The organism is Pseudomonas sp., from assembly GCF_050739775.1.
Taxonomy (GTDB): Bacteria; Pseudomonadota; Gammaproteobacteria; order Pseudomonadales; family Pseudomonadaceae; genus Aquipseudomonas.
On record NZ_JBOICA010000039.1, the window covers coordinates 1 to 42169 of the forward strand.

General features: G+C 61.8%; 47 protein-coding genes, 1 pseudogene and 1 riboswitch. Of the genes and pseudogenes, 33 read left to right on the forward strand and 15 right to left on the reverse strand.

The window, feature by feature from the left end; genetic code table 11:
• Window positions 1-434: pseudogene (locus ACRESH_RS19090) on the forward strand (type VI secretion IcmF C-terminal domain-containing protein); the annotation flags it as partial.
• A 75-nt stretch (window positions 435-509) separates the two neighbouring features.
• Here the strand turns inward: ACRESH_RS19090 and ACRESH_RS19095 are convergent.
• Both ACRESH_RS19095 and ACRESH_RS19100 read right to left on the reverse strand, forming a co-directional pair.
• Window positions 510-1004, reverse strand: coding sequence for a SprT family zinc-dependent metalloprotease (locus ACRESH_RS19095; RefSeq protein WP_431743435.1), 495 nt, complete (start codon window positions 1002-1004; stop codon window positions 510-512).
• Window positions 1005-1143: 139 nt separating this feature from the next.
• Complete coding sequence (locus ACRESH_RS19100; protein WP_431743436.1) at window positions 1144-1743, reverse strand: Yip1 family protein; 600 nt, start codon at window positions 1741-1743, stop codon at window positions 1144-1146.
• Between the two features lie 271 nt (window positions 1744-2014).
• Here ACRESH_RS19100 and ttcA point away from each other — a divergent pair, with 271 nt between their 5' ends.
• Together ttcA and ACRESH_RS19110 are read left to right on the forward strand one after the other, a co-directional pair.
• Window positions 2015-2839, forward strand: a complete 825-nt coding sequence (gene ttcA / locus ACRESH_RS19105; protein WP_431743437.1) for a tRNA 2-thiocytidine(32) synthetase TtcA — start codon at window positions 2015-2017, stop codon at window positions 2837-2839.
• Between the two features lie 5 nt (window positions 2840-2844).
• Window positions 2845-3516, forward strand: a complete 672-nt coding sequence (locus ACRESH_RS19110) for a DNA-3-methyladenine glycosylase I (RefSeq protein ID WP_431743438.1) — start codon at window positions 2845-2847, stop codon at window positions 3514-3516.
• A 26-nt stretch (window positions 3517-3542) separates the two neighbouring features.
• Here the strand turns inward: ACRESH_RS19110 and ACRESH_RS19115 are convergent, their stop codons facing one another.
• The 3 genes from ACRESH_RS19115 to arsC are packed head-to-tail and all read right to left on the reverse strand — an operon-like array spanning window position 3543 to window position 4907.
• Window positions 3543-3959 (reverse strand): DUF2069 domain-containing protein, encoded by a 417-nt coding sequence (locus ACRESH_RS19115; protein WP_431743439.1) that lies wholly within the window; start codon window positions 3957-3959, stop codon window positions 3543-3545.
• Complete coding sequence (wrbA, locus tag ACRESH_RS19120) at window positions 3952-4557, reverse strand: NAD(P)H:quinone oxidoreductase (protein ID WP_431743440.1); 606 nt, start codon at window positions 4555-4557, stop codon at window positions 3952-3954. The genes ACRESH_RS19115 and wrbA overlap by 8 nt, the downstream gene beginning before the upstream one ends.
• Entirely contained in the window at window positions 4554-4907 is a 354-nt protein-coding gene (gene arsC, locus ACRESH_RS19125) for an arsenate reductase (glutaredoxin) (RefSeq protein WP_431743441.1), read from the reverse strand. The genes wrbA and arsC overlap by 4 nt, the downstream gene beginning before the upstream one ends.
• A gap of 86 nt (window positions 4908-4993) precedes the next feature.
• Between arsC and ACRESH_RS19130 the strand changes: the two genes are divergently transcribed.
• Window positions 4994-5464 carry a peroxiredoxin family protein gene (locus ACRESH_RS19130; RefSeq protein WP_431743442.1) on the forward strand — a complete coding sequence of 157 codons (471 nt, stop codon included), beginning with the start codon at window positions 4994-4996 and terminating at the stop codon, window positions 5462-5464.
• 105 nt (window positions 5465-5569) lie between these two features.
• Here ACRESH_RS19130 and ACRESH_RS19135 read toward each other — a convergent pair whose 3' ends face one another.
• The 4 genes from ACRESH_RS19135 to ACRESH_RS19150 form a co-directional block, all read right to left on the reverse strand.
• Window positions 5570-5974 carry an META domain-containing protein gene (locus ACRESH_RS19135; RefSeq protein WP_431743443.1) on the reverse strand — a complete coding sequence of 135 codons (405 nt, stop codon included), beginning with the start codon at window positions 5972-5974 and terminating at the stop codon, window positions 5570-5572.
• Complete coding sequence (locus ACRESH_RS19140; RefSeq protein WP_431743444.1) at window positions 5971-6408, reverse strand: hypothetical protein; 438 nt, start codon at window positions 6406-6408, stop codon at window positions 5971-5973. The genes ACRESH_RS19135 and ACRESH_RS19140 overlap by 4 nt, the downstream gene beginning before the upstream one ends.
• Window positions 6409-6439: 31 nt before the next feature.
• Entirely contained in the window at window positions 6440-7429 is a 990-nt protein-coding gene (locus ACRESH_RS19145) for a 2-hydroxyacid dehydrogenase (RefSeq protein ID WP_431743445.1), read from the reverse strand.
• 65 nt (window positions 7430-7494) lie between these two features.
• Window positions 7495-10248 carry a response regulator gene (locus tag ACRESH_RS19150; protein WP_431743446.1) on the reverse strand — a complete coding sequence of 918 codons (2754 nt, stop codon included), beginning with the start codon at window positions 10246-10248 and terminating at the stop codon, window positions 7495-7497.
• 217 nt (window positions 10249-10465) lie between these two features.
• Between ACRESH_RS19150 and ACRESH_RS19155 the strand changes: the two genes are divergently transcribed.
• The 7 genes from ACRESH_RS19155 (at window position 10466) to ACRESH_RS19185 (ending at window position 18724) form a co-directional block, all read left to right on the forward strand.
• Complete coding sequence (locus ACRESH_RS19155; RefSeq protein ID WP_431743447.1) at window positions 10466-11182, forward strand: response regulator transcription factor; 717 nt, start codon at window positions 10466-10468, stop codon at window positions 11180-11182.
• Window positions 11154-12533 carry a histidine kinase sensor domain-containing protein gene (locus ACRESH_RS19160; protein WP_431743448.1) on the forward strand — a complete coding sequence of 460 codons (1380 nt, stop codon included), beginning with the start codon at window positions 11154-11156 and terminating at the stop codon, window positions 12531-12533. Before ACRESH_RS19155 ends, ACRESH_RS19160 begins: the two co-directional genes overlap by 29 nt.
• A gap of 141 nt (window positions 12534-12674) precedes the next feature.
• Window positions 12675-13577, forward strand: coding sequence for a cysteine synthase CysM (gene cysM, locus ACRESH_RS19165; protein ID WP_431743449.1), 903 nt, complete (start codon window positions 12675-12677; stop codon window positions 13575-13577).
• Window positions 13577-14935: a 23S rRNA (uracil(1939)-C(5))-methyltransferase RlmD gene (gene rlmD, locus ACRESH_RS19170; RefSeq protein ID WP_431743450.1), complete on the forward strand. Its 1359-nt coding sequence runs from the start codon at window positions 13577-13579 to the stop codon at window positions 14933-14935. The genes cysM and rlmD overlap by 1 nt, the downstream gene beginning before the upstream one ends.
• A 99-nt stretch (window positions 14936-15034) precedes the next feature.
• Window positions 15035-17275 carry a GTP diphosphokinase gene (relA, locus tag ACRESH_RS19175; protein ID WP_431743451.1) on the forward strand — a complete coding sequence of 747 codons (2241 nt, stop codon included), beginning with the start codon at window positions 15035-15037 and terminating at the stop codon, window positions 17273-17275.
• A 53-nt stretch (window positions 17276-17328) separates the two neighbouring features.
• Window positions 17329-18159, forward strand: a complete 831-nt coding sequence (gene mazG / locus ACRESH_RS19180; RefSeq protein ID WP_431743452.1) for a nucleoside triphosphate pyrophosphohydrolase — start codon at window positions 17329-17331, stop codon at window positions 18157-18159.
• A 25-nt stretch (window positions 18160-18184) separates the two neighbouring features.
• A complete protein-coding gene (locus ACRESH_RS19185; protein ID WP_431743453.1) occupies window positions 18185-18724 on the forward strand; it encodes a DUF2058 domain-containing protein in 540 nt (179 codons plus the stop codon).
• A 45-nt stretch (window positions 18725-18769) separates the two neighbouring features.
• Here ACRESH_RS19185 and ACRESH_RS19190 read toward each other — a convergent pair whose 3' ends face one another.
• The 4 genes from ACRESH_RS19190 to purM all read right to left on the reverse strand — a co-directional run bounded on the left by ACRESH_RS19190 (window position 18770) and on the right by purM (window position 21556).
• Complete coding sequence (locus ACRESH_RS19190; RefSeq protein ID WP_431743454.1) at window positions 18770-18952, reverse strand: hypothetical protein; 183 nt, start codon at window positions 18950-18952, stop codon at window positions 18770-18772.
• 173 nt (window positions 18953-19125) lie between these two features.
• Window positions 19126-19836, reverse strand: coding sequence for a DUF3108 domain-containing protein (locus ACRESH_RS19195; RefSeq protein WP_431743455.1), 711 nt, complete (start codon window positions 19834-19836; stop codon window positions 19126-19128).
• An 8-nt stretch (window positions 19837-19844) separates the two neighbouring features.
• Window positions 19845-20498, reverse strand: coding sequence for a phosphoribosylglycinamide formyltransferase (purN, locus tag ACRESH_RS19200; RefSeq protein ID WP_431743456.1), 654 nt, complete (start codon window positions 20496-20498; stop codon window positions 19845-19847).
• Window positions 20498-21556, reverse strand: coding sequence for a phosphoribosylformylglycinamidine cyclo-ligase (purM, locus tag ACRESH_RS19205; RefSeq protein ID WP_431743457.1), 1059 nt, complete (start codon window positions 21554-21556; stop codon window positions 20498-20500). The genes purN and purM overlap by 1 nt, the downstream gene beginning before the upstream one ends.
• A 348-nt stretch (window positions 21557-21904) precedes the next feature.
• Here purM and ACRESH_RS19210 point away from each other — a divergent pair, with 348 nt between their 5' ends.
• The 6 genes from ACRESH_RS19210 to ACRESH_RS19235 all read left to right on the forward strand — a co-directional run bounded on the left by ACRESH_RS19210 (window position 21905) and on the right by ACRESH_RS19235 (window position 26994).
• Window positions 21905-22954, forward strand: coding sequence for a DUF2066 domain-containing protein (locus tag ACRESH_RS19210; RefSeq protein WP_431743458.1), 1050 nt, complete (start codon window positions 21905-21907; stop codon window positions 22952-22954).
• Window positions 22955-22979: 25 nt separating this feature from the next.
• The gene (locus ACRESH_RS19215; RefSeq protein WP_431743459.1) at window positions 22980-24053 is read left to right on the forward strand and encodes an AI-2E family transporter; all 1074 of its coding nucleotides are present in this window, start codon (window positions 22980-22982) and stop codon (window positions 24051-24053) included.
• Window positions 24054-24210: 157 nt separating this feature from the next.
• Window positions 24211-24915 (forward strand): DnaA regulatory inactivator Hda, encoded by a 705-nt coding sequence (hda, locus tag ACRESH_RS19220; protein ID WP_010220358.1) that lies wholly within the window; start codon window positions 24211-24213, stop codon window positions 24913-24915.
• A 115-nt stretch (window positions 24916-25030) separates the two neighbouring features.
• Window positions 25031-25663, forward strand: coding sequence for a C40 family peptidase (locus tag ACRESH_RS19225; protein ID WP_431743460.1), 633 nt, complete (start codon window positions 25031-25033; stop codon window positions 25661-25663).
• 133 nt (window positions 25664-25796) lie between these two features.
• Window positions 25797-26330, forward strand: a complete 534-nt coding sequence (locus ACRESH_RS19230) for a C40 family peptidase (RefSeq protein WP_431743461.1) — start codon at window positions 25797-25799, stop codon at window positions 26328-26330.
• Window positions 26331-26346: 16 nt separating this feature from the next.
• On the forward strand, window positions 26347-26994 hold the full coding sequence (locus ACRESH_RS19235) for an O-methyltransferase (RefSeq protein ID WP_431743462.1): 648 nt from the start codon (window positions 26347-26349) through the stop codon (window positions 26992-26994).
• A gap of 121 nt (window positions 26995-27115) precedes the next feature.
• Here ACRESH_RS19235 and ACRESH_RS19240 read toward each other — a convergent pair whose 3' ends face one another.
• A complete protein-coding gene (locus tag ACRESH_RS19240) occupies window positions 27116-27694 on the reverse strand; it encodes a hypothetical protein (RefSeq protein ID WP_431743463.1) in 579 nt (192 codons plus the stop codon).
• Between the two features lie 149 nt (window positions 27695-27843).
• Window positions 27844-28067: riboswitch (cobalamin riboswitch) on the forward strand.
• A 165-nt stretch (window positions 28068-28232) separates the two neighbouring features.
• Between ACRESH_RS19240 and cobO the strand changes: the two genes are divergently transcribed.
• From cobO to ACRESH_RS19315, 15 genes are all read left to right on the forward strand, one after another.
• Window positions 28233-28844, forward strand: a complete 612-nt coding sequence (gene cobO, locus ACRESH_RS19245; protein ID WP_431743464.1) for a cob(I)yrinic acid a,c-diamide adenosyltransferase — start codon at window positions 28233-28235, stop codon at window positions 28842-28844.
• Window positions 28841-30136 carry a cobyrinate a,c-diamide synthase gene (locus ACRESH_RS19250; RefSeq protein ID WP_431743465.1) on the forward strand — a complete coding sequence of 432 codons (1296 nt, stop codon included), beginning with the start codon at window positions 28841-28843 and terminating at the stop codon, window positions 30134-30136. The genes cobO and ACRESH_RS19250 overlap by 4 nt, the downstream gene beginning before the upstream one ends.
• A complete protein-coding gene (bluB, locus tag ACRESH_RS19255) occupies window positions 30133-30780 on the forward strand; it encodes a 5,6-dimethylbenzimidazole synthase (RefSeq protein WP_431743466.1) in 648 nt (215 codons plus the stop codon). Before ACRESH_RS19250 ends, bluB begins: the two co-directional genes overlap by 4 nt.
• Window positions 30780-31688, forward strand: a complete 909-nt coding sequence (gene cbiB / locus ACRESH_RS19260; protein WP_431743467.1) for an adenosylcobinamide-phosphate synthase CbiB — start codon at window positions 30780-30782, stop codon at window positions 31686-31688. Before bluB ends, cbiB begins: the two co-directional genes overlap by 1 nt.
• The gene (gene cobD / locus ACRESH_RS19265) at window positions 31681-32673 is read left to right on the forward strand and encodes a threonine-phosphate decarboxylase CobD (protein ID WP_431743468.1); all 993 of its coding nucleotides are present in this window, start codon (window positions 31681-31683) and stop codon (window positions 32671-32673) included. The genes cbiB and cobD overlap by 8 nt, the downstream gene beginning before the upstream one ends.
• The gene (locus ACRESH_RS19270; RefSeq protein ID WP_431743469.1) at window positions 32670-34133 is read left to right on the forward strand and encodes a cobyric acid synthase; all 1464 of its coding nucleotides are present in this window, start codon (window positions 32670-32672) and stop codon (window positions 34131-34133) included. The genes cobD and ACRESH_RS19270 overlap by 4 nt, the downstream gene beginning before the upstream one ends.
• Window positions 34126-34647, forward strand: a complete 522-nt coding sequence (cobU, locus tag ACRESH_RS19275) for a bifunctional adenosylcobinamide kinase/adenosylcobinamide-phosphate guanylyltransferase (RefSeq protein ID WP_431743470.1) — start codon at window positions 34126-34128, stop codon at window positions 34645-34647. The genes ACRESH_RS19270 and cobU overlap by 8 nt, the downstream gene beginning before the upstream one ends.
• The gene (cobT, locus tag ACRESH_RS19280; protein WP_431743471.1) at window positions 34644-35699 is read left to right on the forward strand and encodes a nicotinate-nucleotide--dimethylbenzimidazole phosphoribosyltransferase; all 1056 of its coding nucleotides are present in this window, start codon (window positions 34644-34646) and stop codon (window positions 35697-35699) included. The genes cobU and cobT overlap by 4 nt, the downstream gene beginning before the upstream one ends.
• Window positions 35696-36265, forward strand: coding sequence for an alpha-ribazole phosphatase family protein (gene cobC / locus ACRESH_RS19285; protein WP_431743472.1), 570 nt, complete (start codon window positions 35696-35698; stop codon window positions 36263-36265). Before cobT ends, cobC begins: the two co-directional genes overlap by 4 nt.
• Before the next feature lies 1 nt (window position 36266).
• Complete coding sequence (locus tag ACRESH_RS19290) at window positions 36267-36995, forward strand: adenosylcobinamide-GDP ribazoletransferase (RefSeq protein ID WP_431743473.1); 729 nt, start codon at window positions 36267-36269, stop codon at window positions 36993-36995.
• Between the two features lie 150 nt (window positions 36996-37145).
• A complete protein-coding gene (locus ACRESH_RS19295; RefSeq protein WP_431743479.1) occupies window positions 37146-38258 on the forward strand; it encodes a glycoside hydrolase family 5 protein in 1113 nt (370 codons plus the stop codon).
• Between the two features lie 52 nt (window positions 38259-38310).
• Window positions 38311-38715 carry a MarR family winged helix-turn-helix transcriptional regulator gene (locus ACRESH_RS19300; RefSeq protein ID WP_431743474.1) on the forward strand — a complete coding sequence of 135 codons (405 nt, stop codon included), beginning with the start codon at window positions 38311-38313 and terminating at the stop codon, window positions 38713-38715.
• Between the two features lie 65 nt (window positions 38716-38780).
• Window positions 38781-39983 (forward strand): MFS transporter, encoded by a 1203-nt coding sequence (locus ACRESH_RS19305; protein WP_431743475.1) that lies wholly within the window; start codon window positions 38781-38783, stop codon window positions 39981-39983.
• Complete coding sequence (locus ACRESH_RS19310) at window positions 39980-40102, forward strand: hypothetical protein (RefSeq protein ID WP_431743476.1); 123 nt, start codon at window positions 39980-39982, stop codon at window positions 40100-40102. Before ACRESH_RS19305 ends, ACRESH_RS19310 begins: the two co-directional genes overlap by 4 nt.
• A 43-nt stretch (window positions 40103-40145) precedes the next feature.
• Entirely contained in the window at window positions 40146-40703 is a 558-nt protein-coding gene (locus ACRESH_RS19315) for a glutathione peroxidase (RefSeq protein WP_431743480.1), read from the forward strand.
• A gap of 9 nt (window positions 40704-40712) precedes the next feature.
• Here ACRESH_RS19315 and ACRESH_RS19320 read toward each other — a convergent pair whose 3' ends face one another.
• Window positions 40713-40976 carry a DUF2798 domain-containing protein gene (locus ACRESH_RS19320; RefSeq protein WP_431743477.1) on the reverse strand — a complete coding sequence of 88 codons (264 nt, stop codon included), beginning with the start codon at window positions 40974-40976 and terminating at the stop codon, window positions 40713-40715.
• A 116-nt stretch (window positions 40977-41092) separates the two neighbouring features.
• On the opposite strand from ACRESH_RS19320, the gene ACRESH_RS19325 reads away from it, so the two are divergent.
• Window positions 41093-42025 (forward strand): LysR family transcriptional regulator, encoded by a 933-nt coding sequence (locus tag ACRESH_RS19325; RefSeq protein WP_431743478.1) that lies wholly within the window; start codon window positions 41093-41095, stop codon window positions 42023-42025.
• The last annotated feature ends 144 nt before the right edge of the window (window positions 42026-42169 follow it).

Below are 42169 nucleotides of genomic sequence, written 5' to 3' on the forward strand. Positions count from 1 at the left end.
ACACCGACGGCGGCATGGGCCTGAGTTTCGAACTGCGCGGCAAGCCGGTGCGCGACGTGGTGCAAACCACCTTCCTGCTCAACGGCCAGCGGCATGCCTACTTCAACCAGAAAGAATTCTGGCAGCGCTTCAGCTGGCCGGGCTTCAGCGATCATCCCGGGGCGCGGCTGACCTAGACCAGCGTGCGCACCGGCGAGCGCCTGTTCGGCGACTACCAGGGCACCTGGGGCTTGATCCGCCTGCTGGAGCAAGCCCGGGTCACGGTCCTGGACGACAGCGCCACGCGTTACCGGCTGGTGCTGGAGGCACCGGATGGCCTGGGCCTGACCTGGCACCTGCGCACCGAGCTGGGTGCCGGGCCGCTGGCGCTGCTCAAGCTGCGCAGTTTTCGTTTGCCGCAGCAGATATTTCTCGCCGCCGGTGCGGGTACTTGAACGTGAGCGCGCGTCGGGTTGATGAGATGACGGCGGGCTTGCGGTGGGAGCCGGGCTTGCCCCGCGAGGCTCTGGCTACTCCACCCGCGTCTCCCCGCTATACACCAGGGTATGCCGGCAGCGCCGGCACAGATACCGACGTCCCTGGCGCACCAGGCTGTGGCGCTGGGCCGAGAAGGGGAAGTCGCTGCCGGCACAAGGGCAGCGGTAGATGTACCGGGTCAGCGTACGGCGTTTGACTTCATAGTTATGGCAACGGTTAGGCGGCAGTTCATAAACCCCGCGCATGATCAACTGCCACTCCTCGCCATGCGGCTGGATGCGGTCGCCAAACAGTTGGTGGGCGACCAGGTGGGCGACTTCGTGGGCAACGGTCTGTTTGAGAAAGTCTTCACTGTTTTCGCGATACAACTGCAGGTTGAAGCGCAGCAGGTTTTCATGCAGATGGGCAACACCGGCCTTTTGCCCACGCAGCTTGAAACTGACTTCAGGGCGCGGGAAGGGGCGTTTGAAAAAGATTTCGGCTTGCTGGTAACAGGTTTCGACGCGGGATTTGAGCAGTTCGGGCATATCGGGGAACACTCCTGGCCGACAATTATGCCGCAACCGCCACAAAGCTGCCGAGCCACCTGTCAGCGCCCAGCCTCAGGCCGCCTTGCGGCGGCCTGAGGGTTACTGCGCCTATGTTGCTGCTTTCTTATTGATTACTCTAGTTTGTATAGACAGGCCCCACGCCAAGTCCCCAGACGATCACGGTGAAGGCCATGATGGCTACCAGCACCACCAGGCCGACCGCCAATACCGAACTCGAGAACAGGAAGCCTTCATCCGAAGGTATGTTCATGAAGGTCGGCAGGCCGACATAGAGCAGATAAACCGTGTAGCACACGGCTGCCGTGCCGACGATCATCCCCAGCCACAGGTGGGGGTATAGCGCCGCCAGGCCGCCAACGAACAGCGGCGTCGCGGTGTAGGTGGCAAACGCGATGCAGCGGGCCATGCTCGGGTTGGCGTCGTAGGTGCGCGCCATCCAGTGAATGAACGCGCCCATCACCGCGACGCCAGCCAGCATTGCCAGGTACGACATGATGGTCATCCATAGCGCGCTTTCCTCGGTCAACATGACCGGGGCGCGATCGCCGATGACCCAGCCAACCTGGGTTGTGCCGATAAACGCCGATACCGCGGGGATCGCCGCCAGTATCAGTGTATGGGTCAGGTACATGTGGCTGATGCTTTCTTCCTCGCCACGGATTTCTTTCCATTCTTGGTCAGGATGGGTAAACAGCCCCAGAACGTGATGGATCATGCCAGTCACTCCTTCCGTTGTTGCCATCGCCCCCCAGCGGAGCGCTTGCGACCCCAAGTGATGGGGGCCAGAGGATCGAGGCCACCTTTACTGTGGCCTTATGTCGCAGTATAGGAAGGAGTTAGCCGCTCAAAGCCGGCTTTTTAGAGCAAATCGCGCTGTCAGCGCGGCGGCTAATCACCTTGCAGTCTTTATCGGATTGGCCTACGCCTGCCGACGGTTTGTGCGTAAAATATGCCGCTTTTGTCACACCTCGCGGATTCCAAGCGCTATGGGCACCCTTTCGGTCAACCAGAACAAACTGCAAAAACGCCTGCGTCGTCTCGCTGGCGAAGCCATCACCGACTTCAACATGATCGAAGACGGTGACAAGGTCATGGTCTGCCTGTCCGGCGGCAAAGACAGCTACACCATGCTCGATGTTCTGCTGCACCTGCAGAAAGTGGCGCCGATCAAGTTCGAGATCGTCGCGGTGAACATGGACCAGAAGCAACCAGGCTTCCCCGAGCACGTACTGCCGGCCTACCTCAAGACCCTGGGCGTCGAGTACCACATCGTCGAGAAAGACACCTACTCGGTGGTCAAAGAGCTGGTTCCGGAAGGCAAGACCACCTGCTCGCTGTGCTCGCGCCTGCGTCGCGGTACCCTGTACACCTTCGCCGACGAGATCGGCGCGACCAAGATGGCCTTGGGGCACCACCGCGACGACATCGTCGAGACCTTCTTCCTCAACATGTTCTTCAACGGCACCCTCAAGGCCATGCCGCCGAAGTTGCGCGCCGATGATGGTCGCAACGTAGTGATCCGTCCGCTGGCCTACTGCAGCGAAAAGGACATTCAGGCCTACTCGGACCTGAAGGAATTTCCGATCATTCCGTGCAACCTCTGCGGCTCGCAGGAGAACCTGCAGCGCCAGGTGGTCAAAGACATGCTGGAGGAGTGGGAGCGCAAAACCCCGGGGCGTACCGAGAGTATCTTCCGCGGTCTGCAGAACGTGGTGCCGTCACAGCTGGCTGACCGCAACCTGTTCGACTTCGTTAATCTCAAGATCGACGACACTGCACCGCCACGTTTTCTCGACGTGCTGAACATCTGACCGGCATGCGCGACTATCAATGGCTGCATGAGTACTGCCTGAACCGCTTTGGTTCTGCTGCGGCGCTGGAAGCGTACCTGCCCCAGGCGAAAACCGCCGAGCAGTTGCGCGCGATCAGCGCCGACCGCTACCTGTCGACCCTGGCCTTGCGGGTGTTTCGCGCTGGGCTCAAGCACAGTCTGGTGGATGCCAAGTGGCCGGCCTTCGAAGAAGTGTTCTTCGGCTTTGACCCGCACAAGGTCGTGCTGATGGGGGCCGAGCACCTCGAGCGGCTGATGCAGGACACGCGGATCATCCGGCACCTGGGCAAGCTCAAGAGCGTGCCGCGCAATGCGCAGATGATTCTCGATGTTGAAAAGGAGAAGGGCAGCTTCGGTGCCCTGATTGCCGACTGGCCGGTAACTGATATCGTTGGCCTGTGGAAGTACCTGGCCAAGCATGGCAACCAGTTGGGCGGGTTGTCGGCGCCGCGTTTTCTGCGCATGGTCGGCAAGGATACCTTCATCCCCACCGATGACATGAGTGCGGCGCTGATTGCCCAGGACATCATCGACAAACCACCGACCAGCCAGCGTGATCTGGCATTGGTGCAGGCGGCATTTAACCAGTGGCATGCCGAAAGTGGGCGACCGCTGTGTCAGCTGTCGGTGATGCTGGCGCATACCGTCAATCACTGAAGTAGATCGCGGGGCATGCCCCGCGATCAGTTCGAGCCCTCTCCGGCCAGCCGCCGGTCATACTGAAAACGCCAGCGTACATACAGCAAGGCACTGACGAACAGCGCCAGGCTGATCGCCACTTCCAGCCAGCCGAACAGCGCCCGTGCCGGGTCGAACGCGGCCAGTACCCCTTTAATGAAGTACAGGTTGACCACGAAGCAGGTCCAGGCATGGGCGCGCGCGTTACCCAGGAGCATCCCCGGCAGCAACAGCGCCAGGGGCACCAGCTCGACCGCGAGGATCACGCCGGTGCGCGCGCCATGCAGGTCGGCGAACAGCAGGTTGTTGATCGTCAGCAGGGCAATCAGGCCGAAAAAGCTCGCCAGGCTCAGCGCCCGGGCCAGGCGCAGGCGCGGTGCCAGCCAGTCGATCGAGGGCAGCACCTTGGGCTTTTTAGCCACGGCCGTTCTCCAGCAGTTTGGCGGTGCTGGCCAAGCGTTGTCCCAGGGCGCGGCACAGGGTGATTTCGTCAGCATCCAGGTCGCGCTTGCCGTCAGCCCCAGCGTGATGGCTGGCGCCATAGGGCGTGCCGCCACCACGGGTTTCCAGCAACGCCGACTCGCTGTAGGGCAGGCCCATGATCAGCATGCCGTGGTGCATCAGGGGCAGTAGCATCGACAGCAGGGTCGACTCCTGGCCGCCATGCAGGCTGGCGGTAGAGGTGAAGGCCGCTGCTGGCTTGCCCACCAAGCCGCCGCTGAGCCACAGGCTGCTGGTGCCATCGATGAAGTACTTGAGCGGCGCGGCCATATTGCCGAAGCGGGTCGGGCTGCCCAGGGCCAGGCCCGAGCAGTGGCGCAGGTCGTCCAGGGTCGCATACAGCGCGCCAGACTCCGGGATGTCCGGGGCCACGGCTTCACATTCGGTGGAAATGGCCGGGACCGTACGGATCCGTGCTTCCAGGCCGGCCATCTCGACACCGCGGGCAATCTGCCGGGCCATTTCGCTGGTCGAGCCGTGGCGGCTGTAGAACAGGATCAGGATGTAGGGCGCGCTCATGGCAGGATCTCCAGGATCTTCTCCGGCGGGCGGCCGATCACGGCTTTGTCACCGGCAACCAGGATCGGCCGCTCGATCAGTTTCGGGTGCTTGACCATGGCGTCGATCAATTGCGCATCGCTCAGGGCCGGGTCAGCCAGGTTCAGGTCCTTGTACTCGTCTTCACCACTGCGCAGCAGTTGGCGCGCACCGATGTCCAGCTTGCCGAGCAGGGCCTTGAGGGTCGGGGCGTCTGGCGGGGTTTCCAGGTAGCGGACCACGGTCGGGGTCAGGCCACGGGCTTCGAGCAGTTCGAGTGCGCCGCGGGATTTGGAGCAGCGCGGATTGTGATAGAGAGTCAGGTCAGTCATGTTCGGGTCGCATCCAGCAGGGTGTGGCGGCTATTCTAACCGCAGCGACTTCGCATTTTGCTTGAATCTTCGAGAAGGATTGACCCATGACAAGGCGTTTGGCAGCAGCACTGGCCATCACCGCGAGCCTGTTGCTCGGCGGGTGCGGTGCAGATTATGGCCTGGACCAGAACGGCCAGACCGTGAAAGCTGAGCAGATCGACGGGCACTGGTTGGTGCTCAACTACTGGGCTGAATGGTGTGGCCCGTGCCGGACCGAAATACCGGAACTCAATGCCGCCGCCAAGCAATGGCAGGCACAAGGGGTAAAGGTCCTCGGTGTGAACTTCGACGGCCTCCAGGGCGAGGAACTGAAAAAGGCCAGTGAAGCCCTGGGCATCGGTTTCACCGTGCTGGCCAGCGACCCGGCTGAGCGTTACGAACTGCCGCGTAGCGAGGCCTTGCCGGTGACTTACATCATTGATGACAAGGGCAAGGTGCGTGAGCAACTGATGGGTGAGCAGACGCTTGAGGGGTTGAATCAGAAGTTGGCAGCGCTCAAAGGCGCCAAAGGCTGAGTCTTACTGTGAGAGCGGATTCATCCGTGAAGGGGCGCAGAGCAGCCCCAATTCTGGGACTGCTACGCAGTCCTTCGCGGATGAATCCGCTCTCACAGGTTTGCATCAGCCTTCTTCAGGCCAGAAGCGCAGCGGCTTGCCCTCGGCAGGCCAGAAGCGCACCTGTTCGATCGGCGAGATATCCCAGCGCTGGACGGTTTCCAGGGCCTGGAGGAAGCGCTTTTCCTGTTCCATCAGTGCCGGCGCGCACATCTTGCGGGTGCTGCCGATCTTGCCGAAGGTGAGTTTGTCGCCGTCGAGTTGGTAAGGCGCGAACCAGTGGTTGCAACCTCCATTGCCATAGGCCCGGCCGTCCGCTGCCAGGGTCAGGGTCAGGTGGCTGTAGTCCATCAAAGGACGCTCACCGATCCATTCCAGCAAGTAGCTGCGCTCCTGCTCAAGCTTCATCGGCTCGGCGGCGCAACCCAGCAGGGCGGTACCGGTCAGGGCGCAGAGCAGCAGGTTTTTCACTCGGCCGTCTCCTTGCATTTCGGGCACCGGTGCTTGTCGCCACGGCTGCTCCAGCCAAGTTCTGCGATGCGCGCGGTGGCGGTGGGTTGCAGGGCTTTCTTGCCAAGCTTGGCATCAACCGCGAACTCGAAGCTCAGGTTGGCCTGGCAACTGTCGCAATTGACTTCCCAGGTGTGGATCGCCAGCTCGCCGAATACCGGGCCGCTGGCCACCGCGACCCATTGGCCGGTCGGGTTGATCAGGTGGCGTACGGTTTCCACGGTCAGGCGCATGGACAAGTCCTTGCTGCCCTTGAGGGTTACCAGCAGGACATCATTCTTCTGGATCGAGCCACCATTGCCGGTCACTTGATAGCGGCCTGGCACCAGGGCGCGGCATTCGATCAGGGTATGTTGCGGGTTAAACAGGTTGTAGCGGAAATCGTGTTCGACCATGGGTCCTCCAAATCTGCCGCGTATCCTAGCATCAACCTTCGACCAAGTTTTGCGCATTGCCTGCCGCCCAGCGGGTAATGTTGTCCAGCGTCGTCGCGGCAATGGCCGCCAGCGCCTCACGGGTGAGGAAGGCCTGGTGGGCGGTGACGATGACGTTGGGGAAGGTCAGCAAGCGGGCCAGTACGTCGTCCTGGAGCGGCAGGTCGGAGCGGTCCTCGAAGAACAGCTGGGCTTCTTCTTCGTAGACATCCAGGCCCAGATAGCCCAATTGGCCATCCTTCAAGGCCTCGATCAACGCCGGGGTGTCGATCAGGGCGCCGCGACCGGTATTGATCAGCATGGCGCCCGGCTGCAACTGCGCCAGGCTCTGTGGGTTGATCAGGTGGCGAGTCTGTTCGGTCAACGGGCAGTGCAGGCTGATGATCTGTGCCTGGCGCAGCAGTTCTGGCAGCTCCAGATAGCGGGCGCCCAGGGCCAGCAGTTGAGGATTGGGGTAGGGGTCGTAAGCCAGCAACTGGCAGCCGAAACCAGCCATGATCCGGGCGAAGGCGGCACCTATCTGGCCAGTGCCGACCACGCCGACGGTTTTGCCGTGGAGGTCGAAGCCGGTCAGCCCGTGCAGGCTGAAATTGCCTTCGCGGGTGCGGTTGTAGGCCCGATGCAGGCGACGGTTCAGGGCCAGGATCAGGGCGACGGCATGTTCAGCCACGGCATGCGGTGAATAGGCCGGTACACGTACCACGGCCAGGCCCAGGTGTTTTGCCGCCGCAAGGTCGACATGGTTGTAGCCGGCCGAGCGCAGGGCGATCAGGCACGTTCCGCCAGCGGCAAGGCGTTCGAGCACCGGGGCACTGAGGTCGTCGTTGATGAAGGCGCAGACCACTTCATGGCCGCTGGCCAGAGCTGCGGTGTCCTCGCTCAGGCGTGCTGGCTGGAAGTGCAGCTCTAGCCCGTGGGTCGCGGGGGCGCTGCTAAAGCTATCCTGATCGTAGGTCTGGCTGCTGAAAAACAGTACGCGCATGGGATCTTCCTGAATCGATTGCGGAGGAGTCTAACCGCGGGGGCTGCACATCATCTTGCTTCAGGTCAGGCGCTAAGGCGCGCCTGGGCGGTAAGTCGGATGATGGCCCGGTCCAGTTCGTCCAGGGCGCGCGGTGCTTCAGGGTCATTCTGTTTGAGCAGGGTTTCGCTGCGCTGGCAGGCTGCCCGCAACTGTGGCACGCCACAGTAGCGTGAAGCGCCATTGAGGCGATGCACGCGCTCGATCATACCGTTGCGGTCGGCGGCTTCCCGGGCGAGGCGAATAGCCTCGCGGTCGGCCTCCAGCGAAGCCAGCAACATGGCCAGCATGTCGGCAGCCAGGTCGGGTTTGCCCGCTGCCAGGCGCAAACCTTCTTCCGGGTCGAGGACCTTGAGTTCGCTGCTGTCGGCAAGGCGTGCCGGCGTACGTTCGTTGTGCGGTGCACTCAAGTTCAAGCCGGTCCACTTGAGCACCACTTGGGCCAACTGGCGCTCGCTGATCGGCTTGGTCAGGTAATCGTCCATACCGCTGTGCAGCAGGGCGCGTTTTTCATTGGCCATGGCATGGGCGGTGAGGGCGACGATAGGCAGGGGCGCACCGCTGTGGCTGCTTTCCCACTGGCGTATCTGCTCGGTGCACTCGCGACCGTCCATGCCAGGCATCTGCACGTCCATCAACACCAGGTCGAAGCGCTCATCCTGCACGGCCTGGACGGCGGCATAGCCACTGTCGACCGCCAGCACTTCGGCGCCCATATCTTCGAGCAGGGTCTGCACCAGCAAGAGGTTGGCGGGGTTGTCGTCGACGCAGAGCACCTTGGGGAGCGGCTGCTCGCGACCGACCTTGGTTTCGCTGATGCTGCGCCGTGGTTGGACCAGCTCCAGCAAGGCCCGGCGCAACTTGCGGGTGCAGGCTGGTTTGGCCTGGAGCTGGCTATGGGCATTGGACAAGTAAGGGTGGTAGAGCGCCTGTTCGGTGGTCGGGCACAGTACCAGCGCCTGGCAGTCCAGGCGCTGCAATTGCTGAATGTACTGACCCAGGCGTTCTGGAGCTACGCTATCGAGGTTGACCCCCATGACAGCTAGGGTGAAAGGTTCGCCAGCCATCCGCGCCGCTGCCACCGCATGCAGCAGCGGGTCGATCGAGTTGAAGGCGCTAACGTGCAGGCCGCAATCCTTCAGTTGATGTTCCAGGGCCTGGCGAGCCAGTTCATGGCCATCGACAATGGCCACCCGACGCTCCATCAGTGATTGCAGGGGCAGGTCTTCGGCGTCGTCACGTGCCTTGGGCAAGCGCAGGCTGACCCAGAACTGTGAGCCTTCGCCCGGGGTGCTGTCGACACCGATTTCGCCGCCCATCTGCTCGATCAGGCGTTTGGAGATCACCAGGCCCAGTCCGGTGCCACCCGGCTGGCGCGACAGCGAGTTGTCGGCTTGGCTGAATGCCTGAAACAGTGCCCGTACATCCTGGTTGGACAGGCCGATGCCGGTGTCCTGGACACTGATGCGCAGTTGTACGCTGTCCTCGTGCTCCTCTTCGAGCATGGCCCGGGTAACGATGGTGCCTTCGCGGGTGAACTTGATGGCATTGCTCACCAGATTGGTGAGGATCTGCTTCAGGCGCAGTGGGTCGCCAACCAGCGACAGTGGCGTGTCGCGATAGACCAGACTGACCAGTTCCAGCTGCTTGGCATGGGCGGCGGGAGCGAGAATGGTCAGGGTGTCCTGGATCAGGTCGCGCAAATTGAACGGAATACTGTCGAGCACCAGCTTGCCGGCCTCGATCTTGGAGAAGTCGAGAATCTCGTTGATGATGCCGAGCAGGCTGCTGGCGGACTTCTCGATGGTGCCGAGGTAATCGAGCTGGCGCGGCGTCAGCTCGCTTTTTTGCAGCAGGTGGGTAAAGCCGAGGATGCCATTGAGTGGTGTACGGATCTCGTGGCTCATGTTGGCGAGGAACTCGGACTTGATCCGGCTGGCCTCCAGGGCTTCCTTGCGCGCCATATCCAGCTCGATGTTCTGGATCTCGATGGTTTCCAGGTTCTGGCGTACGTCTTCGGTAGCCTGGTCGATGCTGTGCTGCAACTCTTCATGGGCGCTGTGCAGGGTTTCGGCCATGCGATTGATGCCGGCAGCCAGCTCATCCATCTCGTAGCTGCCCATGACCGGCAGGCGTTCCTCCAGGTTGCCGTCCTTGAGCTGGGTCACGGCGTGCTTGATCTGACCGATCGGGTCATTGATCGTGCGGCTCATGCGCATGGCCAGCAGCGCTGTGGCGACCAGGCCGAAAAATATCAGCAGCAAGCTGGTGAACAGGCTGCGGTATCCGCGCAACAGGGTGCCATCGTGGGACAGTTCGATTTCCACCCAGCCTAGCAGCCGGTCTGCTTCGCCCGGAATACGCTCGCCCGCCAGGTCTCGATGGTGACCGAACACCGGCAGCAGGTAGCGGGTGGCGTCACTACCGCTGCGCTGCAGCAGCGCTGTGCCGCCGCCGGCAGGTGCCTGATTGAGCATGCTCGGGCCCGCATGGGCAAGGTTATTGCGGTCCGGTCCGAGAAACGCTACCGCGCGAACATCCGCCTGCTCCAGGGCCTGGGCGGCGATGCGCTCCAGCTGTGCCGGATCTTGGTGGACCAAAGCCGGTGCCACCAATGGGGCCAGGTTTTCGGCAATCATCTTGCCGCGCTGTAGCAATTGGGTTTGCAGCTCGTTCTGCTGCAGCCAGGTGAAATAGCTGCCCAGTACCAATGCCATCAAACCAGCAGGCACCAAGGCCAGCAGCAACACGCGGCTGCGGATTCCCAAACGATTCAGCACGCAACTCTCCTGTGCCTGGCAAGTGCTGTAAGCCGCCGTCAGTGCATGCTGGCGGACCAAGTCGGAAAAGTACCGCGCCTTCTCGTGTAATGCACTCATTTGTATCTTCTTTTGACATAGGCGCCATCCTTACTGTCGTGCCGACGAGCAGTTGCGGGTTGCCTACATAAAGCAATTACTCAATAATTGCGTAACTGAGAATTGCTAGCACCAGCCAATGAATCCCGTAACTATTAGCGAATCCCACATACTTGCCATCGAGGATGACCCCGTCCTGGGCGCCCACTTGCTCGAAGAGTTGCGGCGTGGCGGCTTCAACGTCACTTGGTGCAAGAACGGTCGCGAAGGCTTGGAGGTTGCGCGCGAGTCGCGTTTCGATGTGGTCCTGATGGACATCCTGCTACCAGGATTGAACGGCCTGGAAGTGCTGGCAAAACTGCGCGAAAGCAGTTCGACGCCAGTGATCATGATGTCTGCCCTGGGTGCCGAAGCTGACCGCATCAGTGGTTTCCAGCGCGGCGCCGATGACTACCTGCCCAAACCGTTCAGCATGGCCGAGCTGCAAGTGCGCATCGAGGCGATTCTGCGCCGTGTGGCGCTGGAGCGTCGGCGCCAGGAACCCTCTGTGGAGCAAGGCGGTGCCTTGAAGTTCGACGAGCAGGCTTGTGATGTCTGCTGTGGCGAGCGCTGGGCTGGGCTGACCCTGAGTGAGTACCGCCTGCTCGACATTTTGCACCGCAGCCATGAAGAGGTGCTGAGCAAGGCCTTCCTTTATCAGCAGGTACTGCAGCGCGGCTATGCTCGCCATGACCGCAGCCTGGACATGCATGTCAGCCAGATCCGGCGCAAGCTCAAGGCTATCGGTTACCAGGAGCGTGAAGTGCGCACGGTGTGGGGCAAGGGCTATGTGCTCAGTGCCGCTGAGGTCAGCTGAAGTGCCCAATCGCCACTCATTGTTCTGGAAACTGGCGATTCTGCTGGTCGGTTTCTGTCTGTTGATGATCGGCCTGAGCTGGAGCTGGGGCCGGCACATGGAAACCCGGAACGCCTATCTCTCCGATCAGGCCCGGGTCACCTTGACCGACTATGCCGCTGAGGCCGAACGGGCCTGGGAACAGGGTGGGCAGGCAGGGGTCGATGCCTGGATGGCCGACATGGCCGATAAGGAAGGTACCTGGGTGAATGTACTGGGGCCAGACTTGCAGTCGCTGAGCAGCACCTCCCTGACACCTGAGCAAAGCCGCAAGATCACCTTCCTGCGAGGAATCGATTGGCCAGTCAGTCGCCGGGTGCTCGGCTTGCCCTGGATGCGCGTGCCGTTTGTCGAGCACCCTGAGCAGGGGCTGTTGGTGATCGAATTGCCAGAGCGCCTGATGCCCGGTCAGTACCGTCTGTTCTGGCGGTTCATGACCAACGGCATCATTCCGGGGTTGTTCACCTTGTTGCTGTGCGTGGGCCTGTACCGCATGTTGATCATGCCCCTGATCCAGTTGCGTGAGCAGGCCAATGCCTGGCGAGCGGATCAGCTCTCGGCGCGGGTGGCCAGCAGTACCACTAGCCGCCAGGATGAGCTGGGCGAGCTGGGGCGTGCTTTCGATGACATGGCTGAGCGCCTGCAAGGCACGGTAGCCTTGCAGCAGCAGCTGTTGCGTGACCTGTCCCATGAGCTGCGCACGCCGTTGAGCCGTCTGCGGGTAGCCTGCGAAGGTGACGCTGACGCCGGACAGTTGCGCGAGCGCCTGGGGCGTGAGGTCGACTGCATGCAGCGGCTGGTGGAGGATGCCTTGCAACTGGCCTGGCTCGATACCGAGCGGGCGCCGCTGTGCAAGGAGCCGATTCAGGTCCAGGCACTCTGGGACATGCTGGCCGAGGATGCCTGTTTTGAAAGCACCTGGCCGTCGATGCAACTGCATTGCACCCTGGACGCCTCCTGCTGGGTGCAGGGCAACCTCAACAGCCTGGCCCAGGCCCTGGAGAACATTCTGCGCAATGCCATTCGCCACTCTCCGGCCAGCGGAGTGATCCGCTTGAGTGGTCGCCGTCAGGGCAATCATTGGCTGCTGTGGCTGGAAGATCAGGGTGGCGGAGTGGCAGAAGCTGAACTTGAACGCATCTTCGCGCCATTTACCCGGCTTGACGGTTCACGTCCGGGCGATGGTGGTTTCGGCCTGGGCTTGAGCATCGCCCGCAATGCCATCGTGCGCCAAGGCGGACGCCTGTGGGCGCAGAACACCGGTCAGGGGTTGCGGCTGAATATTCAGTTGCCGGTGGCAATTGAGCGGTAAGCTACAAGCCATCAGCTGCAAGTGAGTGAACAGTTTGCCGCTTATAGCTTGTAGCTATAACGCCAACACATTGCGTGATATGGGCAAGACTCGTTTGCCGGTATGATAGGTCCCCCCGCAGTCTGGATTGCGAACTACGCCATGACCTTGCAGTACCCAACCATCGCCGATTGCGTCGGCAACACGCCCCTGGTCCGCCTGCAGCGCATAGCCGGTGAGACCAGCAACACCCTCCTGCTCAAGCTTGAAGGCAATAACCCGGCAGGTTCGGTCAAGGACCGGCCAGCGTTGTCGATGATCACTCGTGCCGAATTGCGCGGGCAGATCAAGCCGGGCGACACCCTGATCGAAGCGACCTCGGGCAACACCGGGATTGCTTTGGCCATGGCGGCGGCGATCAAGGGTTACAAGATGATCCTGATCATGCCCGATAACTCCAGTGCTGAACGCAAAGCGGCAATGACCGCCTATGGCGCCGAGCTGATCCTGGTCAGCAAGGATGAGGGCATGGAAGGCGCTCGCGACCTCGCTGACCGCCTGCAAGCCGATGGCCGTGGCCTGGTGCTCGATCAGTTCGGCAACGTTGACAATCCCGAAGCCCACTATGTCAGCACCGGTCCCGAGATCTGGCGCCAGACCCAGGGCAGCATCACCCATTTCGTCAGCTCCATGGGCACCACCGGCACCATCATGGGTTGCTCGCGTTATCTCAAGGAGCAAAACCCGGCGGTGCAGATCGTTGGCCTGCAACCGATGGAAGGCTCGGCGATTCCGGGCATTCGGCGCTGGCCCGAAGAGTATCTGCCAAAGATCTATCAGGCTGATCGCGTCGATCGCGTGGTCGATATGGCCCAGAGCGAAGCCGAAGAGACCACCCGCCGACTGGCCCGCGAAGAGGGCATTTTCTGCGGTGTGTCCTCCGGTGGTGCAGTGGCGGCCATGTTGCGCCTGTCCCGCGAGTTGGAAAACGCCGTGATCGTGGCAATCATTTGTGACCGTGGCGACCGTTATCTGTCGACCGGCATTTTCGACGCGGCGAACTGATGTCCAAAAGTAAACATAACAGCGGCCTGCGCTTCCAGCCGGCCGGCGGCAGCCGTACGCCGCAGGTTCCCACCGGCAAAAAGCAACGCCTGCGTATCGAGCGCCTGGCGGGGGATGGCCGTGGTATCGCCTTTTTCGAAGGGCGTACCTGGTTTGTCAGTGCTGCGCTGGCAGAGGAGGAGGTCGAGGCGCGGGTGCTCAACGCCCATGGCAAAGTGGTCGAGGCGCGCCTGGAACGGGTTTTCACCGCCAGCTCAGACCGTCGTGAGGCACCTTGCAAGCATTTTGATCGTTGCGGAGGCTGCAACTTGCAGCACCTGTCTCATGCTGATCAATTGGCCCTCAAACAGCGCTTGCTGGCCGAGCAGCTGCAGCGGGTCGCCGGCGTCGCACCCGAGCGCTGGGCTGCAGCGCTGACCGGGTCTGAGTACGGTTACCGGCGCCGGGCGCGGGTGGCAGTGCGTTGGGATGCCAAAGCGAAGAAGCTCGAAGTCGGTTTCCGCGCCGAAGCCAGCCAAGACATCGTCGCCATCGATGATTGTCCGGTACTGGTACAACCTTTGCAGTCGATCATGCGTCACCTGCCCATGCTTCTGCAGAGTTTGAGCAAGCCGCAGGTGGTAGGTCATGTCGAGCTGTTCAGCGGTACGGCATTGGCTTTGCTGTTGCGTCATACCGCGCCGTTGGCAGAGGGCGACCTGGCTCGCTTGCAGGCGTTCTGCAATGAGGCTGGTGCGCAGCTCTGGTTGCAAGGCGAGGGTGAACCTTCTCCGGTCGACGCGGGTCAGACGCTCGGTTTTACCCTGGCACCGTGGAATCTGGAGCTGGCATACCGGCCCGGGGATTTCGTTCAGGTCAACGCCGAGGTCAATACGGCGATGATCGAGCAGGCGCTGGCCTGGCTGGCGCCGCAAGCCGACGAGCGCGTGCTCGACCTGTTCTGCGGCTTGGGCAATTTCGCCCTGCCGCTGGCCCGGCAGGCGCGTGAAGTGGTGGCGGTGGAAGGCGTGCAGGCAATGGTCGAGCGGGCAGCGGCCAATGCACGAAGTAACAATTTGCATAACACGCAGTTTTTTCAGGCCGATTTATCGCAGCCGTTGTCCGCCTCCGGCTGGGCCGCTGGAGGCTTTTCTGCGGTACTCTTGGACCCACCGCGGGACGGTGCCTATGAGGTAGTGCGAAAAATCGCAGACCTTGGGGCGAAACGTCTGGTGTATGTATCGTGCAACCCGGCAACCCTGGCCCGCGACACGCTCGAGCTGGTCAGGCAGGGTTACCGGTTAAAATGTGCCGGGATTCTCGACATGTTTCCTCAGACGGCGCATGTCGAAGCCATGGCGTTATTCGAAGCGGGCTAGCGGGACTGGCGCGTTGGGCGCTGCACCTTGGGTCCGGCAGGGGCAGCACCAGAGATATCAAGCGCATCGTGAATGCGCTGTAGGGAAAGGTAAACAAAGATGGTACAGGTGAGAGTGCACCAGCCGGTCAATACCGACGGCAGTATCAATCTCGAAGCATGGCTGGACCATGTGGTGAGCGTCGACCTGGCGCTGGACCGTGAAGCCCTCAAGGAGGCTTGCGAGTTCGCTCATGAGATCGAGAAAAAGGGCAACCCGGCCAAGCATTCCTGGGCCGACGGGACCTCGAGTTTCCAGGCCGGCCTGGAAATCGCCGAAATCCTTGCCGACCTCAAGCTCGACCAGGATTCGCTGGTCGCTGCGGTGATCTACCGTGCCGTGCGCGAAGGCAAGGTGACCCTGGCGGAAGTCGGCCCGCGTTTTGGTCCGGTGGTGTCCAAGCTGATCGACGGCGTGCTGCGCATGGCCGCCATCAGCGCCAGCCTCAGCCCCCGCCAATCGCTGGTGCTGGGCTCCCAGGCGCAGGTCGAGAACCTGCGAAAAATGCTCGTGGCCATGGTTGATGACGTCCGCGTGGCGTTGATCAAGTTGGCCGAGCGCACCTGTGCAATCCGCGCAGTCAAAGGCGCCGGCGACGAGAAACGTCACCGCGTCGCCCGCGAGGTGTTCGATATCTACGCGCCCCTGGCGCATCGCCTGGGCATCGGTCATATCAAATGGGAGCTGGAAGACCTGTCCTTCCGCTACCTGGAGCCGGATCAATACAAGCAGATCGCCAAGCTACTGCATGAGCGGCGCCTGGACCGTGAACGCTTCATCAGCGATGTGATGAGCCAATTGCAGAGTGAGTTGCTGGCCACCGGGGTCAACGCTGATATCAGCGGCCGGGCCAAGCACATCTATTCGATCTGGCGCAAAATGCAGCGCAAAGGCCTGGAGTTCAGCCAGATCTACGACGTACGCGCGGTACGCGTTCTGGTCCCGGAAATGCGCGATTGCTATACCGCGCTGGGGATCGTCCACACCCTCTGGCGGCACATCCCGAAAGAATTCGACGACTATATCGCCAACCCCAAGGAGAACGGCTACCGCTCGCTGCACACTGCGGTGATCGGCCCCGAGGGCAAGGTGCTCGAAGTGCAGATTCGCACTCATGCCATGCACGAGGAAGCCGAGCTTGGCGTTTGCGCGCACTGGCGCTACAAGGGTACCGACGTCAAATCCAGTTCCAACCATTACGAGGAAAAAATTTCCTGGTTGCGTCAGGTGCTCGAGTGGCATGAAGAGTTGGGTGACATCGGTGGCCTGGCTGAACAGCTGCGCGTCGATATCGAGCCCGACCGGGTGTATGTCTTCACCCCCGACGGGCATGCCATCGACCTGCCCAAGGGGGCCACGCCGCTGGACTTCGCTTATCGGGTGCATACCGAGATCGGCCACAACTGCCGAGGGGCGAAGATCAATGGGCGGATCGTGCCGCTCAACTACAGCCTGCAGACGGGTGAGCAGGTCGAGATCATCACCAGCAAGCACGGCAACCCCAGCCGCGACTGGCTGAACTCGAACCTGGGCTATGTCACCACTTCGCGGGCGCGGGCGAAGATCGTTCACTGGTTCAAACTGCAGGCGCGCGATCAGAACGTCGCCGCCGGCAAGACCCTGCTCGAACGCGAACTCAACCGCCTGGGCCTGCCCCAGGTGGATTTCGAGCGGCTGGCGGAAAAGGCCAACCTCAGGGCTGCCGAGGACATGTTCGCCTCCCTTGGGGCGGGCGACTTGCGCCTGGCCCATCTGGTCAACGCTGCCCAGCAACTGGTCGAGCCGGAGCGCAGCGAGCACATCGAGCTGGTACCGCGCAAGGCGACCGGTTACAAACCGGGCAAGCGTGGCGATATCCAGATCCAGGGCGTCGGCAACCTGCTCACGCAAATGGCCGGCTGCTGCCAGCCGTTGCCGGGGGATGCGATTGTCGGCTACATCACCGTGGGTCGTGGGGTGACCATCCACCGTCAGGATTGCGCCTCGGTGCTGCAACTGGCCGGGCGCGAGCCGGAGCGGATCATCCAGGTCAGCTGGGGGCCGGTGCCGGTGCAGACCTACCCGGTGGATATCATCATCCGTGCCTACGATCGTCCGGGCTTGCTGCGTGATGTCTCCCAGGTGCTGCTCAATGAGCGGATCAACGTATTGGCGGTCAATACCCGCTCGAACAAGGAAGACAACACTGCACTGATGTCTTTGACCATCGAGATTCCTGGCCTGGATGCCCTTGGGCGCCTGCTCGGGCGGATTTCGCAGTTGCCGAACATCATCGAGACGCGGCGTAATCGTACGTCTTGAGACCGCCATCGCGGGCTTGACCCGTATGAGGCCAGACCTGAGAGACCTTTCTGATGTACACCCTGGACGACCTGCTCCACCTCATGGCCCGGCTGCGTGACCCGCAGTACGGCTGCCCGTGGGATCTCAAGCAGACCTACGCGAGCATCATTCCCTACACGCTCGAAGAAGCCTACGAAGTGGCCGATGCCATCGAACGCAGCGACTTTGAACACTTGCAGGGCGAGTTGGGCGACCTGCTGTTCCAGGTGGTCTATTACAGTCAGCTGGCCCGCGAAGAAGGCCGCTTCGAGTTTGCCGGAGTGATCGACAGCATTACCGGCAAGCTGATCCGTCGCCATCCTCACGTGTTCCCCAGCGGTGAGCTGTACGCACCGCTGGATACACCCAAGCTCGACGAGGCCCAGGTCAAGCAGCGCTGGGAGGAAATCAAAGCCCAGGAGCGGGCAGAGAAGGGCGTTGCCGAACAGCTGTCGTTGCTCGATGACGTGCCAGCCGCCTTGCCTGCACTGTCGCGGGCAGCCAAGCTGCAAAAGCGCACAGCCAAAGTCGGATTCGATTGGCCGGATGCTTTGCCGGTGTTGGACAAAGTGCGAGAAGAACTCGACGAAGTGCTTCAGGCCATGGCCGACAATGACAGTGCCGCACTGGCCGATGAATTGGGCGATCTGCTGTTTGCCACGGTCAACCTGGCCCGGCACCTGAAGGTCGACCCGGAAAACGCCCTGCGCGGCGCCAACCAAAAGTTTGAACGACGTTTCCGATTTATCGAGCAGGCATTGCGCGATAGTGGGCGTCCGATTGAAGATTGCACCCTGGAAGACATGGATGCGCTTTGGGGCGAAGCCAAACGTCAGGAAAAGAACCTGCCCAGCTGCGGCTGAGCTGAAGCACATAAGTGAGTGAACAATGAGCCTTTCCCTTCGCGACCAATTGCTCAAAGCCGGTCTGGTCAACCAGAAACAGGTCAAGCAGGTCAGTAAAGATCAGAAGAAACAGAAGCGCCTGGAACACAAAGGCCAGGTCGAAGTTGACGATACCCAGCAGCGGCTGGCCAAGGAAGCCATGGCGGAAAAAGCCAAGCGCGACCAGGAACTCAACCGCCAGCAGCAGGAGAAAGCCGAGCAGAAGGCCCGTGCCGCCCAGGTCAAGCAATTGATCGAGGTCTCGCGCCTGCCCAAGCTGACCACTGAGGACTACTACAACTTTGTCGATGACAAGAAGGTCAAGCGTCTGTCGGTCAATGCCCTGATGCGCAGCAAGCTGAGCAGCGGCTCGCTGGCGATTGTCGCCCATGGCGGTGGTTATGAAGTAATCCCGCGTGAAGCGGCGCTGAAGATCCAGGAACGCGACCCCAAGCGGATTGTCTTGCTCAACACCCAGGTTGAAGAGCCGGATGCCGATGATCCGTATGCGGCCTATGTGATCCCTGACGATCTGATGTGGTAAAACGACAAACCCCGCTTCGGCGGGGTTTGTGTTTTCTGAAAGGGATTATTCCTGTTGTTGTCTGCTTTCGAGGAATTCCAGCTCGATACGGTAGGTGTGGGCTTCATGTTCATTGTGGAACATGCCCACCAGTTCATCCTGCTGATGCACATCCCAGATGCGCAGGCCTGCTGCCAGGCTTTCGTAGGACATTTTGTTTTCGTCGCGCTCAGTTACTTTGACAGTCATCTGCAAACTCCACGTTCAGTTAACTGCGGCACCGTGTCGCAGGTCTCTTTTATAGAATTTGTTAGCTGGCTAAGTAAATGCTTGGCCCATGAAACATCTTTCATGTGGGAGCGGTCCCAAAAAAAGAAACCCCGCACAAGGCGGGGTTTCGGGGGGCACCAGCAGTCAGGCGATCAGTTGCCCTTGACCGACTTGCCATCGACCGTGCCGTCCTGCAGCACGATCACGTACTCCTTGCCGTCAGTCTCGACCTGACGCAGTTGTACCAGCAGGTAGTCCCAATCCTTAGCGAACCACAGCTCGGTGATGCGCTTGCTCTGGCTCGGGTCGCGTACGCGCTCGACCTTGATAGCATCGACCTGGCCGGTCTTGGTGGTGACTTTTTCGGTGCCCAGGACGCGGAAGTCATAGGTGTCGATCTCGTCGCCATCAACCACCTGGTAGCTCACGCTCTTCTTGCCGGCTGCGACATCGTGCTGCAAGGCCAGTTGATAGGTGGACTTGTCCAGCACACCACGGTTCAGCGGCAGCTTGATCGCGTCACCGCGGTCGGTGCCGGTAATGAGCTTGCTGCTCCAGTCAAAATCCAGGTCGACTTTCTTGGCCTTGCCCAAGCCGCCACGTTCAAAGTGGTAGGTCTGTGGCAGCAGGGTACCCTTGTCCAACCGCAGGGTACTTTGCTCGGTCAGGCTGGCGATCATCATCGATGCCTTGAAGTTGAGGCTCCAGGTACCGTTGGCGTTCTTTTCCAGGCTGCGTTCGGCGGTGCCGCTCATGGGCAGCTGCTTCCAGTCGGCGGTATAGCTTGCCGAGAAAGGCTTTAGATCCGCTGCCTGAAGCGGCAGTGCGAGCACGGCAAGAGCGAAGAGCAGGGCGCGACGCATAAAATCTCCTAGGGTCGAATCAAGTGGCCGCTGGCCGCCAGAGGCTGGCCATCCAGTAGAGCACCGTACTCACCAAGGCGCAAACGGCCTTCGGCGAACCAGCGCACCGCCAGCGGGTAAATATGATGTTCCTGGCTGTGAACCCTTTGCGCCAGACGTTCTGGCGTGTCATCCAACTGTACCGGTATTACTGCCTGTACGACCAGCGGGCCGCCGTCGAGTTCCTCGGTGACGAAGTGCACGCTGCAGCCATGCTCCTTGTCACCTGCTTCGAGAGCGCGCTGATGGGTGTGCAGGCCCTTGTACTTGGGTAGCAGCGACGGATGGATGTTCAGCAGGCGGCCTTGATAGTGGCGCACGAACCCGGCACTGAGAATGCGCATGAAGCCAGCCAGCACCACCAATTGCGGCTGGTAGCCGTCGATCAGCTCGACCAGTGCTGCGTCGAACGCCTCGCGGCCCTCGAAGGCTTTGTGGTCGAGCACGGCGGTGTCGATGCCGGCATCATGGGCGCGCTGCAGGCCATAGGCATCGGCGCGGTTGGAGATGACCGCGCGGATCCGCACCGGGCTATCGCCGGTGTGGACGCTGTCGATCAAGGCTTGCAGGTTGCTGCCGGTGCCGGACAGCAGCACCACGACATCACACGACTTGCTTGGCATCAGTGCGCCTTGACGTTCTTCAGCTCGACCTGGGCAGCGCCTTCGGCAGCAACGCCGATCTGGCCAATGACCCATGGCTGTTCGCCAGAATCGCGCAGGTTTTTCAGGGCGATCTCGACTTGGTCCTGGGCTACGCAGATGACCATGCCAACGCCACAGTTCAGCACACGGTGCATTTCGTGTTCGTCAACGTTGCCTTGCTGCTGCAGCCAGTCGAAGACTGCCGGGCGTTCCCAGCTGGCGACGTCAACCACCGCCTGGGCGCCTTTTGGCAGGACGCGCGGGATGTTGTCGAGCAGGCCACCACCGGTGATGTGGGCCATGGCCTTGACTGCACCGGTGTCCTTGATCAGCTTGAGCAGCGGCTTGACGTAGATACGGGTCGGGGCCATCAGCAGTTCGGTCAGCGGCTTGCCGTCGAGCTGGATGTTTTCGATGTCGGCTCCGGCGACTTCGATGATCTTGCGGATCAGCGAGTAGCCGTTGGAGTGCGGGCCGGAAGACGGCAGAGCGATCAGCGCGTCGCCAGTGGCAACCTTGGAGCCGTCGATGATTTCGGCTTTTTCCACCACGCCAACGCAGAAGCCGGCCAGGTCGTAGTCTTCGCCTTCGTACATGCCGGGCATTTCAGCGGTTTCACCGCCGACCAGGGAGCAGCCAGCCAGTTCGCAGCCAGCGCCGATGCCGGTGACCACGGTAGCGGCAACGTCGACGTTGAGCTTGCCGGTGGCGTAGTAGTCGAGGAAGAACAGCGGTTCGGCACCGCAGACCACCAGGTCGTTGACGCACATGGCGACCAGGTCCTGGCCGATGCTGTCATGCTTGTTCAGGTTCAGCGCCAGGCGCAGCTTGGTGCCGACACCGTCGGTACCGGAGACCAGAACCGGCTGCTTGTAGCCGGCCGGGATCTCGCAGAGGGCGCCAAAACCGCCCAGGCCGCCCATGACTTCCGGGCGCGCCGTGCGCTTGGCAACGCCTTTGATGCGTTCGACCAATGCTTCACCGGCGTCGATGTCTACACCGGCGTCCTTGTAGCTCAGGGAGGGTTGCTTGCTCATGATCCAGGCCTTTAGGGGGGAGGGATTCAGGGGAATCGACCGTGACCTGCCAGGCAAGGCGGAGGGTAATCCGATTGCCTGACCGTCGCCGGTCTGCGAAGGCGCGCGATTTTATCAGGGTTGCCCGGTAGCGGCCATCCTCAGGCCGACGGGCAGGGCCCAGATCGGTTAAAAAAATAGGCTTTCACAGTGCCTGACTGGTTGCCAGGGCGCAGGCTGTATAAGGTATAGCAAAGACGATGAGATGAAATTGACCGTGCTGGCCGAATATTTTGCAGGGTGCTGCGCTCATACCGACATCTATTTAACTAAGCATCGCTTCTTTAATTACCAGGACAGGAATCCTCCATGCGTTTGCGTAATTACCTGGCCGTTAGCTGTCTTGCCTTGTTTGCTCTGTCGGCTCAGGGCGAAACCCTCTCCGGTCTCTACCAGGTCCGCGAACCGGTCCAAGGCCAGGGCGCCGAAGCCCGTACCCAGGCCACCGGCAAAGCCCTTGAAACCCTCGTACTGCGCCTGACCGGCGACCCCAAGGCGGCGCAGAGCCCGGCCCTGGCGGCGCTGCGCAAGGACCCGCAACAGATCATCAGCCAGTTCGGCTTCGAGGCCGGACCGCCCGAGACCGTGCTGGTGGACTTCGATCCGGGTAGCACCGAGCGTACCTTGCGCCAGGCTGGCCTGGCGTTGTGGGGCAACAACCGGCCTTCGATCCTCGGCTGGTGGTTGAACGACAGTACCGGAGGCTCGAGCCTGGTCGGCGATGGCCAGCGCAGTGCCGCGCCACTGCGCCGCGCTGCCCAGCACCGTGGCCTGCCATTGCGCCTGCCACTGGCCGACCTCAATGAGCAATTGGTGGCGACCGCGAAAAATCTTGAAGGCGCGGATCCTGCGCCGCTGCGCAACGCTTCCGAGCGTTATGGCGCCGATGCGCTGTTGGCGGTGCACGCCAGTGAAGCCGATGGCAAGTGGCAGGGCACCTGGCGCCTGTGGTTGGGTGAGCAGCGCGAGCAGGGCAAGGTTGCAGGTGCCGACCAGGCAGCGTTGGCCGATGCCGTGATGCTGGCGGTCAGCAGCCGCCTGGCGCCGCGCTTCGTGGCCCGCCCGGGTGCCAGCAGTGAAATGCAGGTGCAGGTTCAGGGCATGAACCTGGCGCGTTATGCTGAACTGGGCAGGGTGCTGGAACCCTATGGCGTGCGCCTGAACCAGGTTGCAGGTGATATCCTGACTTATCAGGTGACCGGCAACAGTGATCAGCTACGCGCCCAACTGGGCCTGGCCAAACTGCAGGAACTGCCAGCCGAGGCGCCGGTACAGCCGCCTGCAGTTGATCCGGCCAACCCGGGGGCGACCCGGGCCGCTGCGCCGAAACCGTTCAATGGCCTGCGTTTTCGTTGGTAATCCCTGACCTGGCCTGGAGCCGTTCATGACTGATATGCGTCGCTGGGTATGGCTCGGCGTAACCTTGCTGTGCGCCGCGTTGCTGTACTGGCTGCACCCGATTCTTTCGCCATTTCTGGTTGGCATCCTGCTGGCCTACCTGGCCGACCCGCTGGTGGATCGCCTGGAGCGTGCCGGGCTATCCCGCACTTGGGGTGTGGTGGTGGTGTTCACCTTGTTTACCCTGCTGCTGACCCTGCTGCTACTGGTGCTGGTGCCGATGCTGGCCAAACAGCTGGTGCGGCTCTATGAGCTGGCGCCGCAGATGCTCGATTGGTTGCAGCATGACGCCTTACCCTGGGTGCAGATACGTCTTGGACTGGCCGATGGCTTCTGGAAGTTTGACAAGATCAAGGCTGCCATCAGTGGTCACATGGGGCAGACCACCGACATTGTCGGGGTCATCCTGTCCCAGGCCACGGCTTCGGGGCTGGCCCTGCTGGGCTGGTTGGCCAACCTGGTGCTGATCCCGGTGGTGAGTTTTTATCTGCTGCGTGACTGGGACCTGATGATGGCCAAGATCCGTCGCCTCCTGCCACGCCAACGTGAGGAGCGGGTGGTGGCGCTGGCCGGCGAGTGCCACGAAGTGCTTGGCGCTTTCGTCCGTGGGCAGTTGCTGGTGATGCTGGCGCTTGGGGTGATCTATGCATCTGGCCTGATGCTGGTGGGTCTTGAACTCGGGTTGTTGATTGGTCTGCTGGCAGGGTTGGCAGCCATCGTCCCGTACATGGGCTTCATTATAGGTATCGGCGCGGCGATGATTGCCGGGTTATTCCAGTTTGGCGGTGATCCTTATCCGCTGCTCGCGATCGCCGCTGTATTCATGGTCGGCCAGGCACTCGAGGGCATGGTCCTGACGCCATTGCTGGTGGGTGACCGCATCGGCCTGCATCCGGTGGCGGTTATTTTCGCCATTCTCGCCGGAGGTGAGTTGTTCGGATTCACCGGTGTTCTGCTGGCGCTGCCGGTGGCGGCGGTGATCATGGTGCTGCTGCGTCACGTCCATGACCTCTATAAAGAGTCGGATATATATGCAGGTGAGATCGACCCGGATCTCTAGCTTGATAGCCAAAGGCTTGCATCGGTTGCCAGGCGTCGATGCAAGCCTTTGATTTTACTTGTGGACAGCGCTGATTGTGCGACCGGCGTCACGGGTATAAACTTTGCAGACTTTTCAAAAAAGGCCCCTTGCGGTTCTTCGGAAGCGCCCAGCCAGCATGAAACCGATCCAGTTGCCCTTGGGTGTGCGTCTGCGTGATGACGCCACCTTCATCAACTATTACCCGGGTGCCAACGCCGCAGCATTGGGCTACGTCGAGCGACTCTGCGAAGCCGACGCCGGCTGGACTGAAAGCCTGATCTACCTCTGGGGCAAGCAAGGCGTCGGGCGTACCCATCTGCTGCAAGCCGCCTGCCTGCGTTTCGAGCAACTGGGTGAACCCGCCGTTTACTTGCCGCTGGCGCAACTGCTCGACCGCGGTGTCGAATTGCTGGACAACCTGGAACAGTACGAACTGGTCTGCCTGGATGATCTGCATGTGATTGCCGGCAAACCGGAGTGGGAAGAGGCCATGTTCCACCTGTTCAACCGCCTGCGTGACAGCGGTCGACGCTTGTTGCTGGCGGCGTCCAGTTCGCCCCGGGAACTGCCGATCAAGCTGGCAGACCTCAAGTCGCGCCTGACCCTGGCGCTGATTTTCCAGATGCGTGCGCTGTCTGACGAAGACAAGCTGCGCGCCCTGCAACTGCGTGCTTCGCGACGCGGCCTGCACCTGACCGACGAGGTCGGGCACTTCATCCTGACCCGTGGCACCCGCAGCATGAGTGCGTTGTTCGACTTGCTCGAGCGTCTTGATCAGGCTTCTTTGCAGGCCCAACGCAAGCTCACCATCCCGTTTTTGAAAGAAACTTTAGGCTGGTAAGGCAGGTTCTAGAGCCTCGGCACGTAAAAGTCACATTTTTTTCGATTGAATTTGCAAATCGACCCGATAGAAGGCATAGTTTCCCCCTCTATAAATTCCAGACACGGTCGTGCCCATGCTAAAGCGCTTCGCACCCCTCGTGCCCCTTGCACTTGTGACCCTGCTTTTTGGCTGCGCGGCGCATAGCCCTGTTTCGCAGCAACAGGCTCAGCAACCGGTTACCGCTCAGGTTTCGAGCAAGTCCTCCGCCTCGTCGGTGTTCGAGGAAGAGCTGGCCAGCGAAGAAGAGCTGCAGGATTTCACCAGCAGCAAGCCTTATCAGTTGCCAGCCCTGGCAGACAACATTCTCGAGCGCGGCATGTCCCTGATCGGTACCCGCTACCGTTTCGGCGGTACCTCCGAGAACACTGGTTTTGATTGCAGCGGTTTCATTGGCTACCTGTTCCGCGAAGAAGCCGGCCTCAACCTGCCGCGCTCCACCCGCGAAATGATCAACGTTAAAGCCCCGCTGGTTGCGCGTAGCAACCTCAAGCCGGGTGACCTGGTGTTCTTTGCCACCAATGGTCGCGGTCGTGTCAGCCACGCCGGGATCTACCTGGGCGACGATCAGTTCATCCACTCCAGCAGCCGCCGCAGTGGTGGCGTGCGCATCGACAAACTCGGTGATCGCTACTGGAGCAAGACCTTTATCGAAGCCAAGCGTGCATTGGCCATGGCACCGACCGCGACCACTATCTCGCGCAACTGATCATAGGCCTTGCGGTATCACGGCGACGTAGCTGAAAAGCTCGTCGCCGTGCGTGTTTACAGAAAGCGTCTAATCTAAATTCTCAACTATTTCCGGCCCACCGCCGGACGGCTTCAGACAGGATGTTCTGACCATGGCGATGAAGGCGCGCTTCGCTCTACTTTCCCTGCTGGCACTGCTCGGTGCCTGCTCCAGCCATGCCCCGACCCCGTCCAAGGTGGTCGAGCCAGCTGTCATGGCGCCTCAGGTGTATTTCTCTCCGGTTGCCGAAGATGTTCTGTTCCGTGCCTTGGGCCTGGTCGGTACGCCTTATCGCTGGGGCGGTAACACACCGGACTCGGGTTTCGATTGCAGTGGCTTGATCGGTTACGTCTATCGCGATGCCGCCGGCATTGCCTTGCCGCGTTCGACCCGCGAAATGATCGGCATCCGTGCGCCAAGCATAGAGCGCGCTGCCCTGCAGTCGGGGGACCTGGTGTTCTTTGCCACCAATGGTGGCGCTCAGGTCAGTCACGCCGGAATCTATGTCGGCGAAGGCCGATTCGTTCATGCCCCGTCTGCTGGCGGAACCGTGCGTCTGGACTACCTGTCCAATAGCTATTGGCACAAAGCTTATCTGAATGCCAAGCGGGTCCTGTCACCTGCCCACCTGGCGCGCAACCCCTGACCTTGCGAGGTAGGCGATGACTGCGCAAACGCTCTACCTCGATGATGCTCTCTACCATTACCTGCAGGCGGTTGCTCTTCGCGAAACGCCGTTGCTGGCCCGCTTGCGCGCCGAAACCCAGGCCCTGCCCGAGGCGCGCTGGCAAGTGGCGCCGGAGCAGGGGCAGTTGCTGGCGTTGCTGGTGCGCTTGATCGGCGCGCAACGGGTGATCGAAGTCGGCACTTTCACTGGCTACAGCGCACTGTGCATGGCCCAGGCCATGGAGCAGGGGCAATTGTTGTGCTGCGATCTTGCCGGCAGCTACAACGCCATTGCCTGGCGCTACTGGCGGGAGGCCGGGGTGGCGGAGCGTATCGAGCTGCGTCTGGCGCCAGCCTTGCAGACTCTGGCTGCGTTGCCGGCGCAGCGTTACGACCTGATCTTCATCGATGCCGACAAGGCCAACTACCCGCGATATCTGGAAGAGGCCTTGCGCTTGCTGCGCACGGGTGGGCTGGTGTTGTTCGACAACACACTGTGGAGCGGGCGAGTGCTCCAGGTGCAGCCTGATAGTGAAGATACGCGAGCGATCCAGGCATTGAACCTGGGGCTCAAGGACGATCCAAGGGTGGACCTGTCGATGTTGCCCATAGGGGATGGCTTGACGCTTTGTCGTAAGCGTTGAATCGCAGGGCAAATCGAGTCGCCGCACCGCCGCTCCCACAGGGTTGCTCAGATCCTGTGGGCTTGCCCCGCGATAAGGCCCACATCATCAGCCATCAACACACCGCCACACTGATCGTTGATCACGCCTGTTTGAGTAGCAGTGCGACCCCCGGATGGTATTGCCCGGCCTCGTTATGCAGCTTGCGGTAGGCGTAGGGGAAGTACCAGGCAATGGCGCAGGCGGTGTGCTTGTGCAGGTCGTCAACCAGGTCCTGAAGCTCTTCGGGGCTGGCATGTTGCCCGGCCTTCCAGGGGCTGGCGAACAGGGCGCCGACCTTGAGCTGGCTGGGTGCAGCCACCTGACGGGCGGCGAAGGCGGTTTCCTGCAGGGCGTTATTCAGGTCCAGGCGGGCGATGCGCGGCCAGCGTTGGCTGGCTTGCAGGTACGCGGCTTCTTCACGGTTGGCAATGTACAAGTCGCAGCGGCCTTCACGCTCACCTTCGTCGCGCTGTTTCTTGCTCTGGTGGTGTTGCAGGGTCACCAGTTCCGCTTGCCAGGCGGCGGCCGAGAGCAGGCTGAGGTTGGCTTGGGCGCCGTGCCAGTAAGGGGCTTCGTTGTCGCCCAGGGTCTGGTTGAGGCGGTCGATGCATTCGACCCAGTGTTCCAGGGCCGGGCGCAGGAATTCCAGGCGCGGGTTGGTGATGACAAGTCCTTGCATGCCGCTCTCTCCTTTATCGTTGTAATCGAGCATAGCCAGGTTATGGCTATTTGATATCACTGATATCAGAGTGACACAAGATGACAATGACGCCATTGATCCAGGCCAGTGCTGCGCCTTGCATTGACGCTCCGGGTGCAACCCTCTAACCTTCGCGACTTGTTTCAGGTGCTCTGTGGGCTGTGGTCTGGCAGGGTGAAACAGGGAAGCCGGTGGGTACGCCAATGCGTGCGAGTCCGGCGCTGCCCCCGCAACGGTAGGTGAGTCAAGGCCGCGCATGGCCACTGGGTAATCACACCCGGGAAGGCGCGCGACCCTGGGTGTTCATGGCCCGCTCACAAGCCCGGAGACCGGCCTGCAACAGCCAACGGCATCACGGAGGGTGATGCGCGGTTTCTTCGGCCTGTGCCGCAGCCCTGCGCGTTTCTCCGTCTGCCTTATCCATTCATCTGTTGCCATCTCTTTGTCGCGAACCCTGTGCAGCCCTGTGCTGCTAGGCTCGTTGCAGATTGGCTGACAATGGTTTGCGGAGACTTCGATGACTGAATCCACCGAGCGTGACGAACGCCACCTGGCACGTATGCTGCGCAAGAAGGCGGTAATCGACGAGCGTATCGCCAACGCCCCTAACGAGTGCGGCCTGCTGCTGGTGCTCAGCGGCAACGGCAAGGGCAAGAGCAGCTCGGCCTTCGGCATGCTTGCCCGGGCCATGGGCCATGGCATGCAGTGCGGCGTGGTGCAGTTCATCAAAGGCCGCAACAGCACCGGCGAAGAGTTGTTTTTCCGGCGTTTTCCCGAGCAGGTGCGCTATCACGTGATGGGTGAGGGCTTTACCTGGGAAACCCAGGATCGCCAGCGTGACATCGCCGCAGCAGAGGCGGCCTGGGCGGTGTCGCGCCAATTGCTTCAGGACCCGACGATCACCTTCGTGGTACTCGATGAACTGAACATTGCTCTCAAGCACGGCTACCTCGATCTGGAGCAAGTGCTCAGCGACCTGCAGGCGCGGCCGCCGATGCAGCATGTGATTGTCACCGGTCGTGGTGCCAAGGATGAAATGATCGAACTGGCCGACACCGTCACTGAGATGGGCATGATCAAACATGCCTTCCAGGCCGGCATCCGTGCGCAGAAGGGCGTTGAACTATGAGTGACACGCGCCACTGCCCGGCGGTGCTGATTGCCGCCCCGGCCTCGGGCCAGGGCAAGACCACCGTGACCGCCGCCCTGGCGCGGCTGCACCGCAACCTGGGGCGCAAGGTGCGGGTGTTCAAGTGCGGCCCGGACTTCCTTGATCCGATGATCCTCGAACGGGCCAGTGGCGCCCCGGTATATCAGCTGGACCTGTGGATGGTCGGTGAGCAGGAAAGTCGGCGGCTGCTCTGGGAGGCGGCGGGCGACGCCGATCTGATCCTGATCGAAGGGGTCATGGGCCTGTTCGACGGTACGCCGTCGAGTGCCGATCTGGCCCGTCATTTTAACGTGCCGGTGCTGGCTGTGATCGACGGTACCGCCATGGCTCAGACCTTCGGCGCCCTGGCTCTGGGCCTGGCGCGTTATCAACCCGACCTGCCATTTGCCGGGGTGCTGGCCAACCGTGTAGGCACCCTGCGTCACGCCCAGTTGCTTGAGGGTAGCCTCACCGAAGGGCTGCGCTGGTACGGCGGCCTGTCGCGGGAAACCGGTATTGAATTACCGAGTCGGCACCTGGGCCTGGTCCAGGCCAGTGAGCTCAACGACCTGGATGTTCGCCTGGACGCTGCAGCTGCTGCCCTGGGTGCCAGTTGTGAGTCGTCCTTGCCGCCTGCAGTGGCTTTCGCAGCACCGACCCCGCAGGACATCGAGCCCTTGCTCGACGGAGTGACGATTGCTGTGGCCCGGGATGAGGCCTTCGCCTTCACCTACGGCGCCAACCTCGACCTGCTGCGGGCCATGGGGGCCGAGCTGAGGTTCTTTTCGCCGTTGCATGACCGTACGCTGCCGCAGGCTGACAGCCTCTACCTGCCGGGCGGCTATCCGGAGCTGCATCACCAGGCGTTGGCGGCCAACACCCCGATGCTCACGGCCATTGGTGATCATCACCAGGCGGGCAAACCCTTGCTCGCTGAATGTGGCGGCATGCTCTATCTGCTTGATGCCCTGACCGATGTCGCCGGGCAGCGTGCCGAGTTGCTAGGCCTGCTTGCAGGCGAGGCAGTGATGCAGAAGCGTCTGGCAGCCCTGGCCCTGCAAGCGGTGGAACTGCCTGAAGGCACCTTGCGCGGGCACACCTACCACCACTCGCTGACCACTACCTCGCTTGCGCCGATTGCCCGCGGTCACAGCCCCAATGGCGGCCGTGGTGCCGAAGCGGTCTACCGCTGTGGCCGACTGACGGCCTCCTACGTGCATTTCTACTTTGCCTCCAACCCCCAAGCGGCGGCGGCGCTGTTGGCACCATGAGTGGCCAGGCTTTCACTGATGCCGAGCGTGCGGCGGTTTACCGAGCGATCGGTGAGCGGCGCGACATGCGTCACTTCATCAAGGGCGAGGTGGCGCCCGAACTGCTCGCACGCCTGCTCGAAGCTGCGCATCAGGCCCCCAGCGTCGGGCTGATGCAGCCCTGGCGCTTTATCCGTATCACCGACCGCGATCTGCGTCAGCGCATCCAGGGGGTGGTAGAAACTGAGCGAGTGCGTACCGCTGAGGCGCTGGGTGAGCGCTCTGATGAATTCATGAAACTCAAGGTTGAAGGTATCAGCGACTGCGCCGAAGTGTTGGTAGCGGCCTTGATGGATGACCGCGAGAAGCACATTTTCGGCCGTCGCACTTTGCCGGAGATGGACCTGGCGTCGCTGTCATGTGCGATCCAGAACCTCTGGCTGGCGGCGCGCGCCGAAGGGCTGGGCATGGGCTGGGTATCGCTGTTCGAACCCCAGGCGCTGGCCGGGCTGCTGGGGATGCCGGACGGTGCCAAGCCGCTGGCGATTCTCTGCCTGGGCCCGGTACAGGCGTTCTATCCGGCACCGATGCTGGTGCTGGAGGGCTGGACCACGGCGCGGCCGTTAAGCGACATGCTGTTTGAAAACCAGTGGGGAGAGTCTTGATGAGTGTGGCGTTGCTGACTGTTGCCGGTGTGGCGCTGGATGCGCTGTTGGGTGAGCCCCAGCGTCGGCATCCACTGGTCGCCTTCGGCCGTCTGGCCGGGCGCCTGGAGCAGCGTTTCAATGCCGCTGGCCGCGGCTGGCGCAGCCATGGCGTGACGGCCTGGTTCCTGGCGGTGATTCCCCTGACCTTGTTGGTCACCTTGCTGTCCTGGCTGCCCTACATCGGTTGGTTGGTGGAGGTGCTGGCCTTGTATTGCGCCTTGGGCCTGCGCAGCCTGGGGGAACACGTGACCCCGGTAGCCGACGCCTTGCGCCGCGGTGATCTGGATGAAGCGCGCCGTCGTGTAGGCTTTCTGGTCAGCCGCGAAACCCGGGAGCTGGACGAAACCGCAGTGGCGCGCGCTGCCACCGAATCGGTGCTGGAGAATGGCAGCGATGCGGTGTTCGCCGCACTGTTCTGGTTTGTTCTGGCAGGCGCACCGGGTGTGGTGCTCTATCGCCTGAGCAATACCCTGGATGCCATGTGGGGCTACCGCAATGAACGCTTCGAGCGTTTCGGCTGGGCCGCAGCGCGTATCGATGACCTGCTCAACTACATACCGGCACGGCTGGTGGCGCTGACTTACGCGTTGCTCGGCAAGACCCGACTGGCTCTCTCGTGCTGGCGGCGTCAGGCGCCGTTGTGGGACAGCCCCAATGCAGGGCCTGTGATGGCCGCAGGCGCGGGGGCCTTGGGTGTGGAGCTGGGTGGCCCGGCGGTGTATCACGGTGAACTGCACGAGCGTGCACAACTGGGCGAAGGCCCGGTGGCCGATGCCGATGCTATCGAACGCGGCTGGCGTCTGGTGTGCCAGGGTGTCTGGTTGTGGTTGCTGCTGTTGTGCCTGGGGGCTGAATTCTATGCTTGAGCACGGTGGGCGACTGCAGCGTGCAGTGCAGCATTACGGTATTGCCCGGGAACGCTGGCTGGACCTGTCCAGCGGCATTGCACCCTGGTCCTACGCCATTCCGGACATTCCGCTGCGTGCCTGGGCGCGCTTGCCGGAGACCGACGACGGTCTGGAGCAGGCCGCAGCCGAGTATTACCGCGTCAACCAGGTACTTCCGGTAGCGGGCTCACAGGCCGCGATCCAGGCCTTGCCGCAACTGCGCGCCCGCGGCACGGTTGGCGTACTGTCGCCGTGTTACGCCGAGCACGCTGAGGGCTGGCGGCGTGCCAGGCATCAAGTGCTTGAGCTGCAGTGCGAGCAAGTGGACGACCTGCTCGAGCGCCTTGATGTGCTGGTGGTGGTCAACCCGAACAATCCCACCGGCTGCTTGCTCACGGCTGAGCAGTTGCTGGGTTGGCATGCCCGTCTGGTCCAGCGTGGTGGCTGGTTGCTGGTCGACGAAGCCTTTATCGACAACACCCCGCAGCACAGCATTGGCGCCCAGGCAGAACGTCCGGGGCTGATCGTGCTGCGCTCGTTCGGCAAGTTCTTCGGCCTTGCGGGTGTGCGTCTGGGCTTTGTGTTGGCTGAACCTGCGTTGTTGCAACGCCTGGCCGAACTGCTGGGCCCCTGGACCGTCAGCGGGCCAACGCGGATTCTCGGCCAGGCCTGTCTGCTCGACAGCGCCGCGCATCAGCAGCAGATTGTTCGCTGTGCGGCGGCCAGTCAGCAACTGGCCGCCTTGCTGAGCACTGCGGGTTTTACTCCAGCAGGAGGCTGCGATCTGTTCCAGTACCTGGTCACCGATCAGGCCGTGCAGTTATATGAGTTCATGGCCCGACGGGGCATTTTGCTGCGCCTGTTCAGCCAACCGGCCAGTCTGCGCTTTGGTCTACCGGCTACGGAACAGGACTTTCAGCGACTGCAACAGGCGTTCAACGACTACCGCAAGGAACAGCCATGAGTACCCTGATGGTGCAGGGCACCACCTCCGATGCCGGCAAGAGCACCCTGGTTACTGCGCTGTGCCGCTGGTTGTTGCGCCAGGGTGTGGCAGTGGTGCCGTTCAAGCCGCAGAACATGGCGCTCAACAGTGCCGTGACCGCCGACGGTGGCGAGATCGGCCGCGCCCAGGCTGTCCAGGCCCAAGCGGCGGGACTGGCGCCGCATACAGACATGAACCCGGTGCTGCTCAAGCCCAACAGCGACACCGGCGCCCAGGTGATTGTCCACGGTCGTGCGGTCACCAGCATGAACGCGGTGGCGTATCACGACTACAAGGTTATCGCCATGCAGGCGGTGCTGGACTCTCATCAGCGCTTGAGTGCGCAGTACCCGGTGGTGATGGTCGAAGGGGCGGGCTCGCCAGCGGAGATCAACCTGCGCGCCGGTGATATCGCCAACATGGGCTTTGCCGAAGCAGTGGACTGCCCGGTGATCCTGATTGCCGATATTAACCGGGGTGGGGTTTTCGCCCATCTGGTTGGCACCCTGGAACTGCTGTCGGCCAGTGAGCAGGCGCGGGTCAAAGGATTTGTCATCAACCGTTTTCGGGGCGACCTCGCCTTGCTGCAGCCGGGCCTGGACTGGCTTGAGGCGCGCACCGGCAAGCCGGTCCTGGGCGTGTTGCCGTATGTGATGGACCTGCATCTGGAAGCCGAGGACGGCATCGATCAGCGCCAGGGTGACAAGGCCGCGCGCGCACTCAAAGTGATCGTGCCGGTGCTGCCGCGCATCAGCAACCATACCGATTTCGACCCGCTACGCCTGCATCCGCAAGTGGACCTGCAGTTCATCGGCCCTGGTGATCCCATTCCGCCAGCAGACCTGATCATCTTGCCTGGCTCCAAGAGCGTGCGCGGCGATCTGGCGCAGTTGCGTGCCCGTGGTTGGGACCAGGCCATCCGTCGCCATCTACGTTATGGCGGCAAGGTGTTGGGTATCTGTGGCGGCCTGCAGATGCTCGGTCAGCGGGTGGAGGATCCGCTGGGGCTGGAAGGGGCGGCAGGCAGCAGTGAAGGACTGGGCTTATTCGATTTCGTCACCGTGCTGGAGGCGCAAAAGCAACTGCGTAACGTGGCGGGTACCTTGCAGTTGGAGCAGGCGCCGATCAGCGGCTACGAAATCCATGCCGGGGTGACGCATGGCGCCGCTCTGGAGCATCCTGCGGTGCATCTGGCGGACGGTCGCAGCGATGGCGCCATCAGTGCCGACGGGCAGGTCCTCGCGACCTACCTGCACGGCCTGTTCGAAAACCTGCAATCGTGCGCGGCGCTGTTGCGCTGGGCCGGTTTGCACGAGGTCGAACACGTCGATTACCAGGCCCTGCGCGAGCGCGACATCGAGCGCCTGGCCGACCTGGTCGAGCAGCACCTGGATACTCGCTGTCTACGACAACTGTGCGGACTGAATCGACATGCTTAACCTGATCCTTGGTGGTGCCCGTTCTGGCAAGAGTCGCCTGGCCGAACAATTGGCCGAGCGCAGTGGCTTGTCAGTCACCTACATCGCCACCAGCGAACCGCTGGATGGTGAAATGAATGCCCGGGTACAACTGCACCGTGAGCGCCGACCGTCCAGTTGGGGCCTGATCGAAGAGCCCCTGGCCCTGGCTCAGGTGCTGCGCGCCAACGCTGGTGCCGGGCGCTGCCTGCTGGTGGACTGCCTGACCCTATGGCTGACCAACCTGCTGATGCTGGATAACCCCGAGCGTCTGCTGGCCGAGCGCACCGCGCTGCTCGAATGCCTGGTCGAGCTACCCGGCGAGATCATTCTGGTCAGCAACGAGACAGGCCTTGGCGTTGTACCACTGGGCGAGCTGACCCGCCGGTACGTCGATGAAGCTGGCTGGTTGCACCAGGCCATTGCCGAGCGCTGTCAGCGGGTGGTGCTCACTGTCGCTGGCCTACCCCTTACTCTGAAAGGAACTGCACCATGAGTCAGACCTGGTGGCTGGATGCCTGCCGTGCCGTTGATCAGGCTGCTTGCAAGCAGGCCTTGGCGCGTCAGCAGCAATTGACCAAGCCGGCCGGCTCCCTTGGGCGGCTGGAATTGATCGCGGTACAGCTTGCCGGCCTGCAGGGGCAACTCAAGCCATGCCTGGATCGGGTGAGCATCGTGATCTTCGCTGGCGATCATGGGGTGGTCGCCGAAGGCATCTCGGCCTACCCCCAGGCGGTGACCGGGCAGATGCTGCAGAACTTTGTCGGCGGTGGTGCGGCGATCAGCGTGCTGGCGCGTCAACTGCAGGCGCAGTTGGAGGTGGTGGACCTGGGCACCATCGACCCGGACTTGAGTTTGCCGGGTGTGCGACACCTGCGGGTCGGTGCTGGCACGGCGAATTTTGCCAAGGCCCCGGCAATGACCTGGGAGCAAGGCCTGCAAGCGCTGCAGGGTGGTCGTGAGAGTGCCTTGCGGGCAGCGGCCGGCGGCGCCCAACTGTTCATTGGCGGTGAGATGGGCATCGGCAATACCACCGCAGCCAGTGCCTTGGCCTGTGCCTTGCTCAAGTGCCCGGCCATTGAACTCAGTGGCCCTGGTACTGGCCTGGATGCCGCTGGCGTTCGCCACAAGGCCGAGGTTATCGAGCGCGCCTTACAGGTCCATGCGGGCCTGTCCGCTGATCCATTGCAGCGGTTGTTCTGCTTTGGTGGCTTTGAAATCGCCGCTTTGGTGGGGGCCTACCTGGGCTGTGCCCAGGCTGGGGTTGCGGTACTGATCGATGGCTTTATCTGCACCGTTGCCGCGTTGGTGGCGGTGCGGATCAATTCAGGTTGCCGTGACTGGCTGTTGTTTGGTCACCGGGGCGCCGAGCCAGGCCACCGTCGCGTGTTGGCCGAATTGGCTGCCGAGCCTGTGCTGGAGCTCGGATTGCGCCTGGGCGAGGGCAGTGGTGCGGCGCTGGCCGTTCCAGTGCTGCGCCTGGCTTGCGACCTGCACGGGCAGATGGCGACCTTCGCCGAAGCCGCCGTGGCGGACCGTCCGGCATGATCATCGACCTGTTGCGCCACGGTGAAACCGAGCTGGGTGGCGGCCTGCGCGGCAGCCTCGATGATGCGCTGACAGCCAAGGGCTGGGCGCAGATGCAGGCAGCGGTGGAAGGAGCCGGACCTTGGCAGGCCTTGGTCAGTTCACCCTTGCAGCGCTGTGCACGTTTTGCCCAGGCGCTGGGCGAGCAAATGTGCTTGCCACTGCAGTTGGCACCTGGGTTGCGGGAGCTGCATTTTGGTGAGTGGGAAGGGCGCAGCGCCGCCGATCTGATGCTCACCCATGAGCAGCAGCTGGGGCAGTTCTGGGCGGATCCCTATGTCTTCACCCCTCCCGGCGGTGAGCAGGTAATCGATTTCTCCAATCGGGTGCTGGCAGCCATTACCGAGTTGCACCGGGAACATGCTGGCAAGCACCTGTTGCTGGTTACCCATGGTGGCGTGATGCGTCTGTTGCTGGCGCGGGCCAGGGGGCTGCCCCGTGAGCAGTTGCTGCAGGTCGAAGTCGGCCATGGTGCCTTGTGCCGCCTTGAGGTGCTGGCTGACGGCAGTCTGCGAGAAGTGCACTGAGATGCTGGCGTTCTGGATTGCCTTGCAGTTTCTCAGCAGTTTGCCGGTGCGTCTGCCGGGGATGCCGTCACCAGAACAACTGGGTCGCTCTCTGTTGTTCTACCCGGTGGTGGGTCTGCTGTTTGGCGTGCTGCTCTGGGGCCTGAACGCTGTGCTCGATGGCAGCCCGTTGCTGCTGCACACGGCCTTGTTGCTCAGTGCCTGGGTCATGCTCAGCGGCGGTCTGCACCTGGATGGCCTGGCCGACAGTGCCGATGCCTGGCTGGGCGGCTTCGGTGACCGCGAGCGTACCCTTGAGATCATGAAGGACCCACGCAGCGGGCCAATCGCCGTGGTGACGCTGGTGCTGGTGCTGTTGCTCAAGTTCTGCGCCTTGCTGGTGCTGGTGGAGCGTGGTCAGGGCCCGTTGTTGATCCTGGCGCCGTTGCTTGGCCGGGCGGCTTTGCTCGGTCTGTTTCTGTCTACACCTTATGTGCGGGCCGGTGGATTGGGTCAGGCTCTGGCCGATCATGTGCCGCGCCGTAGCGGGGGATGGGTGTTGCTTGCCAGTTGCATCCTGTGTCTGTGTCTGGCAGGTCTGCAAGGCTTGTATGTTTTGGCTGCTGTTGGTGTAGCTTTTTTCTGTATTCGTCGAATGATGATTCGGCGATTGGCTGGGGCCACTGGGGACACTGCCGGTGCATTACTGGAATTGCTTGAGTTGACGGTTTTACTCACTCTGGCGCTGTAATCCCTGGCAATCAGCGAGTCCTTTCCCCGGACGGCCTCAGGTGTATGCTTCCCCCTTCTTTGTCAGGGGAGGTGGCATATGAAGGGGTTACTGCAAGGCGGGCTGCTGGCCTTGTGTTGTTTTTTCGCCACCGCCAAGGCGGCAGACCTGATCGACTTCTGGGATGCCCCACGTCATGGTGGCAACAGTTTCAACCGACTGCCGCCTGATCAGGCGTACTTCCAGGCGCTCAAGGATTACGGCGCCACCTGGGTGCGGCTGTCTTATGACAAGTGGCAACCTGTCGGTCGTGACTTCCTGCTGGGCGACGCCGATGGCTACAAGGGGCTGGCCACCGAGGATCTGGCGCAACTGCGCAAGGCACTCGATGCTGCCCATGCCGCCGGGCTCAAGGTAGTCATTGCGCCACTGTCATTGCCGGGCATGCGCTGGGCGCAGAACAATCATGGTCGTTTCGACGACCGCCTGTGGCAGGACAAGGCCTGGTGGACGCAATCGGCCGCCTTCTGGCGTGATCTGGCCACAGCCCTCAAGGATCATCCAGCGATAGCCGCCTACAACCTGATCAACGAGCCGGCTCCGGAAAAGATGGGCAGGCTTGCTGAACATGCCCAGGCCGCCGACATGCGTGCCTGGTATCAGCAACAGCAGGGCAGCGCCCGTGATCTACCGGCCTTCTATACGCAGATCATCGCCGCCATCCGCGAAGTGGACCCGTTGACGCCAGTGATGGTCGATGCCGGCTGGTATGCCGCCGCTGATGCCTTTGCCTACTGGCCGAGCGCGCTGTCCGATGCGCGCGTGCTGTACAGCTTTCATATGTACGAGCCCTATGAGGCTACCAGCGCACCCAACATGAACCGCGCAAAACCTTATGCCTATCCCGGGCCGGTGAAGTTTGCCGGTCAGCAGCAGGCATGGGACAGCGCCAGGGTCGAGACTTACCTGCAAAGCCCCTTGCAGTGGGCGCAAGCGCAGCAAGTGCCTGCCAACCGCCTGGTAGCAGGGGAGTTCGGCTGCATGCGCCGCTTGCCGGGGTGCCGACAATACCTTGAGGACGTGCTGGGCACGCTTGACCGGGCCAACCTGCACTGGGCCTTTTACAGCTTTCGTGAGGACAGCTGGGACGGCATGGACTACGAGCTGGGCAGCGCCAAGGTGCCCTGGGCTTATTGGCAGGCGATCGAACAGGGGCGTGCGGACCCGCTGAAACGCCAGGCTACGACTGAGTTCGAGCCAATTCGCAAACGCCTGCAGCCTTAGTTTGATCAGGAAATGCTTGCTCTGGGGATTATGCGGGTATATACACCTAATCATGTTGACCAGTGAATGCATCTGCACCCATCTGCGTCGTGCTGCCCGAGGGGTCAGCCGGCACTATGACGAGGCCCTTGAAGGCTTCGGGATCAATGTTGCGCAGTTTTCTCTGCTGCGCCATTTGCGTCGTCTCGACCAGCCGAGTATTTCGACCCTGGCCGAGGCCATGGGCCTGGATCGCAGTACCCTGGGGCGTAACCTGCGGGTGCTGGAGGCTGAAGGGCTGGTGGCGTTGGCGGAAGGCCGTGATCTGCGCAATCGTCTTGTGCTGCTGACCGATCAGGGCCGTGAGCGTTTAAGAGTGGCCGAGCCTGCCTGGGAAAAAGCCCAGACAAGCCTGATCGATACCCTGGGTGAAGGGCAGCGCGATGAACTGGTACGTCTGCTTGAGCTGCTTGCCTGAGCCTTTTTTCGACTTAAAGCGGGTATATACCCGTATAACCTTGCGGCGTTGTGGAGAAAACAAAAATGACATCGGTATGGCGAAGCAGTGGTTGGATTCTCCTGGGGGCTGCGTTGATCCTGGCGCTCTCTCTGGGGGTGCGGCATGGCTTCGGCTTGTTCCTGGCACCCATGAGCGCGGATTTTGGCTGGGGACGTGAGGTGTTCGCCTTCGCCATTGCCTTGCAGAACCTGATCTGGGGCTTGGCGCAACCCTTCGCTGGGGCCCTGGCCGACCGCCTGGGGGCGGCAAAAGTGGTGATGGTCGGCGGGATCCTCTATGCCGTAGGTCTGGTGCTGATGGGCATGTCCGATTCGGCTGTGACCCTGTCATTGAGCGCGGGCCTGCTGATTGGTATTGGCCTTTCCGGCACCTCGTTCTCGGTGATCCTCGGTGTGGTCGGTCGTGCCGTACCCGCTGAGAAGCGCAGCATGGCCATGGGTATTGCCAGTGCTGCAGGTTCCTTTGGTCAGTTCGCCATGCTGCCGGGTACCCTCGGCCTGATTGGCTGGCTTGGCTGGTCGGCAGCCTTGCTGGTGCTGGGTCTGCTGGTGGCGTTCATTGTACCGCTGGTTGGCTTGTTGAAGGATCGGCCGCTGCCTAGCCACGGTGCCGAGCAGAGTCTTGGTCAGGCGCTGCGTGAGGCCTGCTCACATTCCGGTTTCTGGTTGCTGGCACTGGGCTTTTTCGTCTGTGGTTTCCAGGTGGTGTTCATCGGCGTGCACCTGCCGGCCTATCTGGTCGACCAGCACCTGCCGGCAACCATTGGTACTACGGTGCTGGCGCTGGTGGGCTTGTTCAATATCGTCGGCACCTACACCGCTGGCTGGCTGGGCGGGCGGATGTCCAAGCCGCGCTTGTTGACGGCACTCTATTTGTTACGCGCGGTGGTGATCGTACTGTTCCTGTGGGCGCCTGTTACCCAGTTCAGTGCCTACCTGTTCGGCATTGCCATGGGCTTGCTGTGGCTGTCGACAGTGCCGCTGACCAATGGCACGGTGGCGACCCTGTTCGGTGTGCGTAACCTGTCGATGCTCGGCGGTATCGTCTTCCTGTTCCACCAGTTGGGTGCCTTCCTGGGCGGCTGGCTGGGTGGCGTGGTGTACGACAAGACCGGCAACTACGACCTGGTCTGGCAGATCTCGATTCTACTCAGCCTGCTGGCGGCAGCCCTCAACTGGCCGGTGCGTGAACGTCCGGTGGCGCGCCTGCAGGCGCAAGCGGCATGAACCGCTTGGCACTGCGCGGGCTCCTGGCCCTGGTCGCGCTACTGCTCCTGGCCCTGGTCTGGTGGGGCTGGCAGGCGGGTGGTCTGGCGTTGATGCAGTTGGGCATGGGCGTGTGCTAGGCGTATTCTGCAAGCTCTATGTCGGTTCAAGGGAGAGACGATGATGCGCACTCGCTGGATGTTGGTTCCACTGTTTACCCTGATGGCTGCGGCTTCTGTGCAGGCAGCCGAGTGTCCGGCGCTGCTCAAGGAGCAGGGCAGTCTGCCGGCGTTGCGCGGCAAGGAGCAGATAGACCTGTGTGAACGATTCGCCGGCAAGCCGCTGGTAGTCGTTAACACCGCCAGCTACTGCGGCTTCGCCCCGCAGTTCGAGGGCCTTGAAAGCGTCTACAAGACCTATCACCAGCAGGGCCTGGAAATACTCGGGGTACCGTCCAACGACTTCAAGCAGGAGGACGCCGACATCGAGAAGACGGCCAAGGTCTGTTATGCCAACTACGGCGTCACTTTCACCATGACCAAGCCGCAGCCGGTGCGTGGCAGCGATGCGGCACCGTTGTTCAAGGCGTTGGCCGAGCAGAGCGGTGCGCCAAAGTGGAACTTCTACAAGTACGTGGTCGATCGCCAGGGCAAGGTGATCGCCAGCTTCCCCAGTCTGACCAAGCCGGATGATCCCAAGTTCATGGCCGCTATCGAGAAGGCCATCGCCTCGCAGCCGTGAAGTGCCGTTTCAGTGGCCGGGGTGAACGGTCCAGGCCACTAGCTTGAGCACGATCGGGCGCACCACCAGGACGCAGGCAAACGCGACCGGCATGGCCAGCTGATAGGCCTTGAGTACATTGCTCAGGTAGTAGGCGTCGATGCCGGCGTTGGCGGCGGTGATCACGAAGCACATCAGCAGGGCCATGATCGCTGACATGTAGAAGGCGAACACGTAAGGGGTGGTGCGAACGCCAAGTTTACGTCGGCGGCGGGTGACATTCTGCATGGTCATGCGGACTCCTTGTGTGGTGTGAAGGGCGCAGCCTAACAAGCGCGACAGCGGCTCAGGTAGACGAGGCTGGCTTAGGTCTTTATAAAGAGATTCTTACGAATGCTGGATTGATCTGCATGAATCTGCTGGGCTCGATCAAGAGTTTCATCAAGGTTGTCGAAGCTGGCAGCATCGCCGGAGGTGCCAGAACCCTGGGTTTGAGTGCGGCGGCGGTCAGCCAGAATATTGCCCGTCTGGAAGCCCATCTCGAGGTCCGGCTACTGTCGCGGACCACCCGCAGCATGGCCTTGACTGCCAATGGCACGCTCTATTATGAGAAGGTCAAACATATCGAGCGTGATCTCGAACAGGCCCACCTGGCAGTCACGACACCTGACAGCGAGCCGAAGGGGCGCTTGTCTATCGCTTCTTCTTCGGCATTTGGTCGGCATGTACTGGCACCGTTGATTCCAGCCTTTAGTGCCCGCTATCCGCAACTTTCGATTGAACTGGTTACGAATGATCGACGGGTCAATCATGCCCAGGAAGGCGTCGACGTCAGTATCCGGATCAAGCCGCAGCTGGAAGATGGCCTGTTGGCGCGGCGCATTGCCCAAGTGCCGTTCATTTGCTGCGCTTCACCAGGTTATCTGGCCCAGGCCGGATGGCCTGGGGCGCCGGAGCAGCTCAAGCAGCATCGTTGCCTGGTGTTTCGCTATCCGGTGGATGGGCGCTTTCTGCGTTGGGGGTTTGTTCGCGATGGTCTGCGCTTTGATGCCGAGTTTGCTGATGTGTTGATCAGCGACGATATCGATGTGCTGACCCAGATGGCGCTCAACCATGGTGGCATCGCGCGGCTGGCCGACTTCGTGGCCCGGCCCTTTATCGAGCGTGGGCAGTTGGTAGCGCTGTTCGAATACTCACAGCCCGCCCAGGCCTATGCCCAGACCGAGCCGATGGATATCTATCTGTGTGTGGCTGATCGCTTTGCCATGACGCCCAAGGTGCGGGTGTTCATGGCGTATCTTCAGGACAACCTGGCGCAGGCCTGGCCTGGAGAGCAGGCATGAAAAACCGCCGAAATCGGCGGTTTTTTGTGTTGTGCGCCCAGCATGGGCGCAATCTTGCGGGTGAAAGTTCCGCCGTGAGCTGACCACAGCGAACGAAGTGAAGCGCAACTGCATGAGGGCGACCAAGTGTGGGGAGGAAGCGTG

Coding starts and splice junctions, on each gene's coding strand:
- ACRESH_RS19095 (WP_431743435.1), bottom strand. CDS start 1,004: ATGCCCGAACTGCTCAAATCCCGCGTCGAAACCTGTTACCAGCAAGCC.
- ACRESH_RS19100 (WP_431743436.1), bottom strand. CDS start 1,743: ATGATCCATCACGTTCTGGGGCTGTTTACCCATCCTGACCAAGAATGG.
- ttcA (WP_431743437.1), top strand. CDS start 2,015: ATGGGCACCCTTTCGGTCAACCAGAACAAACTGCAAAAACGCCTGCGT.
- ACRESH_RS19110 (WP_431743438.1), top strand. CDS start 2,845: ATGCGCGACTATCAATGGCTGCATGAGTACTGCCTGAACCGCTTTGGT.
- wrbA (WP_431743440.1), bottom strand. CDS start 4,557: ATGAGCGCGCCCTACATCCTGATCCTGTTCTACAGCCGCCACGGCTCG.
- arsC (WP_431743441.1), bottom strand. CDS start 4,907: ATGACTGACCTGACTCTCTATCACAATCCGCGCTGCTCCAAATCCCGC.
- ACRESH_RS19130 (WP_431743442.1), top strand. CDS start 4,994: ATGACAAGGCGTTTGGCAGCAGCACTGGCCATCACCGCGAGCCTGTTG.
- ACRESH_RS19140 (WP_431743444.1), bottom strand. CDS start 6,408: ATGGTCGAACACGATTTCCGCTACAACCTGTTTAACCCGCAACATACC.
- ACRESH_RS19145 (WP_431743445.1), bottom strand. CDS start 7,429: ATGCGCGTACTGTTTTTCAGCAGCCAGACCTACGATCAGGATAGCTTT.
- ACRESH_RS19155 (WP_431743447.1), top strand. CDS start 10,466: ATGAATCCCGTAACTATTAGCGAATCCCACATACTTGCCATCGAGGAT.
- ACRESH_RS19160 (WP_431743448.1), top strand. CDS start 11,154: ATGTGCTCAGTGCCGCTGAGGTCAGCTGAAGTGCCCAATCGCCACTCA.
- cysM (WP_431743449.1), top strand. CDS start 12,675: ATGACCTTGCAGTACCCAACCATCGCCGATTGCGTCGGCAACACGCCC.
- rlmD (WP_431743450.1), top strand. CDS start 13,577: ATGTCCAAAAGTAAACATAACAGCGGCCTGCGCTTCCAGCCGGCCGGC.
- relA (WP_431743451.1), top strand. CDS start 15,035: ATGGTACAGGTGAGAGTGCACCAGCCGGTCAATACCGACGGCAGTATC.
- mazG (WP_431743452.1), top strand. CDS start 17,329: ATGTACACCCTGGACGACCTGCTCCACCTCATGGCCCGGCTGCGTGAC.
- ACRESH_RS19185 (WP_431743453.1), top strand. CDS start 18,185: ATGAGCCTTTCCCTTCGCGACCAATTGCTCAAAGCCGGTCTGGTCAAC.
- ACRESH_RS19190 (WP_431743454.1), bottom strand. CDS start 18,952: ATGACTGTCAAAGTAACTGAGCGCGACGAAAACAAAATGTCCTACGAA.
- ACRESH_RS19195 (WP_431743455.1), bottom strand. CDS start 19,836: ATGCGTCGCGCCCTGCTCTTCGCTCTTGCCGTGCTCGCACTGCCGCTT.
- purN (WP_431743456.1), bottom strand. CDS start 20,498: ATGCCAAGCAAGTCGTGTGATGTCGTGGTGCTGCTGTCCGGCACCGGC.
- purM (WP_431743457.1), bottom strand. CDS start 21,556: ATGAGCAAGCAACCCTCCCTGAGCTACAAGGACGCCGGTGTAGACATC.
- ACRESH_RS19210 (WP_431743458.1), top strand. CDS start 21,905: ATGCGTTTGCGTAATTACCTGGCCGTTAGCTGTCTTGCCTTGTTTGCT.
- ACRESH_RS19215 (WP_431743459.1), top strand. CDS start 22,980: ATGACTGATATGCGTCGCTGGGTATGGCTCGGCGTAACCTTGCTGTGC.
- hda (WP_010220358.1), top strand. CDS start 24,211: ATGAAACCGATCCAGTTGCCCTTGGGTGTGCGTCTGCGTGATGACGCC.
- ACRESH_RS19225 (WP_431743460.1), top strand. CDS start 25,031: ATGCTAAAGCGCTTCGCACCCCTCGTGCCCCTTGCACTTGTGACCCTG.
- ACRESH_RS19230 (WP_431743461.1), top strand. CDS start 25,797: ATGGCGATGAAGGCGCGCTTCGCTCTACTTTCCCTGCTGGCACTGCTC.
- ACRESH_RS19235 (WP_431743462.1), top strand. CDS start 26,347: ATGACTGCGCAAACGCTCTACCTCGATGATGCTCTCTACCATTACCTG.
- ACRESH_RS19240 (WP_431743463.1), bottom strand. CDS start 27,694: ATGCAAGGACTTGTCATCACCAACCCGCGCCTGGAATTCCTGCGCCCG.
- cobO (WP_431743464.1), top strand. CDS start 28,233: ATGACTGAATCCACCGAGCGTGACGAACGCCACCTGGCACGTATGCTG.
- ACRESH_RS19250 (WP_431743465.1), top strand. CDS start 28,841: ATGAGTGACACGCGCCACTGCCCGGCGGTGCTGATTGCCGCCCCGGCC.
- bluB (WP_431743466.1), top strand. CDS start 30,133: ATGAGTGGCCAGGCTTTCACTGATGCCGAGCGTGCGGCGGTTTACCGA.
- cbiB (WP_431743467.1), top strand. CDS start 30,780: ATGAGTGTGGCGTTGCTGACTGTTGCCGGTGTGGCGCTGGATGCGCTG.
- cobD (WP_431743468.1), top strand. CDS start 31,681: ATGCTTGAGCACGGTGGGCGACTGCAGCGTGCAGTGCAGCATTACGGT.
- ACRESH_RS19270 (WP_431743469.1), top strand. CDS start 32,670: ATGAGTACCCTGATGGTGCAGGGCACCACCTCCGATGCCGGCAAGAGC.
- cobU (WP_431743470.1), top strand. CDS start 34,126: ATGCTTAACCTGATCCTTGGTGGTGCCCGTTCTGGCAAGAGTCGCCTG.
- cobT (WP_431743471.1), top strand. CDS start 34,644: ATGAGTCAGACCTGGTGGCTGGATGCCTGCCGTGCCGTTGATCAGGCT.
- cobC (WP_431743472.1), top strand. CDS start 35,696: ATGATCATCGACCTGTTGCGCCACGGTGAAACCGAGCTGGGTGGCGGC.
- ACRESH_RS19290 (WP_431743473.1), top strand. CDS start 36,267: ATGCTGGCGTTCTGGATTGCCTTGCAGTTTCTCAGCAGTTTGCCGGTG.
- ACRESH_RS19300 (WP_431743474.1), top strand. CDS start 38,311: ATGTTGACCAGTGAATGCATCTGCACCCATCTGCGTCGTGCTGCCCGA.
- ACRESH_RS19305 (WP_431743475.1), top strand. CDS start 38,781: ATGACATCGGTATGGCGAAGCAGTGGTTGGATTCTCCTGGGGGCTGCG.
- ACRESH_RS19310 (WP_431743476.1), top strand. CDS start 39,980: ATGAACCGCTTGGCACTGCGCGGGCTCCTGGCCCTGGTCGCGCTACTG.
- ACRESH_RS19315 (WP_431743480.1), top strand. CDS start 40,146: ATGCGCACTCGCTGGATGTTGGTTCCACTGTTTACCCTGATGGCTGCG.
- ACRESH_RS19320 (WP_431743477.1), bottom strand. CDS start 40,976: ATGACCATGCAGAATGTCACCCGCCGCCGACGTAAACTTGGCGTTCGC.
- ACRESH_RS19325 (WP_431743478.1), top strand. CDS start 41,093: ATGAATCTGCTGGGCTCGATCAAGAGTTTCATCAAGGTTGTCGAAGCT.